Source organism: Streptomyces cyanogenus (assembly GCF_017526105.1).
GTDB classification, from domain to species: Bacteria; Actinomycetota; Actinomycetes; order Streptomycetales; family Streptomycetaceae; genus Streptomyces; species Streptomyces cyanogenus.
The window spans coordinates 4,502,180-4,559,850 of the sequence record NZ_CP071839.1 but is presented as its reverse complement, the minus strand read 5'-3'; the positions used below and the strand labels follow the sequence as shown (position 1 = coordinate 4,559,850).

Here is a 57,671-nt window from a genome sequence, read left to right as displayed (position 1 = left end):
GAAGAAGCGGTAGGCGGCCGAGACGCTGCCGAGCCGGTCGGGCGGGGTGAGGATCTGGCGCAGTGAGACGGCGTGCACGTTGTACAGCGTCATTCCGAAGCCGTAGATCAGGAACGCCGCGCTCGCCATCGTCATCAGCACGAGGCGGGGACCCGTGGCGAACACGAGCAGCATCGGGGTCAGGGAGGCCAGCCCCATGCCGGCCACCAGAGCCCGCACGGTGGACATCCGGCCGCCACGGCCTCCGGCCACCACGGCTCCGAGCACGGTGCCCACGCCGCCCACGGTGATCGTCATGCCGACCGAACCGGGGGACAGCCCCCAGATCCGCACGGCGAGCAGCAGATAGATCGTCAGGACCGCCTGTTCGAGGAAGTTGAACAGGCCGGCCTGCACGGTCGTCACCCGCAGGATCGGGTGGCGCAGCAGAAAACCCATGCCGGAGAGCGTCGCGGCCCACACACGCGACTTCTCCCCGGTCTTCGGCACAGGGCGGCGGGGAAAGCGCAAGGTCAGGCTCAGCAGGCCGGCCACCAGACAGAGCGCGCTGATCACCCCCAGCCCGGGGCCGGAGCCGAAGCGGTCGTAGAGCAGGCCCGCGGCGCCCGGTGCGCCGACCAGGCACATGGAGTAGACGAACTCCAGCCGGCCGTTCGCCGCGACGAGTCGCTCCGGCGGCACCAGGTCCGGCGGTACCGTCTGCGCGCACATGTCCGCGAACGCCACCAGGCAGCCCATGACGGTGCACACCCCGACCAGCACCAGGACGCGGTGCGCGCCGTCGCCGTAGAGCGGCACCAGCAGCAGCGCCGCGCTGTTGCCCAGGTAGGCGGCGGCGAAACAGGTACGGCGGTCCCAGCGGTCGAAGGCGCCGCCGAAGAGCAGGGCCACCGCAAGGACGGGGAAGTACTGGAGGGCGTTGAGGAAGCCCAGCACCGCCGGGCTGACCGCGTAGCCGCTGATGGCGAGCATCGGCAGGAACAGCAGCGCCACCTTGGCACCGACCTGCGCGCAGATCTGGATCAGCCAGAACCTGAGGAAGCGGCCGGTCAGGACGCGCCCCGCGCCCCCGCTCACAGAAGCTCCGTCAGGCCGGGGTCCGCGAGGGCGCCCGCCACCGTCTTCGAGTCGCCGACCAGCCCCCGCAGGGTGCGCGCGTTGGCCGCGGCCACCTGCTCGTCGCGTCCCTCAAGGACGCTGTCCTCGCTGAGGTCCAGCAGCCACAGCCCGTGCAGCCGCCCGCCCCGCAGTGCCTTGGCCTCGGCTGCCTCGATGCCCGCGTGCATGCGGCGCACACCGCGCTCCGAGGCCTGCTGCAGGGGCAGGTAGTAGACGACGTTGAAGTACTCGGCGGCACCGGCGAGGTGCTCGTAGTCGAATCCGGCGGCGCGCAGGTAGAGGGAGTCGCCCCACACGTAGTACAGGCAGAAGCCGATGGGCCGGCCGTCGGCGGTGCGGGCCAGGAAGACCTCGGTGCGGCCCCGCATCGCGCGGGCCTGGTCCTCGAAGGACTCCGCGAGCACGGTGGCGTCGGCCGGGTGACCGTAGCGGTGCTGGGTGCAGGCGAGCAGGTAACCGGCCTCCTCGCAGCACTCCTCCAGGGTCAGGTGCTCCACGCGGTACCCGGCCTCCTCGAACCGGCGGCGGTCGCGGCGCACCCGGACGGAACGCTTGTAACCGAGGCTCTCCAGATAGCCCTCCCAGCCGCCGTCGGGCACGGGGATCCAGGCCTCCAGCTGGAGCAGCACCGGTGGCGCCGTCACGCCGGCCCGCCTGAACGCCCCGACCGTACGCTCGTCCAGGTACATCGCCACGCACGGCACCGGGTCCGGGGCCGGAGCCTCGGTGAGCTCCCGGACCAGCGGTTCGGCGGCCAGCTTGCGCAGTTCGGGAAGGAGCGCGGCGGCGGCCTCGTCGTGGGACAGGTCCGGCGCGTGCAGCAACTGCGTGTGGTAGCCGCGGTGCTGACCTGCCATCAGCCCCTTGCCGCCGGGGCTCGGCAGACCGAGACCGGTCAGGTGCTCGTGCCACTGGTAGAAGGAGTTGTCCATGCTGCGGACGGCCGTCACCGGCATCACGGCCTGGGGCTGGTCCGCACTGCCGGTGTGCACCGCGCCGACGCGGCCGGGGTCGTCCCCGTGGCAGAAGGAGAGCCAGCCGGAGGACGCGTACATGTGGGGACCGACCAGGCGGTCCCAGCTACCGGGGGCTATGCCCCCGGTAGCCGTGACGAAGGAGTTCATCCTCACCTCAGGTGGTGGAGCATCGGCAGGGTCAGAGTGCGCACCGTACTGCCGACTCTGCTGCGCAGTACAACTTCACCGCCCGCGCAGTGCAGTTGTACCGTCCGCTCCTCCGACCACCCGGCGTAGCGGAACTCCCCGTCCTCCAGGTGAATCAGCCGGACCGGCGCCGCTCCCTCGTAGGTGAGCAGCAGGTGGTCCTCCTCCGCGTGCACCGTGGCGCGGCGCCGCGGCACGGCCGGGTCGAGGAACGCCCCGTCCTCCTCCTCCCAGTCGGTGAAGGTCTCCGGCACCTCGAAGGCACACTCCCACTCCTTCGGAGAGCCGGGCAGCGGCGTGGCCGGACGGTTCAGTACGGCACCGCCCTCCAACAGGAACTCCCGCCAGGAATCGGGGAAGATCTCCGCCAGCTCCGGCACCACCAGGCAGTCGATCACCAGATGGACCCGGGGTTCCGTGCCGTCGTTGCCCACCTGGTGGTTGCGGCTGAAGTCGCCGAACCAGAACTCGCCCGGCTGCCAGCAGTGCTCCTCGCCGTCGAGGTGCAGAAGGGCGTCCGGATTGGTGGTGATGGGCACGTGCAGCCGGGCCACGCCCCACGACGGGCCGTACTTGGTGTCGAAGTGCAGGTGGCTGTGCGTGCCCGGGCCCAGCGCCATGTAGCGAACGGCGCGCAGCGGTGCGGGGATGCTGCGCAGCACCTCCCGGGCCTGCGGGGTGCGCTCCAGCCACGGGGTGTCGGCGAAGTCGACCGGGCCCGGGCCGCCGGGGTCGGTGCGATCGCCGTCCCCGCCGGGGCTGCGCAGCGCCAGGCAGGTCCAGTCGACCTTGGAGGCCTGGCCGATCTGGTCGCCGTACACGCGCTGGCGCTGCCAGGCGTGCCGGCGGACCTGGTCGAGCTCGGCGGCGAGGGCGGCCCCGTCGAAGGTGGGCTTCAGCCGGGCCGTGGCGCCCGGCTGCCGGACGGTGGTCGTCACACCGCCTCCGTCTTCAGGTCGTCGGGGATGATCTCGTTCGCCGTCAGCTGGTCGATGGTCTGCCGGGCGCGGATGAGGGTGAAGGAGCCGTCCGGGCGGCGCAGCACCTCGGGCGCCTCCGGGTAGGAGTTGAAGTTCTTCATCGACATGCTGGCGCAGTAGCCGCCGGAACGCTCGACGACGAGGTAGTCGCCCGGCTCCACCGCGCCCAGCCGCACCGGGCTGAGTTCCTCGACCGACCCGGGGCGGGTGGTCAGCACGTCACCGGCGATGCAGCAGTGGCCGGCCACGTCGCTGCGCGGGCCCTCGGGCGGCAGTTCGCCCTCGCGGGTCACGGCCACCACCGGGTGCGGCGAGCCGTAGTAGGAGGGCCGGAGGATCTCGGTGAGCCCGGCGTTGATCTTCACGAACCGCCGGCCCTCGTCGCCGGTGGTCACCACGTCGATGACCTTGGCGACGATCGATCCGGCGTTCGCGACGAGGAAGGTGCCGGGCTCCATCTCCATGTGCAGCTCGCGGCCCGTCTGCTCGGCGAACAGCCGCAGGTCGGAGGCGAGTTCCTCGGCCCACTCGGAGTGGTCGTACTCGGGGTCGTCCGCCATCACCGTGATGCGGTAGCCGCCGCCCAGGTCGACGGCGCGCACATCCCCGAAGTCCTTGGCGATCTCCAGCAGGCGGCGCGCGGCCGGCAGGAGGACGTCGGCGTGGTGCCCGGAGCCGATGTGCACGTGGAGCCGGGTGACCGTGAGGTCGTAGCGCTCGGCGATGGCCTTCACCTCGGGCACCTGCTCGTGCCAGATGCCGAAGCTGGAGTCGGGGCCGCCCGAGGTCAGCCGGCGGACCAGGCCCGAGCCGAAGCCCGGGTTGATGCGCACGGACACCTCGGTGCCGGGGAAGGCCTCGCCGTACTCGGTGAGCTGCTGCAGCGACCCGGCGTCGAACTGCAGGCCGCGGCGGATCAGGTCGGGCAGCTCCGCGGAGCCGAAGTCGGCCTCCTGCGCGGTCATCAGGATCTTCTCCGGGGCCACGCCGGCCCGGACGGCACGGATGACCTCCCACACGGAGCTGGCGTCGAAGTGCACTCCCAGGCTGTCGAAGAGCCGGATCACGGCGGCGCTCGGCGACGCCTTGAGGGAGTAACGGATCGTGTGTCCGTAGGCGCTGGGGAGGTCCTTCAGCAGGGCGACCCCGTCGCGGATGCGCTGCTCGTCGTAGACGAAGACCGGGGTGCCGAAGGTCTCGGCCACGTGGCGGACCTCTGCCGGGGACAGGAACTTGAGCTGCTCCAGGGCGGGGCCCGGGGACGAGTCGGTCTGGACGGACATCAGGTGTGATTCCTTTCGCGTGGTCCCGCTGTCACCGGGTCATGCAGTTCTGGGAGCTGTCCCGGTAGGTGATCCGGCCGGTGAAGACGTCCTTGTAGAAGGACCAGTAGGACGGGGCGACCGTCTCCACGCGCTCCTCGATCACCTGGTGCAGGGCCCGCACGTTGACCATGGGCACGCCCTGGTGGAAGTGGTGCGCCGTGTGCACGTCGTTGCCGTTGGTGTACCACTTGGCGAACCAACCCGCCTTGATGGTGCGGGTGTTGGACAGGACGTTGGGGTCGGTCTGGGTGTTCAGACCGTAGTGCTCCGGCAGTTCGATCAGGAAGTGGGCCGGCTCGGCGAAGAGCAGGGTGGGCAGCACCCAGACCCAGACCAGGTACAGGTCGCGGGCCAGCACGGAGTAGGCGACGGCCGCGACGATGAGGACCGTGAAGAGCTGGTACTCCGTGCGGATCTTCTTCGCCGCGAGGGTCTTGGTGATGCCGGGGTTGGTGCGGCCCACCACGGAGCGTGCGATGTCCTTGGCGACGTCGCCGTAACGGCCGAGGTGATAGGCGCCCCGCAGGAAGCCGGGTATGGTGCCGAGGCCGTCGAAGCGGTAGTTGAAGAACTCCTGGTTCTGCGGCGTGCCGAGGTAGGCGTGGTGGCGCAGGTGGTCGTGCTTGTAGTGCCAGTACGAGCTGAGCATGGGCGCGCCGGCCAGGAAACCGAGGAGACGGTTCAGCGAGCGGCGGTTGTAGGCGTGCTCGTGCAGGGTCTCGTGCTGGAGCTCCACGAGGTGGGCGTACATCAGTCCGTTGACGACCACCGTGACGGCGATGACCCACCACGTCGGCCGGAGTGCCACGGCGGTCCAGGCGGCGGCGACGATCGCCAGGGCCAGAAGGAACTTCGCCGTGAACACGGACGGCCGCTTCTCGAACATCGTTTTCGGCAGAGAACGGCGTTCGTCGTTACCCCGGACCGGAGCCAGCAATACATTGGTGGAGCCATCGAGATCGGGCTCTACTGCCTGACTCAATTTATTTTCCTCCCTCTCGGCGACGCCGGTGATTGTGGCGTGACGAATCGGAAACCCGCAAGCATGTTCCGGGCGGGGAGGGGCGAAATGCGAAGGGAATCCTGTAAGCAGAAGCAGGCGGATTTGTCGAGAGCCCGCGGTGCCGAATTGCAGGCGCCTCGGTGGTGCGCCGTGTCTCGCCGGCGGGACACCCGCGGGACCGGCCGCAGCCTCGACGTCGCACATCTTTGCTGCTGAAGCCCCTTGCGAGGCAGGTCACTTGAGCGTCACCCGGTGATACGCTCGCCCGGCGGCGCAGCGTGCGCCGCGCGTCGATTGGTCTCGGATTTTTTTCCGACACAGGGCGAAGGGCGAACGGGTGCACCAGATGGAAGGCGTATATCTCCCGCTTGTGACACCGTTTTACGACGGTGCCGTCGATCTGGTATCGCTGCGGCGTCTGGTGGAGCACTACCGGCATACGGGTATCGCCGGCCTCGTCATGCTGGGTACCACCGGTGAGAGTCCGACCATCGAACCGGACGAGCAGAAGTCCGTCGTTGCGGCGACCCTGGACGCCGTGGCCGGGGAACTGCCCGTCTATGTCGGCGTCGGCGGCAATTCCACCCGGCACGTGGCGAGCGCTCTCGCCGCGTACGAGTCCATGAACGTGGCCGGCTACCTGGTGGTCACCCCCTACTACAACCGGCCCTCCGCCGACGGGCTGGTGGAGCACTTCCGGGCGGTCGCCGGGGAGACGGAACGCACCCTTATCGCCTACAACGTGCCGTACCGCACCGGTGTGAACCTGTCCAACGACGCTCTCCTGGAGCTGGCTGCGACCGTGCCCAACATCCGCGCGGTGAAGGACGCCACCGGCAACATCGTGCAGAGCCTCGACCTGCTGGAGCGGGCCCCGCAGGATCTGGCCGTGCTCACCGGCGAGGACCCGCTGTACTTCACCAGTCTCGCCAACGGTGCCGCCGGCGGCATCCTGGCCTCCGCGCACCTGGCCACGGCCACCTTCGTCGAGGTCGCCGACGCGATCGCGGGCGAGCGGCTGGTGAAGGGCCGCACGGCTTGGCGCAGCATCAGCCCGCTGATTCCGGCCCTGTTCCGCGAGGCGAACCCGATGCCGCTGAAGTACTGCCTGTGGCGGCTGGGGCTGATCAGATCCCCCGAATGCCGACTGCCTCTGACGCGGGTGTCCGAGGCGCTCGCCGCTCAGCTGGACGACCTGGTGGCCGGGCTGTCGTCTCCCGGCGCGACGCACTCCTGACAGCGCGGGACGCGCGCCGGGCAGCCGATCAGACCGGGCGTGCCAGAGCCCGCAGGAAGAACAGGGTGTTGGCGGGGCGTTCGGCCAGGCGGCGGGCGAAGTAGCCGTACCAGTCGGGACCGAAGGGCAGATAGACCCGTACGGAGTGGCCGGCGGCGGCCAGGCGCCGCTGCTCGGCGCTGCGCACTCCGAAGAGCATCTGGTACTCGAATCCCTGCGGGCTCCTGCCGTGCCGCCGGGCCAGCTCGGAGCCGATCTCGATCAGGCGCGGATCGTGGGTCGCGACCAGGGGACGGGCATCGCCCTCGAAGAGCGTGCGCAGGCAGCGCACGTATGCCCGGTCGACGTCGGCACGCGATCGCAGGGCCACCGAGTCCGGCTCCCGGTAGGCGCCCTTCACCAGCCGTACCCGTGCCCCCGCGGCCCGCAGGTCGGCGCAGTCGGCCGGGCTGCGACGCAGCGCGGCCTGCACCGCCACACCGGTCAGCGGGAAGTCCCGGCGCAGCTCGCGCGCGATCTCCAGCGTGGAGTCGGTGGTCGTGTGGTCCTCCATGTCCAGGGTGACCAGCACGCCCGCCGCCAGGGCGGCGGTACAGATGCGGCGCGCGCGGTCGAGGGCGCGCGCGGGGCCGTCGGGGCCGTGCAGCTGCCCCAGGGCCGACAGTTTCAGCGAGAGTTCGCTCTGCGGGCCGCCCAGGCCTCTGTCCTCCAGCAACCGCGCGAAGCCGACGAACGCGTCGCACGACCGCTCGATCCGCTCCGGGTCGCTCTGGTACTCGCCCAGGAAGTTGTAGGTGACGCCCAGTCCCCCGGTGGCCAGGGCCGAGCCCATGGCGACGGCCTGTGCCGCCGTCTCGCCGGCGACGAACCGCTGGACCACCGCACGCGCGGCCGCCGGCGTCCGCAGGGCGTTTTCGACCCGCTTATGGTCGGCGACGGACAAAAGAATGCGACGCAACATGACGTACCTCATTCAACAGCTGTGACAAGGAATCGAATCCGTGGTATTCGGACCGGACGCGCACTCTTTTGGTGGTGAAGAGGATGCGGCGCACGGTTGCCCGAACGATGGGCGTTCCCTAACATGCCAGCCGTGAGCGATCTTGAGGTAATTTTCGAGCATCACATATGGGCGACCCGCACGCTTATCGAGCATTGCCGGAAGCTGACTCCGGAACAACTCGCCCTTTCGACGCCGGGCACTTATGGCGCGATCGTTCCGACGATCACCCACATCATCGCGGAGGACCAGAGACTGCTGCAGCGCCTGACCGGCGAGCCGGCCGAGGTCCCGGTGACCGAGGACGGCACCTTCACCCTCGACGAGCTGCACACCGTCTGGGAACGGCAGTCCGAGCGGTGGCGCGCGGTCCTCGCCCAGGGGGAGACGCTCGACGTCACCCTGCCGGCCCGCGATCCCTGGCCGCCCGTGCCCGGTGCGCGGCCGCTCGTGCTGCTGGAGGCGATCCAGCACGGCAACGACCACCGCACCCACGTCTGCTCGGTGCTGGGCGCGCACGGACTGCCCATCGAGTTCCTGTGCGGCTGGGCGTTCTGGCGCTCCACCGGCAGGGTTCCTGCGGCCACCGCACCCACCGCGTGACGGCCCCCGGGGAGGCCCCGGCGCCGGCTCCCGGGGCCGCGCCCGGGCCGGCCCCCGACGCGGACACCGCGCTGTTCCGGCACGTCCTCGGGCATTTCTGCACGGGCGTCGTCGTCCTGGCGGGCCTGGGCCCCTCGGGACCGCTCGGGCTGACCTGTCAGTCGTTCAGCTCCCTGTCGCTGGAGCCGCCGCTGGTGATGTTCGGCGTGTCCCGCACCTCGGCCAGTTGGCCCGGGATCCGGCAGGCCGGTGCTCTGTGCGTCAACGTGCTCGCCGCGGACCAGGAGGAGCTGAGCAGACGGATGGCCCGCTCCGGCACCGACAAGTTCGCCGGTGTCGACTGGGAGCCCACGCCCCTCGGCGCGCCACGGCTGTGCGGCGCGCTCGCCTGGCTGGAATGCACGCTGCACGCGGAGTACCCCGGCGGCGACCACACCCTCGTCGTCGCGGAGGTGCAGCGGCTGGCGGCCGCGCCCGGCACGGCGCCCCTTCTCTATTACCGGGGCGGTTATGCCGGCCTGAATTCCCCACGCCGGCCCGAACTCCGCATGAGGCAGGGGGATGCCGGATCGCCGCACGGCCGGGCCGGCGGCACGCGGTGACCACGGCCCCCTGGAACAGGCCGGGAAAAGGCGCCACCCGTGGTGGCCGGCTGACCTGGTGAAGGAGAGTATTCACGGTGGGAAGGCAGAATGTCTCACATTCAGTGGCCGAAGAGGCACTGTCCGAAAGCCCATGGGCCGAAGAGCCGCCGATGACGGCGGTGCGATGCGAGGGTGCCTCGCTGCCCGACACCTTCCGCGCCGTGGCCCGCCGCAGACCGGACGCCCCGGCGGTGCAGGACACGGGCGGAGCGCTCACCTACGGCCAACTCGACGCCGCGTCCGACCGGATCGCAGCGGGCCTGCGCGCTCGGGGAGTCTCCAGGGGCGCTCTGGTCGGCGTGCTCATCGACCGGACACCGGACACCCCCGTTGCGCTGCTCGGGGTCCTGAAGGCGGGCTGCGCCTACGTCCCCCTGGACCCGTCCTACCCCCGCGCCCGGCTGCGACAGGTGAGCGAGGACTGCGCACTCACCGTCGTCCTCGGCGATCCGCGGACAGCCGAGGACTGCGGGCTCGGCGCGCTGGACGTCGTGGAGCGCGACGCCTGCGCGGCGCACGGCGGCGAAGCGCCGCATGGCGGGGTGCCGCATGGCGGGGTGCCGCATGGCGAGGTGCCGCACGTGGAGATCGCAGCCGACGATCCCGCCTACGTGATCCACACCTCCGGATCGACGGGCCGCCCGAAGGGCTGCCTGGTCAGCCACGGGAACGTGCTCGCACTCATGCGGCACACACTGCCCCTCTTCGCGTGCGGACCCGAGGACCGGTGGACCCTCTTCCACTCCGCGAGCTTCGACTTCTCGGTGTGGGAACTGTGGGGCGCCCTGCTGACCGGCGGCACCGCCGTGTGCGTACCGGCCGACACCGCGCGAGAGCCGGAGGAGTTCCTCGATCTCCTCGAACGCGAACGCGTCACCGTCCTGAGCCAGGTGCCCTCCGCGTTCCGGGCCCTCAGCCGGATGGCGGCGGCCCGCGAGACCCGGCTGGCACTGCGCTACGTCGTCTTCGGCGGCGAGCGCCTCGACGTGGACGTCGCCGCAGAGTTCGTCCGGCACACCGCGCCCCGGCCACCGGTCATGGTGAACATGTACGGCATCACGGAGGCCACCGTGCACTCCACCGTCAAGTTCCTCACCGCCGCCGACCTGGCCGACGAGGGCGGCGCCTCCATCGGCAGGCCGCTGCCGCATGTCGAGATCAGCCTCCGGGACGACGAGCTGCGGCCGGTGCCGGACGGCGAGACGGGGGAGATCCTCATCGCCGGAGCGGGCGTCGCCCTGGGCTATCTCAACCGGCCGGACCTCACCGCGGAGCGCTTCCCCACCCTCGACACGGATACCGGCCCCCGCCGCTTCTACCGCACCGGGGACCTCGCCCGGCGGACGGAGTCGGGTGAGCTGGAGTACCTGGGGCGCAACGACCGGCAGGTGAAGGTGCGCGGGTTCCGCATCGAACTCGGCGAGATCGAGGCGGCGCTGCGCGCCCATCCCGCGGTGCGCGATGCGGCCGTCATCACGGGGGCGTCCCGGGAGGGCCAGGCCCTCATCGCCTGCGTCGTGCACCGGGACCCGGATCCCGGGCGCCCCGCCCGGGCCGAACTGCGCAGCCACCTCGCCACGCGGCTGCCCACCCACATGGTGCCCCGCCGCTTCGTGTTCGTCGGCGAACTGCCGCTGACCCCCTCCGGCAAGCTCGACCGCCGGGCCCTCGACGTCCGCACCGGCGCCGGCGGTGACCCCCGCCCGTGAACCTCGCACAGCGGATCAGGGGCGGCTTCCGTCCGTACCACGCCCTGGTGGGCGGAGCGCTCGTCACCGCCCTCGGCCAGGGCATGTACTCGGCGGCGAGCGTCATCTACTTCACCCGGGTGCTGGGGCTGTCCATGGGCCGGCTCGGCCTCGTCCTGTCGGTCGCCGGCGCGGTGGGCTTCCTCGCCACCGTGCCCCTCGGCCGGCTCGTCGACCGGATCGGCGCCCGGCGAACCGCGGTGGCGCTCCAGCTGGCCAAGGCGGCGCTGGTGGCGCTGCTGGCAGGCGTGCAGTCGTTCTGGCCGCTTCTGATCACCGTCGCTCTGCTGGGCGCGGCCACCCGCGGCGGGCAGACCGCCTGGCAGGCGCTCGTCGCGGACGTGGTGGGGCCCGAACAGCGGGTCCGGGTCCAGGCGTTGACCCGCAGCGCCTTCAACGCCGGCGTCTCGGTCGGGGTGTTGATCGCCGCCCCGGTGATCGCGCTCACCGACCGGGCACCCTTCGTGGCCATGCTGCTCGGTGTCGCGCTGTGCTACCTGACCGTGTCCCAGGTGACAGCCCGGCTGCCGGTACCGCACCAGGCGGTGCGGGGGGACCTGACCACCCGGCCGGCCCGCCCCAGCCCCGGTTTCGTGCTCCTGGGATTCGTGACCGGGTTCCTCGGGCTGCACATCACCATCCTGGAGGTGGCGGTGCCGCTGTGGGTGGTGCGGGAGACCGACGTCGCCAAGTCCGTCGTCTCGCTGCTGCTGTTCGTCAACACGGTGCTCGTCATCGGCCTGCAGGTCCCGCTCAGCCGCTGGTCGGACTCGGTGCGCGGCGCGACCGGCACCCTCGCCGCCGGCGCGGCTGCCGTCGCCGCGTCCTGCGCGGTCTTCGCCACCACGCACGACCGGGGCGGCTGGGCCGCGCTCGCGCTGCTGCTGGCCGCGACCGCCCTGCTGACCGCGGGGGAGATCTTCCAGTCGGCGGGCAGTTGGGGTCTTGGCTTCGAACTCGCGCCGATCGGCGGGCGCGGTGGCCACCTGGGCGCGTTCTCGCTGGGCACGGCGCTCCAGGACGTCGTGGGGCCCGCGCTGGTCACGTTCGTGGTGATGCGGGAGGCGCCCCACGGATGGTGGCTGCTGGCCGCGGCGCTCCTGGCGGCGGGCGCCGTGACGGTCCCGCTCGCCCGCGCCGCCCACCGTCACCTGCTGGCCACCACCGCCACCGCGGCGGCTGACGGGCCGGCCGCACAGACGACTCTCGAAAGGGGCACGACCTCATGACCGCCGAACGCAGAACCGTCCAGGAGATCGAGGACCTCATCCGCGGCCTGTGGGAGGAGATGCTGGACACCGACGTCCTGCCCACGGACGACTTCTTCCAGATCGGCGGCGACTCGTTGATGGTCGTCGACGTGACCGTCGAGGCCCGCAGGCACGGCCTCGACATGAAGACCTCCGCCGTCTTCAGGCATCCGACCCCCGCCTCGCTCGCCCGGTTCCTCGCCGGCGCCGGCGAGGAACCCGCCCCCGCCACCACGCCCCGGGCGCCGCAGGACCTCTTCCTGAGTGCCGACGAGCTGTGGCGCACACACGGCAGCACGTGGGCGCCCGATGCACCGCGCTGCCTGTTCCCGCTCGTGACCGAGGGGCGCGGCGAACCGCTGTTCATCGTGCACTGGGGCAACGACGCGGGGTTCGTGTGGAAGGCGACCAGCGCCTGGGGTGCCGGGCGTCCGGTCTACGGATTCGAGGCACCGGGGTTCCGCGGCGCCGTCCGCCCGCTGGTCACCATCAACGACGTGGCGGACCGCTACCTGGCGGAACTGCTTCAGGTGCAGCCGGAGGGGCCCTACCACCTGGCCGGGCACTGCCATGGGGCGGTCGTCGCCTTCGAGATGGCCCGGAAACTGCGAGCCGGCGGCCAGGAGGTGGCCCTCGTCGGCATGGTGAAGCCGTCCGCGCTGGAACGGTTCGTGAGCTACGGCTGGGGCCTGGACGACATCACGCGCTACCGCCTCGAATCCCTGGCGGCCACCTTCGGCCTCCAGGGCGACGAGAGCCTGGAGGAGGTCTTCGAGCGGATGCGGACGAAGGAGTGGTACGACGACCGGCTCGGGCCTGCCGACCTGCCCCGGCTCCAGGTCCAGTGGGCGGCCCTGGCCCTCGCCCTGCACCACTACGAGCCCCGCCCCTACCCCGGGCCCGTCCTGCTCTTCCAGGACCGCAAGGACCGGGCGGAGACGGAACGCAACTGGCTCTCCGTGCTGACCGACGTGGAGACGCACTGGCTGGACTACGGGGTGGACGATCCGCGTCCGCTGCTGAGCGATCCCGGTGTCGCCGCGCGCATCAAGGAGCGGCTCGCCCGGTGAAGGGCACGGAGGTGGTCCCAGCATGACTCTCGCCATCGTCTTCGAGCAGGCCGCGGCAACGGCCGGCGAGCTGATGACGTCGCTCGAACCGTATCCGGACGTGGTGTTCGTGGTCGGCGACGACCCCTACGCCCGGCGCTTCGCGTCCTTGCTGCGCACGGCCGGTGAGGTCGTCGAGCTGTCCGGCGACACCACCGCCGACGCGGCACGCCTGAAGGCGGCCGGGGTGCACGGCATCACCGCCTTCGGCGACTGGGGCGTCGGTGTGGCCGCCGGCCTGGCCGCGGAGCTCGGCCTGCCGTTCCACTCCCCGGAGACGGCCCGGGGACTGACCGACAAGCATGTGCAGCGGACCCTCCTCGACCGGGCCGGGGTGGGAGGCGTCGGGCACCGGCCGGTGCAAAGCCGCGCCGACTGGGACGCCGCCGTAAGGGACCTGGCGTTCCCGCTGGTCGTGAAGCCGGCACAGGGCAAGGGCAGCCGCAACACCCGGCTGGTGACCGACGAGGCGGCCGGGCGTGACCTGGTGACGCGGCTGCTCGACCGGACCCGGCCGGGTCATGAAACGGCCCTGGTGGCCGAGGAGTACCTCACCGGCCGGGGGGCGGAGCCGTTCGGGGACTACGTCTCCGTGGAGTCCGTCTGCCGGGGCACGTCCGTCCGGCACATCGGGGTCACCGGCAAGTTCCCGCTGGTGCACCCGTTCCGCGAGACCGGGCAGTTCTTCCCCGCCGTGCTGCCGCGGGCGACGCTGCTGGAGGTCCTCGCGTTGACCGAGGCGGCACTGCGGGCCCTCGGCGTCGCCCACGGCATCACCCACACGGAGATCAAACTGACCGACCGGGGCCCGCGGGTCATCGAGGTGAACGGACGACTGGGCGGCAACCTGGTCGATCTCTATCAGCGGGGTCTCGGCCTCGATATGATCCGCGTGGCCGTGGAGGCGGCACTCGGTGCGCAGCTGCCCGAACCGCCCCTGCCGACTGGCGAGCGGACCGTTTTCCAGTACTACAGCCAACCACCGCTCGGGGCGTCCCGGTTGACCGGTGTGCGGGGTGTGCGTTCCTTCCTTCCCCGGCACCACGTCGATTCCTACAGCCAGTTCGTGAAGCCGGGCAGCGAACTCCCGGACGACTTGCGGTCGGTGTTCCTGGACCGCATCGCCGGCACGGTGCTCTCGCCGTACGACATGGAGGGCGTCCTCGGCGCCTGCCTGCCGGAGCTGGAGTTCTCCTTCGCCGGACCCGACGGGGAGACGGTCCTCGACGCGGCAACTCTCAGAAACATCAACAACCGGGCGGTCCCCTGTCTCCAGGGACCCGCGTCCGGGGGCGCGGAAGGATGAGGAAATGACGGACGCCGAGCCGGTGAAGACCGTCGCGGAGCACATCGCCGCGCACCTCGTGGCCGAGGGCGTGGAGACGGTCTTCACAGTTCCCGGAGAGCAGATCGACCCCCTGATCGGCGCCATCGCCGCGGCGGGCATCGGGATCGTGCCCGCACGTCACGAACAGGGCGCCGCCTTCATGGCGTACGGGTACGCCCGCTCGACCGGGCGGATCGGCGTGCACGCCGTCATCTCGGGGCCGGGGGTGCTGCACTCCACCGCCGGCCTCGCCCTCGGCTACGCGGGCGACGCCCGGATGCTGTGTCTCGCCGGCCAGGTCCCGACGGCCGCCCTCGGCCGCGGCCTGGGCGTGCCGCACGAGATCCCCGACCAGCTCGGTGTCCTGAGAACTCTCACCGGGCGGGCGGAGCGCGTGACGGAGCCCGGCCGGGTGGCCACCGTCCTGGGCGCGGCGTTCCACCATCTCGCGGTCGAGCGCCCCCGGCCGGTGGCGGTCGAGATACCGGCCGACGTGCTCGCCGCGCGGGTCTCCTCCCCGGCGCCCTTCGCCGCGCCCGAGGCCGACCGGACACCCGATCGCGCGGCCGTCGAAGCCGCGCGGGAACTGCTCTGCGGCGCCCGGGCACCGCTCGTCGTCGTCGGCAGCGGAGCCCGCGCCGCCGCTGCCGAGGTCACCGCGCTGGCCGAACGCCTGCAGGCACCCGTGACCTCGGAGATGGGCGGTCGCGGCATCCCCGGGGACGACCACGACCTGGCGCTGCCGTACCCGGCCGCGCACCGGCTGTGGCCCCGGGTGGACGTGGTCCTCGCCGTGGGCACGCGGTTCATGCGGCCCCAGGTCGAGTGGGGGCTCGACGACCGCCTGAAGGTGATCCGCGTCGATCTCGACGCCGAGGAGATCAAGCGAGTGGCCCGGCCGGAGGTCGCCCTCGTCGCCGACGCGGGCGAGGCGCTGCGGGCCCTGCTCGCCGAATTGCCCGCGGTCACCGGCCGGGAGCAGTGGCTGGCCGAGGCACGGCGGGCCCGGCGCGGCGTCGAGGAGGAACTGGCCCGCCTGGTACCGCAGATCGACTTCATCCGGGCCATGCGCGGCGCCCTGCCCGAGGACGGCTTCTTCGTGGACGAGCTGACCCAGGTGGGGTACACCGCCCGGGTGGCCTTCCCCGCCCTGCGGCCCTACACCTATGTGCCGGCCACCTACCAGGGGGGCCTCGGCTTCGGGTTCGCCACGGCCCTGGGGGTCCAGGTGGCCAACCCGGGGCGGGCGGTCCTGTCCGTCTCGGGGGACGGCGGATTCCTCTACACGGCGAACGAGCTGGCCACCGCCGTGCAGCACCGGATCCCCGTCGTCGCGGTGGTCTTCAACGACAACTGCTACGCGAACATCGCACGATCGCAGCGGAGCCTGCTGGGCAGGACCATCGCCACCGACCTGCACAACCCCGACTTCGTGGCGTACGCCGAGTCGTTCGGCGCCCGGGGAGTACGCGCCGAGGGGCCCGGTGAACTGGCGGCCGCGGTCACAGAGGCCTTCCGGCGGACGGACGTGCCGACGGTGATCGAGGTGCCGGTCGGGGAGATGCCGAGCCCCTGGTCGCTGATCCGCCTGCCCCGGGTGAGATGAGCCCCGTCGGCCCCGTCCGCGTCCCGCTCCGCTCCCCCTCGCACCGTACGGTCCTTCCCCAAGGAGAAGCCCTCATGGGTCACGACCAGCAGCACAACCCCCTGACCTTCCGCGCCGCACTGGCGCGCATGCGCACGCAGCGGATCGTCGAAGTGAACCGGGTCTGCCGAGACCACCCGGACGCGATCAGTCTGTGTTTCGGGGAGTCGGACCTGCCCACGCCGGCCGTCGTGCGCGAGGCGGCCGTGTCCGCCATGACGGCGGGCCGGACACTCTATGCGGACCGGCGGGGCATCGCCCCGCTGCGCTCGGCGATCCAGGCGTACCACAGCAGAACGCACGGCCTCGATGTCGACCTGGAGCGGATCAGCGCGACCTCGTCAGGCATGACGTCCATCATGATCGCGCTGCAGTGCCTGGTGGAACCCGGGGACAACGTCGTGGTCGTCTCCCCTGTGTGGCCGAACGTGCCCATAGCCGTGGAGGCCATGGGCGCCGAGGCCCGGTTCGTCGGCCTGGACGCCGCCCCCGAGGGCTGGGCGCTCGACCTCGGGCGCGTGGAGAGTGCGTGCGACGACCGGACGCGCGCGGTCTTCGTCGCCTCTCCCGGCAACCCGACCGGCTGGACGATGACGTCGGACCAGCAGCGCGACCTCCTCGCGCTCGCCCGCCGCCGGAACATCTGGGTCATCGCCGACGAGGTGTACAACCGGATCGTGTACGACGGCTCGGTGGCGAGCCCCTCCTTCCTGGAGGTGGCCCACGACGACGACGCCCTGTTCGTCGTGCAGAGCTTCTCCAAGACCTGGTCGATGACGGGATGGCGGCTGGGCTGGCTGGTCCACCCGGCCGCCCTCGCCCACCAGGTGGGCAATCTCAGCGCCATCAACAGCACGGGCTCGGCGACCTTCGTGCAGCACGCCGGTGTCGCCGCCATCCACGAGGGCGAGCCGTTCGTCGAGGAGATGCGGGCCCGCTGCGCCGCCGGCCGGGACCTGGTCGTGGACGCCTTCAAGGGAAACGACCGCATCACGGCCCCGCCCGTCCCCGCGGCGTTCTATTCCTTCTTCCGCATCGAAGGGGTCGAGGACGACCTGGAGTTCGCCAAGCAGCTGGTGGCCCGGGCCGGCGTCGGGCTGGCCCCGGGCACGGCGTTCGGCCCCGGTTACGAGGGCTGGTTCCGCATCTGCTTCGCGCAGTCGCCCGAGCGCCTCACGGAAGCGCTGAGCCGGCTCGTCGCCGCTCTCTGACCACGGAACGGCACAGGGCGCCGGTGCCACGGACCAGTCGGTCCGCCGGCACCGGCGCCCTCGACGTGTGTCATCCCTCCGGCAGCGCGGCGCCGCGCAGGTGGTGCGGGCTGCACGGAACCTCACCGGCCGGCTCGGGGGCCGGCAGCAGGGCGCCCTCGACGATGTCGGTGGCCAGCTCGTCCAGATCCAGCACCCGGCCGCCGAGGACCACCGCCGCCGGGTTCCGCAGCGCCGACACGTCGTCCAGCGGGTTCGCGTCCACGAGCAGCAGGTCGGCGCGCTTGCCGACCTCCACGGTGCCGCGGTCGTCGGCGAACCCCCAGGCAGCGGCGGCGTCGCTGGTGGCCGTGCGCAGCGCCTGCGCGGGACTCAGACCGGCCTCGGTGTAGAGGGCGAGCTCGCGCAGCAGGGAGTCGCCGGGGAAGGTGTACCAGGTGCCCGCGTCCGAGCCGGCGACCACCCGCACGCCCTCCGCCACCATGTGCGCGAGCGCTTTCAGCGACTTCTCGAACGCCTCGCGGTACAGCGGGAGCTGGCCGTTGGTCTCGTACAGGCTCTTCCGGGTGCCGGCATACCGGCGGACCACCTCGGGCGGGGACGCGGCGGGCAGTGAGATCCGCCAGCGCTCCAGGGACCGGGCCTCGTAGGAGGCGAGGGTCGGGATCACCATGATGCCGCGCTCGACGAGCTGCGGGACGAGGCGGTCGGGGACGTCGTCCACGATGCCGTGACCGATGATGTCGGCCCCCACCTCCACGGCGTCCAGGGCATGTGCGCCGGACGCCACGTGGACGGCGACCCGGAAGCCCCGGTCGTGCGCCGACCGGACCAGGTCCCCCAGCATCTCCTTGGTCAGGTTGGGCAGGGTGCCGAACACGTCGTCGTAGACGATCTTGACGAAGTCGGGGCGCACACGGGTGATGCGGTCCATCTCCCGGTCGACGTCGTCCCGGGTCACCACCGCGGATGCCGCGTCGCCGACGGAGCAGTCGCAGAATCCGCCGGGCGCGTTGAGGCAGCCGTAGGACGTCATCATGCGGGGGCCGAGGAAGGTGCCCGCGTTCACGTCCTCACGCACCGTCTCCGGCGACGAGCCGGGGAAGTCGCCGCCCACCGTGAAGAAGTCGACCACGCTGGTGACTCCGTGCAGCAGGAACTGCTTGAGCGTGCGCGTGAAGTCGGGCCGTACGTCCAGGAAGCCGTTGAAGGCGATGTGCACGTGCGAGTCCACCAGGCCGGGCAGGAGGTACCTGCCGCGACCGTCGAGGCGGGGAACCGCGACGGGGGCGCCGGGGCCGGAGGTCCGGTGCGGTGTGACGGCCGTGATGGTGCCGCCGCCGCCGACGTGGACGTCCTGCCCGGGCCGGACCGTGCCGGTGACGACGTCGACCACGGCCGTGTTCTCGATGATCAGTGTCAGATCCACGGTCGGACCAGCTCCTCGGCGTCGATGTCGGACCACTGCGTGGCCGGGGTGGCGTGGGCACGGCGAATCTCGGACACCCGCCCGCGGACCTCGTCCACGGTCCGCTCTCCGTCCTCCCGCAGGACGGCCGCGATCAGCCCGGCGATCTCCGCCATCGCTGCCCGGCCCATGCCGAGCGTGGTCACGGCCGCGGTGCCGAACCGCAGCCCGCTGGGCCTGCGGGGCGGGTTGGGGTCGTGGGGGATCTGGTTGCCATTGGCGAGGATGCCGGCCGCGGCCAGCCGGCGCGCGGCCGCGTCGCCGGTGGTGCCGAAGGACCTCATGTCGGCCAGGCAGGCGTGGTTGTCGGTGCCGCCGGCGACCAGGTCGAAGCCCTGGCGGGCGAGATGGTCGGCGAGGCATCGGCTGTTGGCCAGGACCTCACGGGTGTAGGCGGCGAACGACTCGGTGAGCGCCTCACCGAGGGCGGTGGCGACGCCCGCCAGCACGCGGACGTTCGTGCCGCCCTGGCAGATCGGGTACACCGCCCGGTCGACGGCCTTGGCCAGACCCTCGCGGGCGAGGATCAGTCCCGCGCGCGGCCCCCGCAGCGTCTTGTACGTCGCCGCGGTCATGATGTCGGCGTGGGGCGCGGGGCTCGGTATCGCCCCGCCCGCGATGAGCCCGGCGGACTGCGAGATGTCCGCGACGAGGACGGCCCCCGTCTCGTCGGCGACGGCGCGCAGCGCCGCCCAGTCCCACAGCCGCGGATAGGAGGTGTCGCCGCAGAAGATGGCCCGCGGGCGCTCGGCGCGGGCCACGCGGGCGAGGGCGTCGTAGTCGAGCGTGCAGGTGTCCGCGGCCACTTCGTAGGGGACGACGCGGAACATGCGGCCGATGAGGTGCAGAGAGCTGCCCGTCGTGTAGTGGCCGCCGGAGGCGGTCTGCAGCCCCAGCAGGGTGTCACCGGGTTCCAGGACGGCGACGGCCGCGGCGAGGTTCGCGGTGGTGCCGCGGTAGGGCTGGACGTTGGCGTGGTCGGCGCCGAAGAGGCGGCGGGCGCGCTGGATCGCCAGCCGCTCGATCGCGTCGGCCGTCTCCTGGCCCTCGTGGTACCGGCGCCCCGGATAGCCCTCGCAGTGGATCGATTCCAGCGCCGGGTGCATGGCCGCCGAGACCGCGGGACTGAGGTAGTTCGCGGCGGCGGTCAGGTTGACGGTCTCGCGCTGGCGCGAGAGCTCGGCCGCTATGAGCCGGGCGGTGTCCGTGTCGTGCCAGGGTCCCGGCGACAGGTCCTGGTACAGGGACACCCGGTCGAGGGATGGCTGGTCGAGGGATTCCTGGTCGACAGCAGCAAGGTGCTCTCCCAAGATGTGGCTCCTAGTTTCGGCGCGCGGGATCTGCCCCGACCCGCCGCGCACAGGGGTCAGAAGTAGCCGTTGGCGGGCAGGGGCGCGGAGTTCACCAGCAGGTCGCCGATGGCGATGGCCTTGTACGAGGCGGGGTTGTGCAGGGTGAGGGTGCGGATGTTGCGCCAGTGCCGGTCGAGGTTCTTGGCGCGGCTGGCCGCGGAGGCGCCTCCGACGTCGAAGAGCGCGGTGGCCGCGGCGAGCGCTGCTTCGCCGGCGTGCACCTGGACCAGCGCCGCCGACCGCGACGCCCGCGCGAACAGGGCGGGATCCGGCATGCCGGCGCGCTCGCTCGCGTAGGCCTCGTCGATGTCGGCGGCGGCCGACAGCACCATGCTCTCCACCGCGTAGGCGGTGGACGCCAGCCGTCCGATGGTGGCCAGCAGCACCGGGTCGTGGGCCGGGGTGGGCGAGGGCGCGTGGTCGAAGGTGCGGGTGCGGCCGGCGAGGAGATCACGGGCGTCGGTCACCACGGACCGCAGGATGCCGGCGACCAGCGCCTGCAGATACAGCTGCATCAGCGGTACCTCGGACGCCACCCGGCGCTCGTCGGGGTCGGTCACCTGGACGATGTCGTCCTCGGTGACGGCGACGTCGGTGAACGTGGTCGTCCCGGTTCCGGTGCGGTGCTGGCCGAAGCCGTCCCAGTCGTCCTGCACCTCGACGCCCGGCCGGTCCAGCGGCACGTTGATCCGGGCGATCCGCCGGTCGTCCAGGTGGGCCACGACCATCACCCAGTCCGCGAACGCGGTACCGGTGCTGTAGTACTTGGCACCGCTCAGCTTCCAGCCGGTGCCGGTCGGGATCAGCCGGGTGGCGTACTGGGCGGTGCCCAGCGCGCCGTCCCGCTCGCTGGTGGCGTTGCCGAAGATCTGGCCCGCCCGGATCTCCGCGGCCCAGCGGTCACGGACGGGGCCGGGCGGCAGCCGTCTGACCATCTGCGGCTGGAGGTAGTGGGAGCGCAGGATGTGCGCGACGTTCGGGTCGGCCTCCGCGAGGTCCGTCACGAACGTCATGAGGTCGACGACGGTACCGCCGGGCCCGCCCAGGGACTCGTCCAGCGTCAGCGCGGTCAGCCCGCTCTTGCGGACCATCTCCAGCTGCTCGTAGGGGTCGACGCAGTGCCGTTCGCGGTCGGCCGCCCCGTCGGACACCCGGGCCATCAGGTCGGCGCTGTCGGGGAAGAGGCGAACAAGATCGGTCATGTGTACTCCTTCGGGTGTTCCCGGCAGGTGGCTTCGCCCGGGCAGGACCCGGGCCGAAGCCGCGGCGAGCCGCGTTCAGGCCGTGGGCCGGGCCAGTCGGCCGTAGAGCACGCGCGCCATCTCGAAGTCGTCCTCGTCGTCGATGTCGACCACGCGATTGCGGGCGTGGAACCAGTGCGGGCGCGCGCCGATCGGACCCAGCGAGACGGCGGTGGAGCGCCGCAGCAGGGACAGCGTGAAGCCCAGCTGGTAGCGGACCGGGAGCTGTTGGGACGGGGTGTGCCAGGGGCCGAACCCGAAGCCCATCGGCCGGTGGTCCGTGTCGAGCAGATAGCCACGGAAGGGATAGACCACCACCAGGGAGTCGTGCTTCTCCCGGGCCTCCTCCCACGCCTGGAGACAGGCGCCGAAGTCGTCGAAGAGCGGGTCGGTGACATGGCACCAGGCGATGTCGTCGTCGCCGGGCACCTGCCGGCAGATCTCGCTGACCACATGGGCGTACGGCGTCTCGTTGCGCGCCAGATGAGGGTCCCTGGGCAGGAAGTTGATGCCCAGCCGCTCGGTGTGTCCGGCGACAGCCGGGTCCTCGCTGCTGGCGTAGACGTCCTCGGCGGGCAGGTGGCGCAGGAGCTGCTCGACCTTGATGTCGAAAAGGGACCGTCCCTCATGAAAAGGACGGAAGTTCTTGCCCGGAACCCGTGTCGACGAGTTCTTCGCCGGTATGACCGCCTTCACGACCGGCTCCCTTCCCCCGCCGCTTCGGCGTGCACGGCCGGTGCCGTCTGCGGTCCCGGCGCCGCGTGGCTCCCGGTCACGACGCGTTTGAAGGCTTCCGCGTATGCGCAGCCCGCTGCCGCGCCGTTGGCCCGCATGCGGTCGGTCACCCAGGCGATGTCCGCCGACGGGTCGGCCGATGCGGCGAACTGGCTGCGGTGGCAGAGGATCGCCTCGGTCTTGCGCAGGGCGTACTCACCCACGTCGACGAAAAGGTCGGTGTGTTCGTGGCCGGGCAGCCAGACCTCGTCGACCACGTGCGGTCGCAGGCCCTCGGAGAGCAGTTCCGGATGGGCTCGTGGGTTGCGTGCGTCCGGATAGACGGCGGCCAGTGCGGCCTCGCCGGCCGCGAGGTGGTCCGGGTGGGATGCGCCGATCGGGAACACCAGCGAGCGCAGCGGTTGGTGGGCCAGCACCAGTTCGGGAGTGTGGCGCCGGATCTCCCGGGCGAGCGCCTTGCGCAGCGCCGTGTCAGCGGTGAGAGAACCGTCGCGGAATCCGAGGAAAACCACCTCCGCCACGCCCAGATGCCGGGCGGCGGCCCGTTGTTCCTCGTAGCGGGTCGCCGTCAGCCGTTCGGCGGGTTCGTCGGGATCCTCGCCGCCCTGTGATCCGTCGGTGCACACGACATACGTGATACGGGTGCCTTCCGCAGCGAGTCTGCCCACCGTCGCACCGAAGCTGAACTCCGCGTCATCGGGATGCGCGGCAATCACCATGGCGCTGGAGAATTGTCTGGGCAAAGGGAAAATCGGACCTTCGATTCTGCGCTGGTCGATCGGCATGGCGATAACCGTACAGGGCTGTGTCAAGAACATTGCGGCACCGTGTAAACAGTGCCCGGCGGGCGGTCAACTGCCATTCCGGAGGTAATGTGCGGGCACGAGACCGCCAATCGCTTCCCGCACTGCCAAAGGCGTCCGTGTCCCGCCGGCGGGACATACCACCCGCGCCATTCGGGCAGCGCAACCGCTCCGGGGCCCGGAGGTGGCTTTACTTGCCCTCGCAGCCGTGCTGATCATGGTGGCCCTTGGTCATGGTGTCGACATCAGACAGGGGGAACAGCGTGGACATCCGGGATGTACTGCGGGCCGTGGAGGACGGCGAGGGCTTCGCCTTCCTGACCGTCGCCGAGCTGGACCGGGCCGGCGGCGACCGGTCCGTGGCGCAGGTGCTCGCCCTCTTGGAGGAGCTGGGCTGTCTTCACCTGCCGGCCAGAGTTCCCACGGACCCGAACCATCACGTCCTTGTCTACCGGGCGCGGGGGGCGGTCGCGAGCGTTCTCATGCTCCAGCACGAGATCGAGGCCCCGGGTCTGGGTGAGGACGACCGGGAGGCGCTGACGGCCATGCTCCTGATCGCGGCCCGGCAACTGGAAAAGGACGTGGCCACCGGCCGGGCGGTGCGGATGAGCAGTGTCGGCGGATAACCGCTCCGGCTCGTTCCCGCAGGCGCCCGAAAAAAGCGCGTTCTCTACATTCCCGTCACTGTTTCCGTGCGGGTGAAACAGCCACTGCCTCGCATTCCCGTGCGTGCGGCCTTCGTCCGGAGGAAAGAAACCCCGGCGAAGGCCGCAGGGCAGCGGGATTTCCACGGGCCCTCGGGGGAGAAATGCGTCCACTCCGCCCTGGACGGCGGCCGGTGCTGCCGGCCCCCCGGTGAACGCGCCGGCCGGGCCGGGGCGTCGCATGCCCGGCCGTGACGTCCGCGACCGTGTGCCACCGGCGTAGGGCTGTTTTCAGTCATGAGCCGCTCCGCACGGTGCCGTGCGGCACCGGCGATCAGGCTCTGACCAGCGGTCCGGCCCTCGCGCGGAGAACCGCCACTTCACGCCATTCGGCGGCTATTTCGTTGACTCGTACATCGACAACCGTTCAAGATTGAAAACATCTTTGCTGATGTGCGCCAGCGATCCCATGACTCCGGGTCGGGGCGCAGCTACGGGGGAACAATGCCTGTCTCCGCAGGGCGCCGAGTCGCGCCCCTGACACGCCAACAACAAGCCGTGTGGGCAGCGCAGCGGCTCGGCGCTGCCGGCGACGCGTACAACATTCCGGTCGCCTACCGGCTCGCGGGGCCGGTGGACGCGGCAGCCCTGGACCGAGCACTGTGCGAGCTGATCGTCCGGCACCCGGTGCTGCGCTCCCGCCCTGACGCGCAGGGAGCATTCCTAGAGGTCAGCGACGATCTCCCGGACAGCGTGCTGCGCGTGCACGAGGTCGCGGGCCAGGACGGGCACACGCGCCTGGCCGCGGCGGCTCGCACGCCCTTCGCGGCTGACGCCCCGCTCCGCTTGCGCGCCGAGCTCTTCCGCAGCGGGCCGCAGGAGGCACTGCTCCTGCTGCTGCTGGACCATCTTGCTGCCGACGCTCCGTCCGTGGGGCTGCTCCTGGACGACCTGTCCGCGCTCTACGCGTCGTACGCCGACGCGTCGGCGCCGCATCCCGAACCCGTCGCGGAGGACGGCTACTTTGCCTATGCGATGGCACAGAAGGAGTTCGAAGCGTCGCCCGAGGGCTGCTCGGACGAGGAGTTCTGGGCTGAATACGTCCAGGGTGCGGCCACTCCCTCGGCCGGCTGGGAACGCGCCACGGGCGAGGTGCCCAGCCCGCACACCTCGTCGGTCGAGGTGCGGGTACCCGAGGACCTCCGCCGGCGCTGCGAGGACAAGGGCGTCACGCCGTTCGCGGCGCTGTTGAGTGCCTTCTCACTCACCCTGCAGCACTACTTCCGCACCGACGACCTCCTGATCGGGTACCCGGCCGTCGACTGGCGTCGCTCCCAGTACCCGGGCGTGGTCGGGCTCTACTCCGAGATGCTGCCCTTCCGGCCGCCGGCCAGGCAGGACCGGACCGCCGACGAGTACGTCGGACAGGTGCAGGACTCGGTCCTGGACTGCCTGGCCCACCAGGGCGGTTCCCTCGCGAAGGCGTGGTCGGCCCTGCGCAGCGAGGCACAGCCCGCCTCGCCATCGGTGTTCCCGGCGATCATGTCGCTCAACGAGGCGACCACCGGTGAAGCACTGAGCCTGCCGGGTGTCACCGCCCATCGTCTCCCCATGGTGCCGCGCGACGGCAAGGCGGGCCTGCTGCTGTCGGTCAACGCCGGCCAGCGGGGATACACCGGCCGACTGGACTTCCTGCGCGACCAGTACCCCGCCTACGTCGCCCGGAGCATCGCACGCGCCGTCGAGACGGTGCTCGGGCAGCTGCTGGACACGCCCGAACGCCCCGTGCTGCGCATGGCCCTTGCCGACGCCGAGGACCGGGCGAGCGCAGTCGCGCACGGCCGCTCGGACCCCGGCGGCGCCCCGCCGCCGCTGATCACCAGCGCCTTCGCGGAGCAGGCGGCCTCCCGGCCCGATGCGCTCGCGCTGATCGATGACGAGCGCACCATGACCTACCGGGAGCTGGACGACGGCAGCCGTCGCCTTGCCGCTCGCATCGCGGCCCTGGGACTGCCCGCCGGAAGCACGGTGGCGCTGTGCCTGCCGCGGTCCGCCGCGTTCATCGTCGCCGCCCTGGCGGTGCTCCGCTCGGGCATGGCCTACCTGCCCGTCGACCCGGCGCAGCCGGCCAGGCGGCGTTCCTTCGTCATCGGCGACGCCGGCGCGGCGGCCGTACTGATCGCCGACGACGCGGCGCGTGCCCAGCTCACGGCCGACCTGCCGGTCCTCGACGTCCGCGCACCGGGAGACACGACGACCGGGTTCGCCGACGCGCCGGTCGACGGCACAGGACCGGCGTACCTGATCACCACCTCGGGCACCACGGGCCTGCCCAAGGCCGTTGTCGTTCCGCACCGGGCCATCGCCAACAACCTGGCGTGGAAGCAGCGCGCGTTCGGGCTGGACCGGCACGACCGCTTCTACTTCAAGACGCCCCCCGTCTTCGACGCCTCGGTGTGGGAGTACCTGGTACCCCTCACGATCGGCGCGTCGTTGGTGATCGCCGCCCCCGACGCGCACCGCGACCCGGCGGCTCTCCTCGCGGACATGCGCCGGCACGAGGTGACGGTCGCACAGTTCGTACCGACCCTGCTCAAGGCCCTGCCCGGCGACGAGGGCCTGAGCGGCTGCCCCTCGCTGCGCTGGGTGTTCTGCGGCGGTGAGCAACTCGACCGCGCGGTGGTGCGGATGGTCGCCCGCACGAGCACGGCCCGGGTGGTCAACCTCTACGGCCCCACCGAGGCCACCATCGATGCGACGTTCCACAGGTGCGAGCCCGGCGACGACACCGGCCCCGTCATGCCGATCGGCCGCGCCGTGGACGGTGCACAGACGTACGTGCTCGGCGACGGGGGTCAGCTCCTGCCCCCCGGCTTCACGGGTGAACTGCATCTCGGCGGCGTCGTCCTCGCCGACGGCTACGTCAACCGCGAACAGCTGACGGCGGAGCGGTTCATCGCCAGCCCCCTGGAGGAACACGCCGGCGTACCGACGGCGCCGCGGCTGTACCGCACCGGCGACCTGGTGCGCCGACGCGACGACGGCGTACTGGAGTTCGTCGGGCGGGAGGACGGCCAGGTCAAGATCCGCGGGCTGCGCGTGGACCTCGACGGCATCCGCAGCCTGCTGCTGGAGCACGACGGGGTGAAGGACGCCGTGGTGGTCGTGCATCCCCGGCGGAAGGACACGCTGGTGGCATACGTCGTCGCCCCGGCCGGCACGACGGCCGACGGCATCCTCGCGCACCTGGGCGAGCGCCTCCCGGCGGAGCAGCTTCCGGCGCACGTGGTGCGGCTGGACGAGCTGCCGGTCACCGCGACGGGCAAGGCCGACGTCCGGTCCCTGCCCGTACCGGAGGCGGGCCGGGACGTCACGGCACAGACCGCGCCGCGCACCGCCCTGGAACAGCGGCTCACCGAGCTGTGGGCCGAAGCGCTCGGCGTTTCCCCCGAGCGCGTGCCGAGGTCGGTGAGCCTGTTCGAGCTGGGCGGCAGCTCGGTGACCCTCATTCAGCTGCACGGCAGCATCCGACGGGAGCTGTCGGCGGAGGTGCCGGTCACCGACCTGTTCAAGTACCCGACCGTATCGGCCCTCGCCGGCGCGCTCAGTCGCCGTGGCCGCACACCGCAGAACTAGGGGGAACCCCGTGAGCGTGCAGAACCCCGACCGCGCCATCGCCGTGATCGGTATGGCATGCCGCTTTCCCGGAGCGCGGGACGTAGACAGCTACTGGTCGAACCTGCTCCAGGGAGCCCACTTCCTGGATCCGCTCGACGAGTCCGGCCTGAAGGGCAAGGGCGTACCGCGGGACCGGTACGCCCGGGAGGGATACGTCGGAGTCTCGGGCGCCGTCGACGGAGTGGAACACTTCGACTCGGCCTTCTTCGGCATCGCGCCGGCCGAGGCCGACACGATGGACCCGCAGCACCGGCTGTTCCTGGAGGAAGCCGTGCACGCGCTGGAGGACGCCGGCTGGGCGGGCCGCTCCGCGGGACGGCGCGTGGGAGTGTTCTGCGGCAGCGGCGAGAACCGGTACGGCCGGCTGCTGCCGGACCCGGACGAGGCCGCGGGCAGCCACCGCCGCATGTCGGACGCGCCGGCGATGCTGCCCCTGCGGGTCTCCTACCACCTCGACCTGCGTGGCCCCAGCGTCTTCGTGAACTCGCTGTGCTCCACCGGGCTCACCGCCGTGCACCTGGCCCGGCAGAGCCTGCTGGCGGGTGACTGCGACATCGCCCTGGCCGGTGCGGTGTCCGTGCAGCTGCCGCACGAGCACGGGTACGTCGCCCAGGAGAGCGCGGTGCTGTCTCCCGACGGTGTCCTGCGCCCCTTCGACCGTGCCGCGTCCGGGACGGTGCCGGGCAGCGGAGTCGGCATCGTCGTGCTCAGGCCGCTGGCCGACGCGCTCAGGGACGGCGACCGCATCCACGCCGTGCTGCACGGCACGGCGGTGAACAACGACGGCTCCGACCGCCAGAGCTTCGCCGCGCCCAGTGTCGCCGGACAACGCGACGTCATTCTGGCCGCCCTCGCCGACGCCCGGGTGGACCCCCGGACCATCGGCTATGTGGAGGCCCACGGCACCGGCACGCCCCTCGGGGACCCGATCGAGATCGCGGCTCTGCGCGAAGCGCGGGAGCGGCTCGGCGTGGACACCCCGTGCGCGATCGGCACCGTGAAGTCCTCCATCGGGCACCTGGACACGGCTGCGGGCATGGCCGGACTCATCAAGGCGGTCCTCTGCGTGCGCGAAGGCGTCATTCCGGCGACGGTCAACCACCGGGAACTCCTCACGTCGGCCGACGTGGAGGGCAGCGGACTGTACGTCAACACCCGGCGCCGTCCCTGGCCGGACGACGGACGGTGCGCCGCCGTGTCCGCGCTCGGCGTCGGTGGCACCAACGCCCACGTCGTGGTCGGCCGGCACCGCCCCGTCACCGAGCCGGGCGGCACCGACCGCGGCGCCCCCGAGATCTTCCCTCTGTCGGCGCGTACCGCCGAGGCCTTCCACGGACTGCGCGAGCGCCTCGCCGACGCCGTGGCCGCCGGTGGCGACCGGGCGTGCGCGGACGTCGCGCGCACCCTCCAGTACGGCCGTGTGCCCCGCGAACTGCGCCGGGCCTGGGTCGGGTCCTCGCTGCCCGAGCTCGCGGCACTGCTGAAGGAGGAGGCGGACCCCGTCGCCGCCGGACCGCTGGAGGTGGCCATCGACCTCGGGTCCGCCGTACGTCCCGAGCCGTCCGTGGCCGACCGGGTGCCCGCGCTGCGCGCGGCACAGGACCATCCCCACCCCGCCGGGCGGGCCTTCCTGTCGGCACATGCCGCGCTGGAGGAACTCGCGGCCCTCGGCGTGCCGGTCGGCACCCTCACGGCTCACGGGGCGGGCGAGTACCTGGCGGCGGCCTTCGCGGGTGCGCTGGACCGCGAGGTCGCCCTGCGGTGCGCCGTGCGGTACGAGGAGATCCAGGCCGTCGTCCGCAACGGCGGCGACCTGAGCGCGTGCGAGGAACACCTGGGCGCGCTGGAGGACGACCTTCGCGCGCATCCGCTCGGCCGGGCGGGCACCGCACTGCGGTCGCTCAGTCTCGACACGACGGTGCCCGCGGGATGCGTGCCGCCCCTGGACCACTTCCTCGACGTGGCACAGACGTCCGTCCTGGGCGGCGGCCCGGCTGCGTTCCCGGCGGGCGCCGCGGATCTCATGCGCGCGCTCTCCTCGTGGGAGGACTGGCTGGCGCTGGCCGCGTGGTGCTGGGAGAGGGGTGCCGACCTCGACTGGACCCGGTTGCGCGGTGGATCCGCGCACACGGTCTCCCTGCCCCTCTACCCCTTCGAGGCGCGGCGGCACTGGGCGATCACCCTCCCGGCCGGGACCGCGTCTCTCCCCGCGACCGCGCCTGTGCCCGTACCCGCTCCTGTCGTCGCCGGCACGGAGGAGGACGTCCTCGCCGTCGTCATGGAGGCCTGGCGGTCCGTGCTCGGTGTGCCGGACGTCGAACCCGACTCCGACTTCTTCGCCCTGGGCGGGCACTCACTGGTGGCAGCCCAGATCGCCGCCCGGTTGCAGGAGCGCTTCGACGTCCGGGTCCCCCTCGGTGACCTGCTGGACGCCGAGACCCCCGAGGGGATGACCGAGCTCGTGCGCGATCTGCGGGCGTCCGCCGAGCTCTACAGCAAGCTGACCGCACCCGACAGTGCCGACTCGACAGGAACCTTCGAGCTGTGACGACCACGACCGAGATACTCCGGCAGCTCGCGGACCTCGGGGTACGACTGGAATCCCGGGACGGCAGGCTGTCCGTCACCGGCCCCCACGCGGCGCTGACGGACGAGTTGAAGCAGACCCTGCGCGACCACCGCGATGCCATCCTGCGCTTCCTGCAGGAACAGCGGCGCGAGGACGCCGAACGCACGGTGCGTGTCACCCGCGCCGACCGCTCCGGCCGCATCCCGGCCTCCCGGGCCCAGCAGCAGATGTGGCTCAGCGAGCAACTCGCCGATGGCCTGCCCGTCTACAACATGTACTTCGGCGTGGAACTGCAGGGCGATCTGGACGTCGCAGCGCTGCGCTGGGCGGTGGGGGAGCTGGTCGCCCGGCACGAGATCCTGCGCACGGCGCTCACCCAGACCGACGGTGCGCTGGTCCAGACGATAGAACCGGAAGTCCCCGTGCCCTTCCACGAGCACGTGGCCGCCCCGGACGACGCGGACGCACTCGTACGCTCCCTCGTCTCGCGCCGCTTCGACCTGTCCCGTGCCCCGCTGAGCCGCTTCGATCTGATCAGCACCGGCCCCCGGCGCTGGATCCTCCTCGTCACCCAGCACCACGCCGTCTCGGACGGGTGGTCGACGGGCATCCTCAAACAGGAGCTGGCGGAGCTGTACCGCGCCCGGGTGGCGGGACACCGCCCCGACCTCGCACAACTCCCCCTGCAGTACGCCGACTTCGCCTGCTGGGAGGAACAGTGGCTGGCCAGTGCGGCGGCCGAACGGCACCGCGCGTTCTGGCGCGGGGCGCTGGCCGATCCGCCCCCGGTGCTCGACCTGACGCCGGGCCGGGGCCGCGGGACGACCGACGGACACCGCGGATCGGCTCTGGAGTTCCGCTACGACCAGGATCTTTCCGACCGGGTCCGGGCCCTGTGCGCCGAGACGGGCGCCACCGCGTTCACCGTGCTGATCTCGGCGTACTCCCTGCTGCTGGCGCGGCTCTCGCGCAGCGACGACGTCGTGGTGGGCAGCCCCCTGGCCAGCCGGCCGCACGCGGACCTGGAACGCGCCCTGGGTCTCTTCTTCAACCTCGTCCCGGTGCGGACGCGCATCGACGAACAGCTGACCAGCCGTGAGTTCCTGGCGTCGGCCAGGCGTGCGGTCCACGACGCCTTCGCTCACCGGGAACTCCCCTTCGAGCAGGTCGTACAGGCCGCCGCGGTACGGCGCGAGGGATCGCACACGCCGGTCTTCCAGACCGTGTTCCTGTTCCAGACGTTCCCCGACACCGACTTCGACCTGCCGGGAGTGCGCAGCACGCCCGTGGACGTGCCGACGTACTCCACCGAGTACGACGTCATGTTCCGGCTGAGCCCGCACGACGACGGCCTGCGCGGCCTGCTGACCTACAGCGACCGTCAGTTCACCGAGGACGAGGCCCGTCGGTTCGTCGCCGCCTATCGCAGCCTGCTGGACGGCATGTGCCGTACGCCGGACCGACCGCTGGCGGAGCTGGGGCTGCTCGACGCCGAGAGCGCCGGCTGGATCGAACGGTGGAACGCCGCGACGGCCCGACCGGTGCCGGACCGCCTCGTCCACGAGCAGATCCTGGCGCGGTTGGCCGAGGAACCGCAGCGGCCGGCCCTGACGTTCCGCGGCACCACCCTGACCCGCGGCGACCTGGCGCGGCACGCCGCATCCGTCGCCGCCGGGCTGCGCGCCGCCGGACTGGCGCCCGGCGCGCGCGTGGGCATCCTCATGCCGCGGACGCCCGAACTGGTGGCGGTGCTGCTCGGCGTGATGTCGGCGGGGCTGGCGTACGTGCCGCTGGACGGCGCCGCACCGGCGAGCCGGCTGCAGACCATGGTGGAGACGGCCGGCTGTGCTGCGCTCGTCGTCGACGACGCCTATCGCGAGGCCTGCCCCGGCTTCGGCGGCCCGCGCCTGACGGCGGCCGAGCTGCTGCACGCCCCGGCCGGCGATCCGGGACAGCGTGCGACGGCCGGGTCGGCGTACGTCATCTTCACCTCCGGCTCGACCGGCGTGCCCAAGGGCGTCGAGGTCACGCACGCCAACCTCGCCAACCTGTTCGCCGCCCTGGACGACGTCATCCGCCCGGACCACGACACCGTATGGCTGTCCGTCACCGCGGTCACCTTCGACATCGCCGTGGTGGAGCTGCTGTGGACGTTGGCCCGGGGCATACCGGTCGTGCTCGCCGAGAACATGGAGACCCTGCGTCGCTCCGTGGCCGGTCCGGACCAGGCCGAGCCCGAAGCGGTCCCGGACCTCATCCTGGCCTCCGGCGTGACCGCCCTGCAGGCCACCCCCACCCTGCTGCGCACCGTGCTCAGGCTGCCGCACGCCGCGGAGGCCCTCGGCACGCTGCGGATCCTGATGGTCGGCGGGGAGCCGCTCGACCTGACGCTGGCACGAGAGCTGAAGGCGCTCGGCATCCCCCGCGTGGTCAACATGTACGGGCCCACGGAGACCACCGTCTGGTCCACCGCGTGGGAGCTGCCCGACACCCCCGAGCGCATCCTCGTCGGCCGGCCCCTGCACAACACGGCCCTGTACGTCACCGATACGCAGCTCAACGCGCTGCCGGTCGGCATGTACGGCGAACTCGTCATCGGTGGCGCCGGAGTGGCCCGGGGCTACGTCGGCAAGCCGGAACTCACCTCCGAGCGCTTCCCGCTGCGCCCGGCCCTGCACCCGGACGGGCCGGTCTACCGGACCGGAGACCTGGCCCGGCTGCTGCCCGACGGCACCGTGGAACTCTCCGGTCGGCTGGACAACCAGATCAAGCTCCGGGGACACCGGATCGAGCTGGAGGACGTCGAGCAGGCGGTCAACGCGGTCCCCGGTGTCGCCCAGTGCGCCGTGGCGCTGCAGGGCGAGGGCGCGCAGCAGGTCCTGGTGGCGCACTACGTGCCCCGGCCCGGCGCGACGCTCGACGAGGCGGCGCTGCGCGCGGCGGTCGCCGAGCGGCTGCCGGCCGCCATGGTGCCGTCGGCGTTCGCCATGATCGCGAGCCTGCCCACCACCACCAGCGGCAAGGTCGACCGCCGTGCCCTGCCCGCCGTGCCGCTGCACCGCCCCGACCCCGCCGCGGCGCAGCCCGTGCACGCGCTGGAACAGCGGCTGCTGGAGATCTGGCGCCGCGTCCTCGGCGTCCAGGACCTGCGGGTCACCGACGACTTCTTCCAGGCCGGAGGCTCCTCCCTGCTGGTCGTACGGCTCCTGGCGGAAGTGCGCGAGCACGTCCACAGCCAGGCGAGCGTCGTCGACTTCTTCAGCTTCCCCAGCGTCCGTGCCTACGCGGCGCACCTCACCGACCGCGAGGAGCCGTCGTCCGTCGGCGTCCCCGCCTCCCGCGTCCCTGCCGACAGTGCCGGCGGCCGACGCCAGCGCATGCGGCAGGCGGCGCAGCGGCGCAGGGAACGAGCCGGTTGATCCGACCCGCCCCGGGCCGCCCCGCGGCGGCCCCGCCCTGCCCCGACCTGCTGTACCAGATGGAGACCGCAACATGAGCGAAGCCGCCGAGCTGCCCCACGACGACGTGCCGGCCATCGCCGTCACCGGGTTGGCATGCCGCTTCCCGGGCGCCGATTCGGCCGAGGAGTTCTGGGAGCTGCTGCGCGAGGGCGTCGACCCCCGCGAGGCCGTGCCGGAGGAGGACCTCCGCCGGGCGGGCCGGGCCTGGGCGCTGTCCGACCCGTCCTACGTCGCCGTGCGCAAGCGTTTTGCCGATGCCTCACTCTTCGACGCCGACTACTTCGGGATGTCCCCGGCGGAGGCCGCCGTCACCGACCCCCAGCAGCGCTTCCTGCTGGAGACCGCCGTGCACGCGCTGGAGGACGCCGGGCTCGTTCCCGCGTCCTTCCCGGGCCGCATCGGGGTCTACCTCGGTGTCAACATCTCCGACTACCTCCTGCAGAACGTGCTGGCGCACCCCGAGGCCATCGAGCCGCTCGGCTTCCACCGGGTCCTGATGGGCAACGACCGCGGATACACGGCCACCCAGCTCTCGTACCGCCTCGGCCTCACCGGACCCAGCCTCGCCGTGGACTGCGCCTGCTCCTCCAGCCTGGCCGCGGTGCACCACGCGTGCCGGGCGCTGATGGACTACGAGACGGACGCGGCGGTCGTCGGCGGCGCCGCGATCAACCCGACGGACGTCGGCTACGCGCCGGTCGAGGGCGGCATCTCCTCGCCCGACGGCCACTGCCGTCCCTTCTCGGCGGATGCCCGCGGGACGGTCTTCTCCTCCGGAGCCGGCCTGGTCGTGCTCCGCCGGCTCGACGAGGCACTGGAGGACGGTGACCGCGTCCTCGCGGTCATCCGTGCCAGCGGGCTCAACAACGACGGTTCCCGCAAGAGCGGATACACCGCGCCCAGCATGCCGGGACAGGCCGAACTCATCGCCGAGGTGCACGAACTGGCGGGAGTCACGGCGGACCGGATCTCCTACGTCGAGGCGCACGCCACCGGCACCCCGCTCGGCGACCCGATCGAGGTGAGCGCCCTCACCGAGGCGTTCCGGCGGACCACGGACGCCGTGGGCCACTGCGCCATCGGCTCGGTGAAGTCCAACATCGGCCACCTCGACTCGGCGTCCGGCATCGCCGGCCTGATCAAGGTGGTGCTCTCCCTGCGCCACCGGCAACTGCCCGCCACGCTGGGCTGCGAGCGGCCCAATCCGCACATCGACTTCGACACCTCCCCGTTCCGGGTCAACACCGCGCTGCGGCCGTGGACCGGGCCGCGGCCCCTGCTCGCCGGTGTCAGCTCGCTCGGCGTGGGCGGCACCAACGTGCACCTGCTGGTCGAGGAGGCACCGGACGCCCCCGGCGGGCCCGCCGGCCGGCCCGCCGCCGAGTCCCGGCACCTGCTGCTCTTCTCGGCCCGGTCCGCCGCCTCCCTGGACGCCCTGGAGGACGCGGTACGGTCCCGGGTCGCGGGGAGCACGCCGGACGACGCCCGGGACGTCGCCTTCACCCTGGCCACCCGCCGCACCCTCCATCCGCTGCGCCGCGGCCTGCTCTGGCGTGCGGACGGTGACCCGGTCCCGCTGGACGCCCGCTACCCGGAGTCGGTGCCGGCCGACCGGGCACCCGCGGTCGTCCTCACCGACGACGTCCTGCCGGTCGAGGCCGTGCGGCCACTGCTGGAGGGCCGCCCGGCATACGCGGCTGCCGTGCGGCGGCTGACCGCGCAGTGCCCCGTCCCGCCCACGGCTCCGGACGCCGACCCACTGACCCACCTGCAGCGGACGGCTCCACGGGCCGCCGCCATGGTCACGGCACTGGCGTGTGCCGCGCTCTGGGCCGAACACGGCGTTCGTCCCGGTGCCGTGGTCGCCACCACCGGGAACCGGCCGGCGGCCGCCGTGATCAGCGGCGTGGTTGCCGACGCGGACGCGCCGCGGATCGTGGCGGCGCTGGCCCGGGGAGCGGATCCGGCCCAGGCGCTGTCCGGCGTGCCGCTGCTCACCGCGACGATCCCCTGGTACGACTCCGACGGAGCGGAGCTGTGCCCGGCCGGCAGGACGCCCGACGCGGCGCTGCTGTGCGGCGGCGTGCCCGCCGATCCCGGGCAGCGCACGCTGCCGCCGAGGCTGTCGGTGCTGCTGAACCCCGTTCCGGTCACCGAGCCGGTGCCGCCGATGCCGTCGGTGTTCCCCGAAGCGGTCGCGCTCACGGTGCCCAAGGACGTGCGGCCGGGCACCGAGGCCCTCCTGGCCGCACTGGGACAGGCCTGGGTGATGGGGCTGGCCGAGCACCCGGGACGGCTCGCGCTGCCCGACGGTTCCGGCCGCTTCACCCAGGTGCCCTCCTATCCGTTCGAGCGGCGGCGCCACTGGCTGGAGCCGAGGACGCAGGAGCAGGCCGCGGCACCCGCCGCCGGGTCGGGCGGCGACTCCGGCGAGCAGACCGCCGACGCCCTCGAACAGGCGGCCCGGCAGATCTTCGCCGAGGCGACCGGCCGGAGCGGCATCGACCCTGCGGACGACCTGTTCTCGCTCGGGGGCGACTCGCTCCTCGCCACCCGGATCGTGGCACAGGCGCGGCAACGCTGGGGGCGGAGGATCCCGCTCGGTTCCTTCATGGAGGAACCGACGCCCGCGCGGCTGGCGCGCCTGGCCGCCATGACCGAGCCCGCCGCTACCGGCGGCAGCGCGTCCGGCGCCACCGATCCGGCACAGTCCGGCCCGGCACAGTCCGGCCCGGCACGGGCCGCCGACCCGGCTCCGGCGACCTCCATCCAGGAGGCCTTCCTCTTCCTCAGCGAGTTCGAGGGAGCCGCCGAGGCGTTCAACGTGCCCGTCCTCGCCGACCTGCGCGGACCCGTGGACCGCGGCGCGCTGCGGGCGGCGCTGGCCGATCTCGTCGCCCGTCACGAGACCCTGCGTACGGTCTTCCGCACCACCGGCGGTACGCCCCTGCAGGTCGTCGTGGACCAGGCGCCGATGGACGTGCCCGAGGCGGACGTGGCCGACGACGACGCCCTGCGTGAGGCGATCGCCGCGCTGCTGGACACCACCATCCCCACCGACCGCGCTCCGCTGTGTGCGGCCCGGCTGTTCCGCATGGGGCCCGACCGCACCGTCCTGGCCCTCGCCCTGCACCACCTGGTGGCCGACGCCACGTCGATCGGCATCCTCCTGCGCGATCTGTACGCCCTCTACCGGGCCCGCAGGGACGGCGGCGCACCCGAGCTGCCGGCCATCGCGACACTCGCGGCCCGGCACGCCAGGGCGGAGGCGGACTGGCTCACCACCGCGGAAGCAGACCGGCAACGCGCCTACTGGCGCCGGGAGCTGGCCGACCTGCCCGCGCCCCTGGAACTCCCAGGGGACCGTCCGCGCGGTGCGCGGCGCAGCTACCACGGCGACAAGCTGAACTTCACCCTGCCGTCGGGGACCGCGCAGTACGTGCGCGCACTGGCGGCCGAGGAGTCGACGACCCCGTTCGTGGTGGTCCTCACCGCGTTCTCCGTGCTGCTGTCCGCACTCTCCGACCAGAAGGACCTCCTGGTCGGCTGCCCGGTGTCGGGCCGCCACCGGCCGGAGACCCGCGACCTCATCGGCAACTTCGTCAACACCCTTCCGATCCGGACCACGATCTCGGCCGGTCAGTCGTTCCGTTCCCTGCTGCGGGACACCGCCCGCCGTGTCACCGGTGCCATGGACCACCAGGAACTGCCGTTCGAGGTGATGGCCCGGGACGCCGTCCGCGGGCCCGACGGACGCGGCGAGGCCTCAGGGGTCTTCCAGGTGCTGTTCAACCTGCTGCACCCGGAGAGCATGAGCCCCCGGCCGCCGACGGGAGTCGACGTCAGGCCGCTGCCCTTCGAACGCTCCACCAGCCCCTACGAACTGTCCCTGGACTGGTGGATCGAGGACGGCGTGATCGGCGGCCGGTTCATCTACGACACCGACCGCTTCACCCGGCAGACCGTCGACGCGTGGCAGAGGTCGTTCGCCTTCCTGCTGGAGAGCCTCACCCGCACACCCGACACCGCCGTCGACAGCGTCGCCGCCGAGCCTCCGGCCCGCGCCGAGACCACGAGGACGGCGCTGACCGGCCCGAGGGTGCCGGTGCCGGACCTGCCCGTGCACGCGGTCTTCGCCGAGCACGCCGCCCGCCACCCGGACAGGGAGGCGGTGAGCGACGGCCGGCAGACGCTGACGTACGGCGAGCTGGCACGCCTGTCCGCGGGCGTGGCGGACCTCGTGGCCGCGCACGGGATCGGCACCGGAGAACCGGTCGGCATCGCTCTGCCGCGCGACGCCCGGTCGGTCGTCGCCCTGCTGGGCGTGTTGCGGGCCGGTGCCACCCCGGTGCCGCTGGACCTGAGCTATCCGCGCCGTCGGCTCGCCGCCGTCGCCGAGCACTGCGGGACCCGGCTGGTGCTGTGCGACGCCGCGGAGGAAGCGGAGGAAACGGACTTCGTCCCCGAGGGCGTGCGCCGGGTCGCACTCCCGCCGGTGTCCGAGATGCCGGCCCGGGACGGCTCCGCCCCGGGCGACCGGGTCGCCCTGTCGGTCGGGGCCTACCTCACCTACACCAGCGGCACCACCGGGCGGCCCAAGGGCATCCACTTCCCCCACGGCGCGCTGGCCAACCTGATCCACTGGGAAACCGACGGCTACACACGACAGCGGCGCTGGCTGCAGTTCGCCTCCTTCGGCTTCGACGCGGCCTTCCACGAGACCTTCGGCGCGCTGTGCTCCGGCGGATCCGTCCACATCGCCGACGAGGAGACCCGGCACGACCACGACGCGCTGGCCGAGTTCGTCCGCCGCCACCGGGTGGAGAAGGCGATCCTGCCGGTGTCCTTGGCGCACGCCCTCGCCACCCGCTTCGAGAAGGACCCGTCCCCCTTCGCCTCCGTACGGGAGATCGCCACCACGGGCGAGCAACTCCGGCTCAGCGCCTCCATGGTGGCGTTCTTCGACAAGCTGGGCAGCTGCCGGCTCATCAACAACTACGGTCCCGCGGAGACGCACGTCGTCACCTCTTACACCTTCACCGGCCCGCCGCAGGACTGGCCGAGGTACGCGCCGATCGGCCGTCCGGTCCAGAACGTCACGCTGGGCCTGGAGAGCTCGGACGGCCTGCGGGCCGTACCGTGGGGGTCCGTCGGCGAACTGGTCATCGGCGGCCCGTGCGTGGCCACCGGCTACCTCGGCGACCCCGGCCTCACCAAGGAGCGGTTCGCCGTGTCCGCCGACGGGGTCAGGCAGTACCGCAGCGGGGACCGGGCGCGGCTGCTGTCCTCGGGCGACGTGGAGTTCCTCGGCCGCCGCGACCAGCAGGTCAAGATCCGCGGGTACCGGGTGGAGCCGGGCGAGATCGAGGTGGTGATCCGCGAGGACCCCGGCATCGCCGACGTGGCGCTGGTCGTGCGCGGCCCGGAGGGCGACCGGCGCATCGACGCCTACCTGGTTCCGGTCGCCGGTGGCGAGGAGATCGGCCCCCGCACGCGCCGCCGCCTGTCCGAGGTCCTGCCCCCGGCGCTCGTGCCGTCCACCTTCACCGTGGTGGACCGGCTGCCGGTCAACGCCAACGGGAAGGTGGACCACGCCCTGCTCCCGGCTCCCGGCACGGCCGGTGCCGGGTCCGGCGTGCGCGAGCGGCGGCCGGAGCAGGCACCGTCGCACGGGCACGGCCATGACGGCGAGGTGCTGGTGCCCGTCCTGGATGCGTTCCGACGGGTCCTCGACCAGCCCGGGCTCGGGCCCGACGACGACTTCTTCGAGGCCGGGGGGCACTCGCTGCTGGCCACCCGGCTGGTCCACACGGTGCGCGAAGAGCTCGGAGTGCGGCTGTCCGTCGCCGACTTCTACGCGAGCGGCACCGCCCGGGACGTCGCCGACCTGGTGGCGGGCCGCCGCCGGCTCGGCGCCGAGCACCCCGAGGAGGAACTTCCCCCGGCGGCCACGGCGGCCGTGCTGCCGCCCGGCCTGGCCGCTCTGGCCGACCGTCCCGGACCGGACCGGCAGAAGACCGCCGTGTACGACACCGGCCGGCGGCTGGACCCGCAGCGGCTGCGGGACGCGGTGGCGGTGCTGCTGGAACGGCAGCCGGCTCTGCGACTGCGCGTGGGGGAATCGGACCGCGCCGAACCGGCGGACCCGGCCGCGGTCGTCGCCGACGCCGTGGTGCGGCTCCGGCTGCCGGACGACGTCCCGTCCGGGCGGGTGGTGGACTGGCTGTACGAGCACGGCCAGGCCGAGTTGATCGACCCACGCACCGGGCCGCTGGTCCGCGTCTGCACCGTCGACGGGCCCGAGGGCGGCACGCTGCTCGCCGTCACGGTGCACCTGCTGGCGCTCGACGGCCGCGGACTCGACAACCTCTGCCGCACGCTGGCCGAGGCCTACGCACAGCCGACGGCACCGCGCGAGGCGGACGACGGGTTCCTGCGCTATCTGGCGTGGCGCAACGCACTGCCGGGCAGCCGGCGCCACACCGAGGCGGTCGGCCTGTGGCGGGGGCTGCTCGCCCCGCTCGCCGGTGCCCCGCGCCCCGCTGTCCGCCCCGTGCGGGAACCCGGCCGCCGGGTCTGGGCACCGGACGCGCTCCTGCAGACGGCTCTGCGGGCGCGCTGCGCTCAGCAGCGGATCACCCCGTTCACCCTGCATCTGACCGCGTTCGGCCTGGCGCTGAGCCGACTGGGCGGAGCGGAGGCGGTGTGTCCGGCGGTACCACTCGACGGACGTTTCCTGCAGCGGCTGGACGGATCCGTGGGCGCGTTCGCCAACATCGTGCCCATGCCCCTGGCGGTGCCCGGTGACCAACCGCTCGGGCGGATCCTGGAGGGCGCACGGCAGGTTGTCGACCAGGTGCTGTCGGTCGGCGCGGTGCCGTACGCGGATCTCGCCGCGACCCACGCCGACCTGGCGGGCTTCGACGACCTGGGCGTGGTGTTCAACTACGCCAGGGACGACGAGCCGCTGCGGTTCGGGACGGGAACGCTGCGCGAGGTGGGCCCCGATCCGCTGGCTCCCGGGCGGCGACTGCACATGACGGTGGTCGACAGCCGGCACTCCTTCCGGGCTCTGCTGCGTCACGACGCGGCGGCCGGCGACGAGGGGTTGCTGACCCTGTACCGGCAGGCTCTGTACGGCCTCGTCTTCGACCCGGAGGCGGCCGCCGACTCGCTCGACCGGCGAGGGGCCGGTGGATGACCGGCACCGAGCGATCCGCCGGCACCGCGCACCGGGCCCCGCACGGCCCTCGGTGGGCGCCCCCGACCGGGGCGCCCACCGGGTGCCCGTCACACCGGAACGGCGCTCAGCTTCTCCTCGGCCTTGTCGATCTGGCGGGCGGTTCCCGCCGGCAGAGCGGGGACCGCCGGGTGCACGGAGCGGCTGAGGTTGGTCAGCACGCGTCCGGGGCCGGCCTCCACGAACGCCGACACCTCGTCGCGACCGAGGAGGCCGAGCGTCTCGTGCCAGCGCACCGGGGCGGCGAGCTGTTCGGCGAGCAGTGCGCGGGCCTCCTGCCCCGAATGGACGTAGGAGGCCGTCACATTGGACACGACGGGGACGGCCGGGGTGGTGAAGCGGGTGGCCGCGAGGTGCTCTCCGAACTCCGCTGCGACCTCCGACATCAGCGAGCAGTGGAAGGGTGCGCCGACGCGGAGTTCCGTCACGTGGCTCGCGCCTTCCTCCCGCGCCCGGTGAGAGACGCCGGCCACTCCGCCGGCGGTGCCGGACACGACCGTCTGCTGGGCGGAGTTGAAGTTGGCCACCTCGACGACCTCCTGCCCGGCGCCGGAGACCTCCTCGCACAGCTCGCGGACCCGGTCGGCGGGCAGTCCGACGACGGCCGCCATGCTGCCGGGCGTACGGCGGTTCACCTCCGCCATGAGCAGCCCGCGCCGGCGAACCAGCTTCAGCCCGTCGACCCAGTCGAGCGTGCCCGCGCACGCCAGCGCGGTGTACTCGCCCAGGCTGTGCCCGGCCACCACCGCGGGCCTGAGCCCCTTCGCCCGCAGGACGGCCGCGGCAACCAGGCTGACGAGGTAGACGGCGGGCTGCGTCACGGACGTGTCCCGCAGCTCCTCGGTGCTGCCTTCGAAGCAGATCCGGCTCAGCGGTATGTCCAGTACCTCGTCCGCGGTGTCGAAGTACGGACGCGCCAGCTCGGGATGTCGTTCCAGCAGATCGGAACCCATTCCGGGAACCTGCGAACCCTGGCCCGGGAAAACAAATGCAAGTCGACTCACGGCAGCCTCCTGCCCAAGGGAAAGTGATGCACGAACCGCGCATTGACGGCGGATCACGTTACCGGCCGTCCGCCACCAGAACAAATTCCCCGACACCCTTCCTGAGAGATCTGAAAAGCGGGCCGGTGGCAGACGGAAGTGTGCCGGAGGAAGCGGAATGCACGCTTGTTTTCGCGCATCACGCAGGCGGTTCCGCCGTGAGTTTCATGTCGTTGCGTGACCTCTTTCCGGACCACTGGCGGCTGCTCGCCCTCGAACTGCCGGGGCGGGGCGCCGCCTCCGCGGCCCCCGTCGCCGCCACCATGGCGGAGGCGGTCTCGTCCCTGCTGCCGGCCGTGACCGGGCATCTGACCGGACCGTATGCCCTGTTCGGGCACAGTATGGGTGGGCTGGTCGCGTACGAGCTCACCCGGGAACTGGCGAGGCTCGGCCTGCCGCCCGTCCTGCTGGGCGTCTCGGCGAGCCCGGCTCCGCACATGCGGCAGGTACGCGACCGCTACCGGGACCTGCGGACGGAAGAGCAGCTCGCCGGTTTCCTGCACGACCTCGGAGGAACCCCGCCGGAAGTCTTCGACGAGCCGGACCTGCTGGAGTATCTGACGCGCATTCTCCGAGCGGACCTGAGTCTTCTCCAGAATTACACGGCGGACCCCTCCGGAGTTCTCGACGTACCACTCGCCGTTTATTACGGAGAGAGTGATCCAATGGCCGGACGCGACCTGGTGTCCCCCTGGGCCGACTATTCTTCGGCAGGCACCGGTTTCCGCTCCTGGCCCGGTGGTCACTTCTATCTCTTCGACCGGCCGGAGGATTTCGCCGGACGCTGGGAACGGGACGTGCGCGCGGCGGCTGAGCGTGCGGCACGGCACCGGCCCACGCTGCAGGGGGCACCATGGGCGTGACCCGGGAAGCCGCCCCGTCCCCCGGCACGTCCGGCCACGGCCTGGTCAGGCGCACGGTCACGGCAGCGCTGCCCCTCTACCTGACCATGATCGCGTCCTCCGCCGGCGGCCTGGTGGACACCGCTGTCCTCGGCCGGCACGCCACCGCCTCGCTGGCCGCGTTCGCCCTCACCATGGCCGTGTACACCCCGGCCACCGCGACCGTCGCCGGTGCCATGCGCGGGGTGATGCCCTTCGTGGCCGCCCACGACGACGACCCCGATGCCCTTCTGCCGGTGGTGCGCGACGGCATGTGGCTCGGCATCGCCACCGGGCTGCTGGGCGCCGCCGCCGTCTGCTCGGTGCCGCTCATCGGCCTGGCCTCCGGCGTCCCGCAGGGCACGCTGTCCGCGCTGGGGGTGTTCCCCTTCCTGCTGGCGGCGAGTGTGCTGGTGGCGGCCATCGGCAACTCGGCCACGTCCACCCTGGTGGGCCTCGGCCGTTCCAAGCTCGTGATGCGGGCCGGGATGACCGGCACCGCCGCGGCCGTGCTGCTCTCCTTGACGCTGGTGAACGGCGTCGGCCCCGTCGACGGGCTCGGGCTGCCCGGCGCGGGGATCGCCATGCTGGCCTCCAGCCTGATCAGCGCGCTCGTCGCGCACTGGGGACTGCGCCGGTCCACCGTTCTGGCCGGCCGGCCGCTCACCCTCGGCCGCCCGCACGCCCGCGCCGTGCTCAGACTCGCCGGTGTCGGCGTACCGCTCGCCTCGACCGTGCTCATCAAGTTCGCCGTCCTCGGTGTGCTGTCCATCGCCGCGGCGCGGGTGGGCACGGTGAGCGCGGCCGCACACAGCATCGCCGTGTCCCTGGTCAGCCTCATGTTCACGGCCGCCGTCGCGATCGGCCAGGCGACCATTCCGCTCATGGCTCCCTATCTCAAGGCCAGGGACGTCACAGGGCTGCGCGCCGGAGTGCGCGCCGGAGTCAAGACGGCACTCGGCGCAGTGGTCCTCCTCGGCAGTGTCCTCGCGGTGCTGCGGGAGCCGGTGCTCACCCTCTTCACGCACGACCCCGCGGCACGGCACCAGGTGCTGGCCCTGCTGCCCCTGCTGCTGGCGGTGGTGTGCACGGACGCGCTGCAGGCGGTGTTCGGCTTCGGGCTCATCGCGATCAGGAACACCGTGCCCAGCCTGCTCGTCTTCGCCGTCTGCTACGGCGTGCTCGCTCTGGCCGCCGCCCCGCTCTCGTCCCTGGGCGGACTGACCGCCCTGTGGCTCGCCCTGGCCTGCGCCAACGCTCTGCTGATCGTCGGGCAGGCAGGTTTCTTCCACCAGCGCAGCGGCAGGCTCGCCGCTCCCGAGGCCACGCCCGGCCGGACCTGAACCGCACTAGGAGAACACCCACCCATGACACAGACGCACACCCTGCCCACCACACCGGCCGAATACCAGGCGGTGGTCCGCCAGACCTGGGAGCACGTGCTCGGGCACCCCGAATTCGGCGACGAGGACCCCTTCCTGTCGGTCCACGGCGCCAACTCCCTGACCGCGGTGCAGGTGATGGTCGCGCTCAGCGGCCGCCTCGGCACCCGGCTGCCGGTCCGCCTCATCATGCGTCACCGGACCGTGCAGGACCTGGCCGCCGCCATCCGCGAACAGGCGGACGCATGAGCGCCCCGGTCCGCCCCCGTACCGGCCCGGACGCGCACCCGTCCCGGCAGCGGCGGGAGGACATGTGCGAGGTCGCCTACCGCGAACCGGACGGCGAGTTCGCCTCCGCCGTGGCGGCCGTCGTCGCAGAGGTGCTCGGCGTCGACCGCGTCGGACTGGACGACAGCTTCTACGACTTCGGCGGCACCTCGCTGCAGGCCATCAGCCTGTGCGTCCGCCTGGAGAAGCTCACCGGCCGCACGATCGAGCCGGTCGACGTCATGGAGCACGACGTCCTGACCGACCTGATCGGCCTGCTCTCCGACGGATCGGGAGGTGACCGTGGCTGAGCCGTCGCTCGACGGGTCGCTGGTCCACCACGCGGTGGCCCGGCATGCGCGGGACACCCCGGACGGCATCGCGCTGGTTCACCGGAACACCCGCATCGACTACGCGACGCTGCAGGCTGCGGCGGACCGCTACGCCGCCGAACTCGCCGAGCACGGCGTGGGCCCGGGCCGCATCGTGCCCCTGCTGCTGCCGCGCTCCCCGCGACTCGTCGCCGTACAGCTGGCCGTGATGTGGCTCGGTGCCGCCTACACCAGCCTGGACGGCCGCTGGCCCGCCCCCAGGCTGCACGAGATACTGGACATGCTGGGCGATCCGCCCGTCGTGGTCGCCGACGGCCCGGTCCCCCTGGACCGGCCGTCCGCCGTGTGGACACCGTCCGCCGACCTCCACCAGGCCGCCGGGGAGGGCACCCGCCCGGCGCCCGTGCCCCACCCCTCCCCGGCCGACCCCGCCGCGGTGATCTTCACCTCCGGCACGACCGGCCGGCCGAAGGGCGTGGTCCTGCCGCACCGGGCGGTCACGCGCATCTTCCGCGACGGCGGCCCGATCGGCTTCGGGCGCGGCAACGTCATGCCCCAGGCGGCGCCGCCGTGGTGGGACATGTACGCCTACGAACTGTTCGGGCAGCTGATGACCGGCGGCACCTCGGTACTGACGGACGGCGACTACCTGATGCCGCAGACGCTGCGGCGGCTGATCGCCGAGCAAGGGGCCACCACGCTGCGGCTGACCACCACGCTGTTCCACCTCTTCGTGGACGAGGACCCGGACTGTTTCGCCGGACTGCGGCAGGTCTACGCGGGCGGTGAGCGCATGTCGCCCGCACACGCCTCGGCCTTCCTGACCCGTCACCCCGGCATCACCCTGGTCAACGGCTACGGACCGGCCGAGAGCTGCATGCACGCCACGTCCCGCCTGGTCCGTCCCGAGGACTGCGACCGACCGGACGGCATCCCGCTGGGACACCCGGTACCCCATACCGAGGTGATCGTCCTCGACCCGCACGGACGCCCCTGCCCGCCCGGAGAGACGGGTGAGATCCACCTGGCGGGCGAGGGACTGGCCCTCGGCTATCTCGGCGAACCCGAGCGGACCGCACGCGCCTTCGTCCACGCCGAGCCGGCCGGCACCCCCGTGCGCGCCTACCGCACGGGTGACTTCGGCTACCTGGACGAGGCAGGGACGCTGCACTTCCGCGGGCGTACCGACCGGCAGTTCAAGATCCGGGGTCACCGGGTGGAGGCCGCGGAGATCGAAGCCGCCGCCGCATCCGTGGCCGGCGTGCGCTCCGCCGCGGCGGTGCCGCTGCGCGGCCCGGACGGCACCGTCACCGGCATCGCCCTGTTCTACACGCGTGCCGACGACGGCGCGGACCACGCCGCCGGCGCGCTCGCCGAGGACGACGACGTGCTGCGCGTGCACGAGCACCTGGCGGCGGTCCTTCCCGAGTACCTGGTCCCCACGGTGACGTGCGCCCTGGAGGACCTCCCCCTCACCCCGAACGGAAAGTTGGACCGCGCCGAGCTGGAGCGCACGGCGTTGCGCCGGCGCCGCAGGCGGCCCGCACGGCGGCCGGCCCGCACAGCACCGGCCCGCCCCATGGAACGGAGCGACTCATGACCTTCCCGGCCGACGACGGCCCCACGGGCGCGGACGCCCGGTCCGCCGCCGCTCACCGGTTGACCCGCGAGCAGGAGGCGATATGGCTCAACGACGCGCTGTCCGACGGCCCTTCGCGCTACACCGTGCTGTGGGCGCACCGGTTGCGCGGCGACGTCGACCCGGACGCGGTCGAAGGAGCGCTCGATGACGTGATCCACCGGCACGAGTCCCTGCGCAGCCGGTTCCTCATGGAGGACGGAATTCCGGTGCAGCGGGCCGACGAACGGCCCTGCCGTCCCCTGGTCCGCGCCCACTGCCCCGAGCCGGAGCTCGACGCACGGCTCGCGGCACTGGCGGCAGAGCCGCTGGAGCCGGCCGACGGACCGCTGCGGCCGGTGCTCCTGCACGTGGCGGACGACGACTGGGTGCTGGCCGTCCTCATCCACCACCTGGTGATCGACGACTGGTCGCTGTCCCTCCTGGACCGCGAGTTCAGCCACTTCTACCGGGCCCGCCGGCGCCCGGAGACCATCGCGGACCACCCCGCCGCCGCCCCGCAGCCGCTGCAACTCGGCACGTACGCGGACGCCCAGCGCGAGACCCCGTTGGACGAGGACGATCTGCACCACTGGACCGAGCGGCTGGCGAACGTGCCGGAGACCTGCACGGTCCCCCCGGACCGGCCCCGCCCCGCAGAACTGGGCACGAGCGGGGGACGCATCACCTTCCGCCTCGACAACGACGTCACCGGCGCGGTGCGCCGGCTCGCCCGTGCCACCCGCACCACGCCGTTCACCGTCTTCACCGCCGCGGCCGTGGCCCTGCTGCACCGTCACGGCGCCGGTGACGACATCGTCCTCGGCACCCCCGTCTCCCGCCGCGGCACCGCGGACCTCGACTCCGTCATGGGCTGCCTGAGCGACCTCATGCCCCTGCGGTTCGGCGTGACCGCCGACGCGTCGTTCCGGGATCTGCTGCGGACGGCGCGGTCCGAGGTCCTCGGCATGGTGCGGCACCGCAACGTCCCGTTCGGGGAGCTGGTGAGACGGACCGTCACCGCCGACCAGCTCAACAGGTTCCCCCTGTTCCAGACGGTCATCGCCGTCAACGACGGGCCGGAGCCCGGCCTCGAACTGCCGGGCGTCACGGCCGAACGGCTGTATGTGCACACCGGGACGGCCAAGTTCGACCTGTGCTTCGACCTCGCGGCCGAGGGCGACTCCTACCGCGGGTTCCTCGACTACGCCACGGACCTGTACGACCAGGCCACCGCCCGCAGGATCGCCGAGCGGTACCGCACGCTGCTGGCCGCCGTGGTCGCCGGCCCCGACCTGCCGCTCGCGCAGGCGCCGGTGCTCACACCGGATGAACTGCGGCTGGTGACGCGGACCTGGGCCCGGGCGCCACGCCCTGCCGACCCTCCGCCGCCGGTTCACGTGGCGTTCGAGACCCAGCGCCGGCGCACACCGGACGCTCCCGCCGCCGTCTGGCACGACCAGCAGCTCACCTACGAGGAGCTGGGCGCCGCGGCGGACCGGCTCGCGCACCTGCTGATCCGTTCCGGCACGCAGGGCCGGCCGGTGGGCATCCTGATGGACCGCTGCCTGGACATGGCGGTCGCGGTACTCGCCGTACTCAAGTCAGGCTCCCCTTATGTGCCGTTGGACCCGGCCTACCCGTCCGACCGCCTCGCGTACATGATCGAGGACAGCGGTCTGCACACCCTGCTCACCCAGCCGTCCCTGCGCGACCGGTGCGCGGTACCGGAGTCGGTGCGGGTGCTCGAACCGGACGCCTGGGCCGGCCCCGCCACGCCCGGCGCTGCGGAGGTGAGCCTCCCGGAGACCGGACGCGACGACCTCGCCTACCTCATGTACACCTCGGGCTCCACCGGCCTGCCCAAGGGCGTGGCCATGCCACACGGGCCGGTCGCGGGACTCGTACGGTGGCAGTGCCAGGACTCCGCAGCCGGCCCCGGAGACCGGACCCTGCAGTTCTCCGCGCTCAGCTTCGACGCCTCGTTCCTGGAGTTCTTCAGCACGTGGTCCACCGGCGGGACCCTCGTCATCATCGACGCGGAACAGCGCACCGACTACGACGCCCTGCTGGACGTCATGGCGAAGCAGCGCGTGATGCGCATCTTCCTTCCCTTCGTGGCCCTGCAGAGCATCGCGTTCTACGCCACCGCGATGGAGCTGCCCACCCCGGCCCTGAAGGAGTGCATCACCGCCGGAGAGCAACTCCACGTCACCCCGGCCATCCGCGAGTTCTTCAGCCGGCTCGACGGGGCGGTCCTGTTCAACCAGTACGGGCCCACGGAGACGCACAGCGTGAGCTCGCTGCGGCTGGACGGCGACCCTGCCGACTGGCCCCTCATGCCCACCATCGGCTACCCCATCAACGGCGCCGAGGTCTACGTCCTCGACGAGGGACTGCGGCCCCAGCCGGCCGGAGTGGTCGGCGAGCTGTGCGTCGCCGGCCCGCCGGTGTCCCAGGGGTACTGGGGACGCGACGACCTGACCGCGGCGAAATTCGTCCCCCATCCCCTGGAGGGAGGCACGGGAACCCTGTACCGCACCGGTGACCTGGCGCGGTACCTGCCGGACGGGCAGATCGAGTTCCTCGGCCGCCGGGACGGCATGGTCAAGATCAGGGGCTACCGGGTCGAGCTCGGCGAGGTCGAAGCCAGGATCCGGTCGCTGGAAGGCATCGCCGACGCCGTCGTGGTCGCCCGGTCGTCAGGGGTCGGCGACACCCGGCTCGTCGCCCACTACCGGCCCAGCAGGCACCCTGCACCCACCGCGGCGACCCTGCAGAAGCAGCTGGCCGACTGCCTGCCCGACTACATGCTGCCGTCGGCGTACATCCCGACGGAGGACGAGTTTCCGCGCACACCGAGCGGAAAGATCGACCGGCGCGCCCTCGCAGCGAGCGAACCGCACGCTCCGGCAGGGATCCGATAGCCCGGTCGGCCATGGCACAGCACCAGATGAACCCACTGTCCGAAGGAGATGACGCATGTCCACTGCCACCGAGTCCGCGGTTACGGGCCTGAAGAGCACCTACGACCAAGACGGCTGGTGCGAGCTTCCCTACCGGTTCACGGACAAGGCGGTGACGCTGCTGAAGGAAGCGGTGGCCGCGATCAGCCGTGAGTCCAGGCCCGAGGTGGTGTACGAGAAGGACTCCGACACCGTCCGCGGCATCCATGGCTGCCACGCCTTCGACGAGTTGTGCGCGGCGCTGGTCCGGCACCCCCGGCTCGTCGCCGCCGCCGAGGAACTGACGGGCAAACCGGTCTACGTCTACCAGTTCAAGGTCAACCTCAAACAGGCCCGTGAAGGAGCGGCCTGGCCGTGGCACCAGGACTACGCCTTCTGGAGCGAGGAGGACGGCATGCCGCGTCCCGACGCGGTCAACATAGCCATCTCCCTCGACGACATACACGAGGACAACGGACCGCTCGTCGTGATCCCCGGCTCCCACCGTATGGGCCTGCTGGATCTCCCGGAGAAGGATGCCGACGGCGGCTCCGGCTGGCGGCAGCACGTGTCGGCGGACCTCGCGTACACCGTGAGCGAGCAGCGGGCCGAGGACCTGGCCCAGGAGCGCGGGCGCGTACTGATCACCGGGCGGGCCGGTACGGTGCACGCCTTCCACCCGAGCATCGTGCACTCTTCGTCCAACAACGTGTCGTCCGATCGCCGGGCGCTGCTGCTGATCACGTACAACACCGTCGACAACGCGCCCCCGAACCCCACACGGCCCGAGTTCCTCGTCGCCAGGGACTCGACGCCGGTCGTGCCGGCGGACGACGACCGTCTCGGCACCGAGCCCCGGTCCGTGGCGTGAGGATGGACGGGAGGCAGAGGTGACCGGGCGGCTCCCACGGCGGAAGACGGCTCTGCTCTCGGCGACACTGGCCGGCAGAGTCCGGCGCCTGCTCCGTACCGTGTCCGACGATGTGTGCTGCCCTGTGTGCGTCGCCGTCCTGGCACGCGGCATCACCGGCCACCGGCACAGCGCCGCAGTGACCGAGTGACGGGGGCGCCCGGCAGCGGGCGCGGCACGGGGAACGTTCCCTGTTCTCTCCGTTGCCTGCGCTGATGTGTTGACGAGCGCATTCCGTCGGCTCTCGGCCACGAGAAACCGACGAAGCGGGCCTCCGCCGGAGACGAGAGTCACGGCGGGGCCCGTTTCTCGTGGCGACCGGGGGGATGCGGCGCCGGCCTCCGGCAGCCCCTCCAGGACGGCTCGGAAGCCTGACAGCACGTCTACTTCCGGCTCCGCGACGGCGTCGAGGGGAGACCTTCCTCACAACCCCCGACGGTCCGCCCATGCATGCCGGACAGCCCGGAGACGAGCGTCACAGCACACACAAAGAGGAGTGGGCGGCATCGTGATCACGATGCCGCCCACTCCGTCGGTACAGCCAGAGCACTTCCGTGCTCCTCTGTGCGCGAGGGGGGAGTTGAACCCCCACGCCCTTGCGGGCACTGGAACCTGAATCCAGCGCGTCTGCCTATTCCGCCACCCGCGCATTGGGTGTGTCTTCCGGTTCCTTCCCTTTCGGGCCGGCCCCTTCCGACACCGAGAACATTAGCACGTCGCACGGGGTGGATTCACATCGCTTGCCGCCCGCCCCCGCACCGCTCCCGGGGGCGCGCGGGGGGCTGCGCTCGGACGGGCGTGCGTATCAGGGAGACGTGCTTCTCGTATCAACCTCGTACCGGTCCCGGTCATCTCGCCGGGAGGCGGACCGGGTCCACAGCCGGGTGCGGGACACTGGTTGTGGCCCGCCTCTACGATCCATGGCAGACAGGACACGCGCCGGGAGTTCCAAGGGGAGCCCCCGGGGGAACCGGCTGATTGGCGGGCGCGTAGATACGATCAGTAAGCAGTACCAGCAGTACCGGCAAGGCAGCGGCACAGAGCAGGCAAGACGACGGCAGGGACGGAGGAGGTGCCCCATGGGAGTCCTGAAGAAGTTCGAGCAGCGTCTCGAAGGTCTGGTGAACGGCACCTTCGCCAAGGTCTTCAAGTCCGAGGTCCAGCCCGTGGAGATCGCCGGAGCGCTCCAGCGGGAGTGCGACAACAACGCCACGATCTGGAACCGTGACCGGACCGTCGTGCCCAACGACTTCATCGTGGAGCTGAGCGCGCCGGACTACGAGCGCCTCAGCCCCTACTCCGGGCAGCTCGGCGACGAGCTGGCCGGCATGGTGCGCGACTACGCCAAGCAGCAGCGCTACACCTTCATGGGCCCGATCAAGGTCAACCTGGAGAAGGCCGAGGACCTGGACACCGGCCTGTACCGGGTGCGCTCGCGCACCCTCGCCTCCTCCAGCAGTCAGCAGGCGGCGCCCCAGGCGCCCGCCGGACGGCCCGCGCAGGCCGCCCCGGGCGGTTACGGCTACCCGCCGGCCGCCCCCGCGGGCGCGCCCCCGATGCCGTCGGCGCCGCCGCCCGGCGCCCGCCCCGGCGGGTACGGCTACCCGCAGCCCGCCACCCAGCGGCCCGCCGCGGCGCCGATGAGCGGCGCGCGCACCCGCTACTGGATCGAGATCAACGGCACCCGCCACCAGATCTCCCGCCCGACCCTGGTGCTGGGCCGCAGCACCGACGCCGACGTGCGGATCGACGACCCCGGCGTGTCCCGCCGGCACTGCGAGATCCGGACCGGAACGCCCTCGACGATCCAGGATCTCGGTTCCACCAACGGCATCGTGGTGGACGGGCAGCACACCACCCGCGCTACGCTCCGCGACGGCTCGCGGATCGTCGTGGGCAGCACCACCGTTATCTATAGGCAAGCCGAAGGGTGAAGCGGGGGCAATGTCAGAGCTGACCCTCACGGTCATGCGGCTGGGTTTCCTGGCCGTACTGTGGCTGTTCGTGATCGTGGCCGTGCAGGTCATCCGGAGCGACCTGTTCGGTACGCGCGTCACCCAGCGCGGATCGCGTAGGGAGGCGGCCCGGCCCCAGCAGTCGGGCCGGCAGCAGACCCGGCAGCAGGCCACTCCGCCGCCGCAGCGCGGCCAGCAGGCCGGCGGCCGCCGGGGCCGCAACGCCCCCACCAAGCTGGTCGTGACCGAGGGCACACTGACCGGCACCACCGTCGCGCTGCAGGGCCAGACCATCACCCTGGGCCGGGCGCACGACTCCACGATCGTGCTGGACGACGACTACGCCTCCAGCCGCCATGCCAGGATCTACCCGGACCGCGACGGCCAGTGGATCATCGAGGATCTCGGCTCCACCAACGGCACCTACCTGGACCGGTCGCGGCTGACGACCCCCACGCCGATCCCGCTGGGCGCGCCGATCCGCATCGGCAAGACCGCAATCGAGCTGCGGAAGTAGTGCTACGTCATGGATAAGCGCGAGCGGAGCGAGCACGCAGCGGCAGGCCGCCACCCGGTCTCCGGCGCGCTCACGACCGGAGGGTGGGCAGTGTGGCTCGACACGACCGGCTGTACCCGGAGCCGACGGGCGAGGTGCGCATGAGTCTGTCACTGCGCTTTGCCGCCGGATCGCACAAAGGCATGATCCGGGAGGGCAACGAGGACTCCGGTTACGCCGGTCCGCGCCTGCTCGCCATCGCCGACGGCATGGGCGGCCAGGCCGCGGGCGAGGTCGCCTCCTCCGAGGTGATCTCCACGCTGGTCACGCTCGACGACGACGTGCCCGGCTCCGACATCCTGACCTCCCTCGGTCACGCCGTGCAGCGGGCCAACGACCAGCTGCGCGCCATGGTCGAGGAGGACCCGCAGCTCGAAGGCATGGGCACCACCCTCACCGCGCTGCTGTGGACCGGCCAGCGCCTCGGCCTGGTGCACGTCGGCGACTCGCGCGCGTATCTGCTCCGTGACGGTGTGCTCACCCAGATCACCCAGGACCACACCTGGGTGCAGCGGCTGGTGGACGAGGGCCGGATCACCGAGGAGGAGGCCACCACCCACCCGCAGCGCTCGCTGCTGATGCGGGCCCTCGGCAGCGGCGACCACGTCGAGCCCGACCTGTCGGTCCGCGAGGTCCGGGCCGGCGACCGCTACCTGATCTGCTCCGACGGCCTGTCCGGCGTGGTCTCCCACCAGACGATGGAGGAGACCCTCGCCAGCTACCAGGGCCCGCAGGAGACCGTGCAGGAGCTGATCCAGCTGGCGCTGCGCGGCGGCGGCCCCGACAACATCACCGTCATCGTCGCCGACGTGCTCGACCTGGACACCGGGGACACCCTCGCCGGGCAGCTGTCCGACCAGCCCGTCGTGGTCGGCGCCGTCGCCGAGAACCAGCACCACCTGCACGACAACGGCATCATGCAGACGCCGGCCGGCCGCGCCTCCCACCTGGGCCGCCAGGGCCACGGGCACGGCGGCGGCGAGTTCGGCCCGCCCGGCTCCGGCGACACCACCGGCTACATCCCGGCCGGCGGCTTCGGCGACTACGCCGAGGACGACCTGACCAAGCCGCGCAAGCAGCGCAGATGGCTGAAGACCTCGCTGTACGGCGCCCTGGCCCTCGCCGTCGTCGGCGGCGGCCTGTACGGCGGCTACCGCTGGACGCAGACCCAGTACTACGTCGGCGTCAAGGACGAGCACGTCGCGCTGTACCGCGGGATCAGCCAGGACCTGGCCTGGGTGTCGCTGTCGAAGGTGGAGAAGGACCACCCCGAGATCGAACTCAAGTACCTGCCGCCGTACCAGCAGAAGCAGGTGAAGGCCACGATCGCGGAGGGCGGGCTGCAGGCGGCCCGGACGAAGGTCGAAGAGCTGGCCGTGCAGGCCTCCGCCTGCCGCAAGCAGGCCGAGCGCAAGGCCGCCGAGACCGAGAAGAACGCCCAGAAGGGCCCCGGGAAGACCGGCGGCACCAAGGGCACCACCACACAGACCGCCTTCACCAAGGCCTCCCCGACCCCGAACCCGTCGGCCTCGAAGACGTCCCCGACGTCCCCGACGTCACCGGCGTCCCCGTCGAAGTCTCCGTCCACGACCCCGTCCGCGACCCCCAGCCCCGGCCCCACTCTCTCGGAGGATGAGCAGAAGGTCGTCTCGCTGTGCGGTAAGCAGTAGGCAAGCCGTGAGAGGCCCTGTCACACGATGAGCAGTACTACGAACTCGCCGACGCATCACACGTCCACGATCGGCGCCATCGGCGCCCCGAGCCGGCGCAACACCGAGCTGGCCCTGCTGGTCTTCGCCGTGGTCATCCCGGTGTTCGCCTACGCCAACGTGGGCCTGGCCCTCGACGGCCAGGTCCCCGCGGGGCTGCTGAGCTACGGCCTCGGTCTGGGTCTGCTGGCCGGCGTCGCCCATCTCGCCGTACGCAAGTTCGCGCCGTACGCCGACCCGCTGCTGCTGCCGCTGGCCACCCTGCTCAACGGGCTGGGGCTGGTGTGCATCTGGCGGCTGGACCAGTCCAAGCTGCTGCAGTCGCTGCCGAACTTCGTCACGGCCGCGCCCCGCCAGCTGCTGTACACGGCCCTGGGCATCGCCCTGTTCGTCGTGGTGCTGATCTTCCTGAAGGACCACCGCGTCCTGCAGCGCTACACGTACATCTCCATGTTCAGCGCGCTGGTCCTGCTGATCCTGCCGCTGGTGCCGGGCCTCGGCGCCAACATCTACGGCGCGAAGATCTGGATCAACATCCCCGGCCTCGGCTCCCTCCAGCCCGGTGAGTTCGCGAAGATCGTCCTCGCGGTCTTCTTCGCCGGCTACCTGATGGTGAAGCGCGACGCCCTGGCCCTCGCCAGCCGCCGGTTCATGGGCCTGTACCTGCCGCGCGGCCGCGACCTCGGCCCCATCCTGGTGGTCTGGGCGATCTCGATCCTCATCCTGGTCTTCGAGACGGACCTCGGCACCTCGCTGCTGTTCTTCGGAATGTTCGTCATCATGCTGTACGTCGCCACCGAGCGGACCAGCTGGATCGTCTTCGGTCTGCTGATGTCCGCGGCGGGCGCGGTCGGCGTGGCGAGCATCGAGCCGCACGTGAAGAGCCGCGTCCAGTCCTGGCTCGACCCGATGAGGGAGTACACCCTCAGCCGTCAGGGCGTCGGCGGCCACTCCGAGCAGCTCCAGCAGGCGCTGTGGGCCTTCGGCTCCGGCGGCACCCTCGGCAGCGGCTGGGGCCAGGGCCACTCGGACCTGATCCGGTTCGCCGCCAACTCCGACTTCATCCTCGCCACCTTCGGCGAGGAGCTGGGCCTGGCCGGCATCATGGCGATCCTGCTGATCTACGGCCTGATCGTGGAACGCGGCGTGCGCACCGCCCTCGCCGCCCGCGACCCCTTCGGCAAGCTGCTCGCCGTCGGCCTGTCGGGCGCCTTCGCCCTCCAGGTCTTCGTGGTGGCCGGCGGTGTCATGGGCCTCATCCCGCTGACCGGTATGACCATGCCGTTCATGGCGTACGGCGGTTCCTCCGTGCTGGCGAACTGGGCCCTGATCGGCATCCTCATCCGCATCAGCGACACCGCGCGCCGCCCGGCGCCCGCCCCCGCCGCCAACCCCGACGCCGAGATGACCCAGGTGGTCCGCCCGTCATGAACAAGCCCCTGCGCCGGATCGCGATCTTCTGCGGCCTCCTCGTCCTCACCTTGCTGCTGCGGGACAACTACCTGCAGTACGTCCGGGCCGACAAGCTCAAGGACGACCCCAACAACCGCCGCGTCACGATCGCCCGCTACGCCACGCCGCGCGGCGACATCATCGTCGACGGCGACCCGATCACCGGGTCCGCCCTGACGAGCAAGACCGGCATGAACGACCTGAAGTACAAGCGCACCTACAAGAACGGCGCCATGTGGGCGCCGGTCACCGGGTACGCCTCGCAGGCCTTCGGCGCCACCCAGCTGGAGTCCCTCGAGGACGGCATCCTCACCGGCAACGACGACCGGCTGTTCTTCCGCAAGACGCTGGACATGATCACCGGCAAGGAGCAGCAGGGCGGCAACGTCGTCACCACGCTCAACGGCGCCGCCCAGAAGGCCGCGTTCGACGGCCTGAGGAAGCAGGGCGGCAAGGGCGCGGTGGTCGCCCTGGAACCCTCCACCGGCAAGATCCTGGCGCTGGCCTCCTACCCGTCGTACGACCCCTCGTCCTTCGCTGGCAACACCAACGACGACGCCGCGGCCTGGAAGAAGCTCCAGAAGAAGTACAACCCCAACGACCCGATGCTGAACCGGGCGCTGCGCGAGACCTACCCGCCGGGCTCCACCTTCAAGGTGGTCACGGCCGCGGCGGCGCTGGAGAACGGCAAGTACACCTCGGCCGACGAGAAGACCGACTCGCCGCTGCCGTGGACCATGCCGGGCACCACGACCCAGCTGAAGAACGAGGGGAACATCCCGTGCGAGAACGCCTCCATGCGTGAGGCGCTGCGCTGGTCCTGCAACACCGTCTTCGGCAAGATCGGCTCGGACCTCGGCAACGACAAGATGCTCGCCGAGGCGAAGAAGTTCGGCTTCGACTCCGAGCAGTTCACCCCGGTCCGCTCCAGCGCCTCGGTGTTCTCCGACGACATGAACCAGTCGCAGACCGCGCTGTCCTCCATCGGCCAGTACAACACCGCCGCGACCCCGCTGCAGATGGCCATGGTCGCCTCCGCGGTCGCCAACGACGGCAAGCTGATGAAGCCGTACATGATCGACTCGCTGCAGTCCTCCAACCTGGACCCGGTCGCCACGACCCAGCCGGAGGAGCTGAGCCGGCCGCTGTCGCCGGAGAACGCCCAGATCCTGCAGGACATGATGCGGACCGTGGTCGAGAAGGGCACCGGCACGCGCGCGAAGATCGACGGCGTCACGGTCGGCGGCAAGACGGGTACCGCCCAGCACGGTGTCGAGAACAGCGAGAACCCGTACGCGTGGTTCATCTCCTACGCCCAGCTGCCCGACCACAGCTCGCCGGTCGCCGTGGCCGTGGTGATCGAGGACGAGGGCGCGAACCGCGACGACATCTCCGGCGGCGGCCTGGCCGCGCCGATCGCGAAGAACGTCATGGAGGCGGTCATCGACTCCAAGAAGTGACCGCCGCCGATCACCGGGAGTGAGGCCGCTCACATCCTCTTCCCATCGCCGCACGTTGCGATACCGGTCCTGTATCGGGTTACGGGCTTGGCCAGGTCACACAGAGCGAGCCGGGTACGGTAGGCCCGGACGGGAGCCTCCGGCCGTGCACACGGGTGCGCGGCCGAGACCGACGGAGAGGGCTGGTAGGTAGCTATGGAAGAGCCGCGTCGCCTCGGCGGCCGGTACGAGCTGGGCCAGGTGCTCGGCCGCGGTGGCATGGCGGAGGTCTACCTCGCGCATGACACCCGCCTCGGCCGCACCGTGGCGGTGAAGACGCTGCGCGCGGACCTCGCACGCGACCCGTCCTTCCAGGCCCGGTTCCGCCGGGAGGCCCAGTCGGCCGCCTCGCTCAACCATCCCGCGATCGTCGCGGTCTACGACACGGGCGAGGACTACATCGACGGGGTCTCCATCCCGTACATCGTGATGGAGTACGTCGACGGATCCACGCTCCGCGAGCTGCTGCACTCCGGCCGCAAGCTGCTGCCCGAGCGCGCGATGGAGATGACCATCGGCATCCTCCAGGGCCTGGAGTACGCGCACCGCAACGGCATCGTCCACCGC

38 protein-coding genes, 1 tRNA gene and 1 pseudogene (2 of these 40 running past the window's edge) are annotated in these 57,671 nt (G+C 71.9%); 27 read left to right on the top strand and 13 right to left on the bottom strand.

Annotated elements, in window-relative coordinates; all coding sequences use genetic code 11:
* From S1361_RS20490 to S1361_RS20470, 5 genes and pseudogenes are all read right to left on the bottom strand, one after another.
* Positions 1–1,077, bottom strand: partial view of an MFS transporter gene (locus tag S1361_RS20490; RefSeq protein WP_208033261.1) — the 5' portion only. Its footprint begins 228 nt before the window's first position; the window shows 1,077 of its 1,305 coding nt (coding positions 1–1,077); the start codon lies at positions 1,075–1,077; its stop codon lies off the left edge, out of view.
* Positions 1,074–2,243, bottom strand: coding sequence for a GNAT family N-acetyltransferase (locus tag S1361_RS20485; RefSeq protein WP_208033260.1), 1,170 nt, complete (start codon positions 2,241–2,243; stop codon positions 1,074–1,076). The genes S1361_RS20490 and S1361_RS20485 overlap by 4 nt, the downstream gene beginning before the upstream one ends.
* A 2-nt stretch (positions 2,244–2,245) precedes the next feature.
* Positions 2,246–3,220 (bottom strand): aspartyl/asparaginyl beta-hydroxylase domain-containing protein, encoded by a 975-nt coding sequence (locus S1361_RS20480; protein ID WP_208033259.1) that lies wholly within the window; start codon positions 3,218–3,220, stop codon positions 2,246–2,248.
* Positions 3,217–4,545, bottom strand: coding sequence for a diaminopimelate decarboxylase (locus S1361_RS20475; RefSeq protein ID WP_208033258.1), 1,329 nt, complete (start codon positions 4,543–4,545; stop codon positions 3,217–3,219). The genes S1361_RS20480 and S1361_RS20475 overlap by 4 nt, the downstream gene beginning before the upstream one ends.
* A gap of 157 nt (positions 4,546–4,702) precedes the next feature.
* A pseudogene (locus tag S1361_RS20470) lies at positions 4,703–5,338 on the bottom strand (fatty acid desaturase family protein); the annotation flags it as partial.
* 598 nt (positions 5,339–5,936) lie between these two features.
* On the opposite strand from S1361_RS20470, the gene dapA reads away from it, so the two are divergent.
* A complete protein-coding gene (dapA, locus tag S1361_RS20465) occupies positions 5,937–6,827 on the top strand; it encodes a 4-hydroxy-tetrahydrodipicolinate synthase (RefSeq protein ID WP_279577620.1) in 891 nt (296 codons plus the stop codon).
* A gap of 28 nt (positions 6,828–6,855) precedes the next feature.
* On the opposite strand, the gene S1361_RS20460 is transcribed toward dapA, so the two are convergent.
* Positions 6,856–7,788, bottom strand: a complete 933-nt coding sequence (locus S1361_RS20460) for a proline dehydrogenase family protein (protein ID WP_208033255.1) — start codon at positions 7,786–7,788, stop codon at positions 6,856–6,858.
* 132 nt (positions 7,789–7,920) lie between these two features.
* Between S1361_RS20460 and S1361_RS20455 the strand changes: the two genes are divergently transcribed.
* The 8 genes from S1361_RS20455 (at position 7,921) to S1361_RS20420 (ending at position 17,364) form a co-directional block, all read left to right on the top strand.
* Positions 7,921–8,430, top strand: a complete 510-nt coding sequence (locus S1361_RS20455) for a DinB family protein (protein WP_208033254.1) — start codon at positions 7,921–7,923, stop codon at positions 8,428–8,430.
* Entirely contained in the window at positions 8,427–9,032 is a 606-nt protein-coding gene (locus S1361_RS20450) for a flavin reductase family protein (RefSeq protein ID WP_208033253.1), read from the top strand. The genes S1361_RS20455 and S1361_RS20450 overlap by 4 nt, the downstream gene beginning before the upstream one ends.
* A gap of 152 nt (positions 9,033–9,184) precedes the next feature.
* A complete protein-coding gene (locus S1361_RS20445; RefSeq protein WP_208033252.1) occupies positions 9,185–10,783 on the top strand; it encodes an amino acid adenylation domain-containing protein in 1,599 nt (532 codons plus the stop codon).
* Positions 10,780–12,051, top strand: coding sequence for an MFS transporter (locus S1361_RS20440; protein WP_208033251.1), 1,272 nt, complete (start codon positions 10,780–10,782; stop codon positions 12,049–12,051). Before S1361_RS20445 ends, S1361_RS20440 begins: the two co-directional genes overlap by 4 nt.
* Entirely contained in the window at positions 12,048–13,142 is a 1,095-nt protein-coding gene (locus tag S1361_RS20435) for an alpha/beta fold hydrolase (protein WP_208033250.1), read from the top strand. The genes S1361_RS20440 and S1361_RS20435 overlap by 4 nt, the downstream gene beginning before the upstream one ends.
* Before the next feature lie 22 nt (positions 13,143–13,164).
* Positions 13,165–14,487 carry an ATP-grasp domain-containing protein gene (locus tag S1361_RS20430; RefSeq protein ID WP_208033249.1) on the top strand — a complete coding sequence of 441 codons (1,323 nt, stop codon included), beginning with the start codon at positions 13,165–13,167 and terminating at the stop codon, positions 14,485–14,487.
* A gap of 4 nt (positions 14,488–14,491) precedes the next feature.
* A complete protein-coding gene (locus S1361_RS20425; protein WP_208033248.1) occupies positions 14,492–16,114 on the top strand; it encodes a thiamine pyrophosphate-dependent enzyme in 1,623 nt (540 codons plus the stop codon).
* A gap of 74 nt (positions 16,115–16,188) precedes the next feature.
* A complete protein-coding gene (locus S1361_RS20420) occupies positions 16,189–17,364 on the top strand; it encodes a pyridoxal phosphate-dependent aminotransferase (RefSeq protein ID WP_208033247.1) in 1,176 nt (391 codons plus the stop codon).
* Between the two features lie 70 nt (positions 17,365–17,434).
* Here the strand turns inward: S1361_RS20420 and S1361_RS20415 are convergent, their stop codons facing one another.
* The 5 genes from S1361_RS20415 to S1361_RS20395 form a co-directional block, all read right to left on the bottom strand.
* Positions 17,435–18,793 carry an amidohydrolase family protein gene (locus tag S1361_RS20415; RefSeq protein ID WP_208033246.1) on the bottom strand — a complete coding sequence of 453 codons (1,359 nt, stop codon included), beginning with the start codon at positions 18,791–18,793 and terminating at the stop codon, positions 17,435–17,437.
* Positions 18,784–20,142 carry a serine hydroxymethyltransferase gene (locus tag S1361_RS20410; protein ID WP_208033245.1) on the bottom strand — a complete coding sequence of 453 codons (1,359 nt, stop codon included), beginning with the start codon at positions 20,140–20,142 and terminating at the stop codon, positions 18,784–18,786. Before S1361_RS20410 ends, S1361_RS20415 begins: the two co-directional genes overlap by 10 nt.
* A gap of 56 nt (positions 20,143–20,198) precedes the next feature.
* Positions 20,199–21,386, bottom strand: a complete 1,188-nt coding sequence (locus tag S1361_RS20405) for an acyl-CoA dehydrogenase family protein (protein ID WP_208033244.1) — start codon at positions 21,384–21,386, stop codon at positions 20,199–20,201.
* Positions 21,387–21,461: 75 nt separating this feature from the next.
* A complete protein-coding gene (locus S1361_RS20400) occupies positions 21,462–22,121 on the bottom strand; it encodes a cytidylyltransferase domain-containing protein (protein ID WP_208033243.1) in 660 nt (219 codons plus the stop codon).
* A complete protein-coding gene (locus S1361_RS20395; RefSeq protein ID WP_208033242.1) occupies positions 22,118–22,945 on the bottom strand; it encodes a PIG-L deacetylase family protein in 828 nt (275 codons plus the stop codon). The genes S1361_RS20400 and S1361_RS20395 overlap by 4 nt, the downstream gene beginning before the upstream one ends.
* Positions 22,946–23,226: 281 nt before the next feature.
* On the opposite strand from S1361_RS20395, the gene S1361_RS20390 reads away from it, so the two are divergent.
* From S1361_RS20390 to S1361_RS20370, 5 genes are all read left to right on the top strand, one after another.
* Positions 23,227–23,589: a hypothetical protein gene (locus S1361_RS20390; protein WP_208033241.1), complete on the top strand. Its 363-nt coding sequence runs from the start codon at positions 23,227–23,229 to the stop codon at positions 23,587–23,589.
* A gap of 522 nt (positions 23,590–24,111) precedes the next feature.
* Complete coding sequence (locus tag S1361_RS20385) at positions 24,112–27,243, top strand: non-ribosomal peptide synthetase (RefSeq protein WP_279577619.1); 3,132 nt, start codon at positions 24,112–24,114, stop codon at positions 27,241–27,243.
* 10 nt (positions 27,244–27,253) lie between these two features.
* Positions 27,254–29,833 (top strand): beta-ketoacyl synthase N-terminal-like domain-containing protein, encoded by a 2,580-nt coding sequence (locus tag S1361_RS20380; RefSeq protein ID WP_208033239.1) that lies wholly within the window; start codon positions 27,254–27,256, stop codon positions 29,831–29,833.
* Positions 29,830–33,273, top strand: a complete 3,444-nt coding sequence (locus tag S1361_RS20375) for a non-ribosomal peptide synthetase (RefSeq protein ID WP_208033238.1) — start codon at positions 29,830–29,832, stop codon at positions 33,271–33,273. Before S1361_RS20380 ends, S1361_RS20375 begins: the two co-directional genes overlap by 4 nt.
* A 73-nt stretch (positions 33,274–33,346) precedes the next feature.
* Positions 33,347–40,516 (top strand): non-ribosomal peptide synthetase, encoded by a 7,170-nt coding sequence (locus S1361_RS20370; protein WP_208033237.1) that lies wholly within the window; start codon positions 33,347–33,349, stop codon positions 40,514–40,516.
* 89 nt (positions 40,517–40,605) lie between these two features.
* On the opposite strand, the gene fabD is transcribed toward S1361_RS20370, so the two are convergent.
* Entirely contained in the window at positions 40,606–41,559 is a 954-nt protein-coding gene (fabD, locus tag S1361_RS20365; RefSeq protein ID WP_208033236.1) for an ACP S-malonyltransferase, read from the bottom strand.
* On the opposite strand from fabD, the gene S1361_RS20360 reads away from it, so the two are divergent.
* Genes S1361_RS20360 through S1361_RS20330 form a run of 7 tightly spaced genes read left to right on the top strand, consistent with a single transcriptional unit; the run spans position 41,544 to position 49,894 of the window.
* Positions 41,544–42,461, top strand: coding sequence for a thioesterase II family protein (locus S1361_RS20360; protein ID WP_341829341.1), 918 nt, complete (start codon positions 41,544–41,546; stop codon positions 42,459–42,461). The genes fabD and S1361_RS20360 overlap by 16 nt on opposite strands.
* Positions 42,452–43,822, top strand: a complete 1,371-nt coding sequence (locus S1361_RS20355; RefSeq protein ID WP_208033234.1) for an MATE family efflux transporter — start codon at positions 42,452–42,454, stop codon at positions 43,820–43,822. The genes S1361_RS20360 and S1361_RS20355 overlap by 10 nt, the downstream gene beginning before the upstream one ends.
* A 24-nt stretch (positions 43,823–43,846) precedes the next feature.
* Positions 43,847–44,110 carry an acyl carrier protein gene (locus S1361_RS20350; RefSeq protein ID WP_208033233.1) on the top strand — a complete coding sequence of 88 codons (264 nt, stop codon included), beginning with the start codon at positions 43,847–43,849 and terminating at the stop codon, positions 44,108–44,110.
* A complete protein-coding gene (locus S1361_RS20345; protein WP_208033232.1) occupies positions 44,107–44,439 on the top strand; it encodes an acyl carrier protein in 333 nt (110 codons plus the stop codon). The genes S1361_RS20350 and S1361_RS20345 overlap by 4 nt, the downstream gene beginning before the upstream one ends.
* Positions 44,432–46,060: an amino acid adenylation domain-containing protein gene (locus S1361_RS20340; protein WP_208033231.1), complete on the top strand. Its 1,629-nt coding sequence runs from the start codon at positions 44,432–44,434 to the stop codon at positions 46,058–46,060. Before S1361_RS20345 ends, S1361_RS20340 begins: the two co-directional genes overlap by 8 nt.
* Complete coding sequence (locus tag S1361_RS20335) at positions 46,057–49,005, top strand: non-ribosomal peptide synthetase (RefSeq protein WP_208033230.1); 2,949 nt, start codon at positions 46,057–46,059, stop codon at positions 49,003–49,005. Before S1361_RS20340 ends, S1361_RS20335 begins: the two co-directional genes overlap by 4 nt.
* A gap of 55 nt (positions 49,006–49,060) precedes the next feature.
* A complete protein-coding gene (locus S1361_RS20330; RefSeq protein WP_208033229.1) occupies positions 49,061–49,894 on the top strand; it encodes a phytanoyl-CoA dioxygenase family protein in 834 nt (277 codons plus the stop codon).
* Between the two features lie 604 nt (positions 49,895–50,498).
* Here the strand turns inward: S1361_RS20330 and S1361_RS20325 are convergent.
* Positions 50,499–50,582: transfer RNA gene (locus S1361_RS20325), tRNA-Leu, on the bottom strand.
* A 430-nt stretch (positions 50,583–51,012) separates the two neighbouring features.
* On the opposite strand from S1361_RS20325, the gene S1361_RS20320 reads away from it, so the two are divergent.
* The 6 genes from S1361_RS20320 to pknB all read left to right on the top strand — a co-directional run.
* Positions 51,013–51,867, top strand: a complete 855-nt coding sequence (locus tag S1361_RS20320) for an FhaA domain-containing protein (RefSeq protein ID WP_208033228.1) — start codon at positions 51,013–51,015, stop codon at positions 51,865–51,867.
* A gap of 10 nt (positions 51,868–51,877) precedes the next feature.
* Positions 51,878–52,405: an FHA domain-containing protein FhaB/FipA gene (locus S1361_RS20315; RefSeq protein WP_208033227.1), complete on the top strand. Its 528-nt coding sequence runs from the start codon at positions 51,878–51,880 to the stop codon at positions 52,403–52,405.
* A 140-nt stretch (positions 52,406–52,545) separates the two neighbouring features.
* Positions 52,546–54,114, top strand: coding sequence for a Stp1/IreP family PP2C-type Ser/Thr phosphatase (locus S1361_RS20310; RefSeq protein ID WP_208036691.1), 1,569 nt, complete (start codon positions 52,546–52,548; stop codon positions 54,112–54,114).
* A gap of 27 nt (positions 54,115–54,141) precedes the next feature.
* Positions 54,142–55,584, top strand: coding sequence for an FtsW/RodA/SpoVE family cell cycle protein (locus tag S1361_RS20305; RefSeq protein ID WP_208033226.1), 1,443 nt, complete (start codon positions 54,142–54,144; stop codon positions 55,582–55,584).
* The gene (locus tag S1361_RS20300) at positions 55,581–57,065 is read left to right on the top strand and encodes a peptidoglycan D,D-transpeptidase FtsI family protein (RefSeq protein ID WP_208033225.1); all 1,485 of its coding nucleotides are present in this window, start codon (positions 55,581–55,583) and stop codon (positions 57,063–57,065) included. The genes S1361_RS20305 and S1361_RS20300 overlap by 4 nt, the downstream gene beginning before the upstream one ends.
* 195 nt (positions 57,066–57,260) lie before the next feature.
* Positions 57,261–57,671 carry the 5' end (the start) of a Stk1 family PASTA domain-containing Ser/Thr kinase gene (gene pknB, locus S1361_RS20295; RefSeq protein ID WP_208033224.1) on the top strand. Its footprint extends 1,581 nt past the window's final position, so only the first 411 of its 1,992 coding nucleotides appear in the window; the start codon lies at positions 57,261–57,263; its stop codon lies beyond the right edge, outside the window.

What these genes read in the sequence shown, in the direction of transcription:
- S1361_RS20485 (WP_208033260.1), bottom strand. Translation starts at nt 2,243, where the DNA reads ATGAACTCCTTCGTCACGGCTACCGGGGGCATAGCCCCCGGTAGCTGG.
- S1361_RS20370 (WP_208033237.1), top strand. Translation starts at nt 33,347, where the DNA reads ATGAGCGAAGCCGCCGAGCTGCCCCACGACGACGTGCCGGCCATCGCC.
- S1361_RS20445 (WP_208033252.1), top strand. Translation starts at nt 9,185, where the DNA reads ATGACGGCGGTGCGATGCGAGGGTGCCTCGCTGCCCGACACCTTCCGC.
- S1361_RS20350 (WP_208033233.1), top strand. Translation starts at nt 43,847, where the DNA reads ATGACACAGACGCACACCCTGCCCACCACACCGGCCGAATACCAGGCG.
- S1361_RS20425 (WP_208033248.1), top strand. Translation starts at nt 14,492, where the DNA reads ATGACGGACGCCGAGCCGGTGAAGACCGTCGCGGAGCACATCGCCGCG.
- S1361_RS20385 (WP_279577619.1), top strand. Translation starts at nt 24,112, where the DNA reads ATGCCTGTCTCCGCAGGGCGCCGAGTCGCGCCCCTGACACGCCAACAA.
- S1361_RS20475 (WP_208033258.1), bottom strand. Translation starts at nt 4,545, where the DNA reads ATGTCCGTCCAGACCGACTCGTCCCCGGGCCCCGCCCTGGAGCAGCTC.
- S1361_RS20405 (WP_208033244.1), bottom strand. Translation starts at nt 21,386, where the DNA reads ATGACCGATCTTGTTCGCCTCTTCCCCGACAGCGCCGACCTGATGGCC.
- S1361_RS20330 (WP_208033229.1), top strand. Translation starts at nt 49,061, where the DNA reads ATGTCCACTGCCACCGAGTCCGCGGTTACGGGCCTGAAGAGCACCTAC.
- S1361_RS20360 (WP_341829341.1), top strand. Translation starts at nt 41,544, where the DNA reads ATGCAAGTCGACTCACGGCAGCCTCCTGCCCAAGGGAAAGTGATGCAC.
- S1361_RS20430 (WP_208033249.1), top strand. Translation starts at nt 13,165, where the DNA reads ATGACTCTCGCCATCGTCTTCGAGCAGGCCGCGGCAACGGCCGGCGAG.
- S1361_RS20320 (WP_208033228.1), top strand. Translation starts at nt 51,013, where the DNA reads ATGGGAGTCCTGAAGAAGTTCGAGCAGCGTCTCGAAGGTCTGGTGAAC.
- S1361_RS20300 (WP_208033225.1), top strand. Translation starts at nt 55,581, where the DNA reads ATGAACAAGCCCCTGCGCCGGATCGCGATCTTCTGCGGCCTCCTCGTC.
- S1361_RS20310 (WP_208036691.1), top strand. Translation starts at nt 52,546, where the DNA reads ATGAGTCTGTCACTGCGCTTTGCCGCCGGATCGCACAAAGGCATGATC.
- S1361_RS20335 (WP_208033230.1), top strand. Translation starts at nt 46,057, where the DNA reads ATGACCTTCCCGGCCGACGACGGCCCCACGGGCGCGGACGCCCGGTCC.
- S1361_RS20435 (WP_208033250.1), top strand. Translation starts at nt 12,048, where the DNA reads ATGACCGCCGAACGCAGAACCGTCCAGGAGATCGAGGACCTCATCCGC.
- S1361_RS20420 (WP_208033247.1), top strand. Translation starts at nt 16,189, where the DNA reads ATGGGTCACGACCAGCAGCACAACCCCCTGACCTTCCGCGCCGCACTG.
- S1361_RS20355 (WP_208033234.1), top strand. Translation starts at nt 42,452, where the DNA reads ATGGGCGTGACCCGGGAAGCCGCCCCGTCCCCCGGCACGTCCGGCCAC.
- S1361_RS20395 (WP_208033242.1), bottom strand. Translation starts at nt 22,945, where the DNA reads ATGCCGATCGACCAGCGCAGAATCGAAGGTCCGATTTTCCCTTTGCCC.
- dapA (WP_279577620.1), top strand. Translation starts at nt 5,937, where the DNA reads ATGGAAGGCGTATATCTCCCGCTTGTGACACCGTTTTACGACGGTGCC.
- S1361_RS20305 (WP_208033226.1), top strand. Translation starts at nt 54,142, where the DNA reads ATGAGCAGTACTACGAACTCGCCGACGCATCACACGTCCACGATCGGC.
- S1361_RS20345 (WP_208033232.1), top strand. Translation starts at nt 44,107, where the DNA reads ATGAGCGCCCCGGTCCGCCCCCGTACCGGCCCGGACGCGCACCCGTCC.
- S1361_RS20315 (WP_208033227.1), top strand. Translation starts at nt 51,878, where the DNA reads ATGTCAGAGCTGACCCTCACGGTCATGCGGCTGGGTTTCCTGGCCGTA.
- S1361_RS20460 (WP_208033255.1), bottom strand. Translation starts at nt 7,788, where the DNA reads ATGTTGCGTCGCATTCTTTTGTCCGTCGCCGACCATAAGCGGGTCGAA.